This is a genomic window from Deltaproteobacteria bacterium, from assembly GCA_009692615.1.
Classification (GTDB): Bacteria; Desulfobacterota; Binatia; order UBA9968; family UBA9968; genus DP-20.
The window spans coordinates 1-57,671 of record SHYW01000003.1 but is presented as its reverse complement, the minus strand read 5'-3'; the positions used below and the strand labels follow the sequence as shown (position 1 = coordinate 57,671).

Annotated in this window: 49 protein-coding genes (1 of these 49 running past the window's edge); 16 read left to right on the top strand and 33 right to left on the bottom strand. The window is 57.4% G+C overall.

Annotated features, from left to right (window positions below; translation table 11 throughout):
- The 6 genes from EXR70_01175 to EXR70_01150 form a co-directional block, all read right to left on the bottom strand.
- A protein-coding gene (locus tag EXR70_01175) for an ABC transporter substrate-binding protein (protein MSP37087.1) crosses the window boundary here: on the bottom strand, positions 1 to 155 show its 5' portion. 832 nt of this gene lie to the left of the window's left edge; 155 of the gene's 987 nt are visible here — the first part of the coding sequence; its start codon is at positions 153 to 155; its stop codon lies beyond the left edge, outside the window.
- 100 nt (positions 156 to 255) lie between these two features.
- Positions 256 to 1,341, bottom strand: a complete 1,086-nt coding sequence (locus EXR70_01170) for an ABC transporter substrate-binding protein (GenBank protein MSP37086.1) — start codon at positions 1,339 to 1,341, stop codon at positions 256 to 258.
- A complete protein-coding gene (locus tag EXR70_01165; protein ID MSP37085.1) occupies positions 1,341 to 2,543 on the bottom strand; it encodes an extracellular solute-binding protein in 1,203 nt (400 codons plus the stop codon). Before EXR70_01165 ends, EXR70_01170 begins: the two co-directional genes overlap by 1 nt.
- Positions 2,544 to 3,558: 1,015 nt before the next feature.
- Complete coding sequence (locus EXR70_01160) at positions 3,559 to 4,032, bottom strand: (2Fe-2S)-binding protein (protein ID MSP37084.1); 474 nt, start codon at positions 4,030 to 4,032, stop codon at positions 3,559 to 3,561.
- Between the two features lies 1 nt (position 4,033).
- Positions 4,034 to 6,352, bottom strand: coding sequence for a xanthine dehydrogenase family protein molybdopterin-binding subunit (locus EXR70_01155; GenBank protein MSP37083.1), 2,319 nt, complete (start codon positions 6,350 to 6,352; stop codon positions 4,034 to 4,036).
- A gap of 14 nt (positions 6,353 to 6,366) precedes the next feature.
- The gene (locus tag EXR70_01150) at positions 6,367 to 7,218 is read right to left on the bottom strand and encodes a xanthine dehydrogenase family protein subunit M (GenBank protein ID MSP37082.1); all 852 of its coding nucleotides are present in this window, start codon (positions 7,216 to 7,218) and stop codon (positions 6,367 to 6,369) included.
- 177 nt (positions 7,219 to 7,395) lie between these two features.
- On the opposite strand from EXR70_01150, the gene EXR70_01145 reads away from it, so the two are divergent.
- From EXR70_01145 to EXR70_01120, 6 genes are all read left to right on the top strand, one after another.
- Positions 7,396 to 8,424, top strand: a complete 1,029-nt coding sequence (locus EXR70_01145; protein ID MSP37081.1) for an amidohydrolase — start codon at positions 7,396 to 7,398, stop codon at positions 8,422 to 8,424.
- 31 nt (positions 8,425 to 8,455) lie between these two features.
- Positions 8,456 to 9,286, top strand: coding sequence for an NAD(P)-dependent oxidoreductase (locus tag EXR70_01140; protein MSP37080.1), 831 nt, complete (start codon positions 8,456 to 8,458; stop codon positions 9,284 to 9,286).
- A 205-nt stretch (positions 9,287 to 9,491) separates the two neighbouring features.
- The gene (locus EXR70_01135) at positions 9,492 to 10,220 is read left to right on the top strand and encodes an SDR family NAD(P)-dependent oxidoreductase (protein ID MSP37079.1); all 729 of its coding nucleotides are present in this window, start codon (positions 9,492 to 9,494) and stop codon (positions 10,218 to 10,220) included.
- Positions 10,221 to 10,278: 58 nt separating this feature from the next.
- Positions 10,279 to 10,791, top strand: a complete 513-nt coding sequence (locus EXR70_01130; protein ID MSP37078.1) for a hypothetical protein — start codon at positions 10,279 to 10,281, stop codon at positions 10,789 to 10,791.
- Between the two features lie 113 nt (positions 10,792 to 10,904).
- Entirely contained in the window at positions 10,905 to 12,062 is a 1,158-nt protein-coding gene (locus EXR70_01125) for an amidohydrolase (GenBank protein MSP37077.1), read from the top strand.
- A gap of 165 nt (positions 12,063 to 12,227) precedes the next feature.
- Entirely contained in the window at positions 12,228 to 12,644 is a 417-nt protein-coding gene (locus EXR70_01120; protein MSP37076.1) for a pyridoxamine 5'-phosphate oxidase family protein, read from the top strand.
- A 61-nt stretch (positions 12,645 to 12,705) separates the two neighbouring features.
- Here EXR70_01120 and EXR70_01115 read toward each other — a convergent pair whose 3' ends face one another.
- The 3 genes from EXR70_01115 to EXR70_01105 form a co-directional block, all read right to left on the bottom strand.
- On the bottom strand, positions 12,706 to 13,758 hold the full coding sequence (locus EXR70_01115) for a cupin domain-containing protein (protein MSP37075.1): 1,053 nt from the start codon (positions 13,756 to 13,758) through the stop codon (positions 12,706 to 12,708).
- Between the two features lie 105 nt (positions 13,759 to 13,863).
- On the bottom strand, positions 13,864 to 14,835 hold the full coding sequence (locus EXR70_01110) for an ABC transporter substrate-binding protein (GenBank protein MSP37074.1): 972 nt from the start codon (positions 14,833 to 14,835) through the stop codon (positions 13,864 to 13,866).
- Between the two features lie 133 nt (positions 14,836 to 14,968).
- Positions 14,969 to 16,069, bottom strand: coding sequence for a cupin domain-containing protein (locus EXR70_01105; GenBank protein ID MSP37073.1), 1,101 nt, complete (start codon positions 16,067 to 16,069; stop codon positions 14,969 to 14,971).
- 213 nt (positions 16,070 to 16,282) lie between these two features.
- Here EXR70_01105 and EXR70_01100 point away from each other — a divergent pair, with 213 nt between their 5' ends.
- Entirely contained in the window at positions 16,283 to 16,840 is a 558-nt protein-coding gene (locus EXR70_01100) for a hypothetical protein (GenBank protein MSP37072.1), read from the top strand.
- A gap of 69 nt (positions 16,841 to 16,909) precedes the next feature.
- Entirely contained in the window at positions 16,910 to 17,512 is a 603-nt protein-coding gene (locus tag EXR70_01095) for a hypothetical protein (GenBank protein ID MSP37071.1), read from the top strand.
- 60 nt (positions 17,513 to 17,572) lie between these two features.
- On the opposite strand, the gene EXR70_01090 is transcribed toward EXR70_01095, so the two are convergent.
- The 3 genes from EXR70_01090 to EXR70_01080 form a co-directional block, all read right to left on the bottom strand.
- On the bottom strand, positions 17,573 to 18,340 hold the full coding sequence (locus EXR70_01090; protein MSP37070.1) for an ABC transporter permease: 768 nt from the start codon (positions 18,338 to 18,340) through the stop codon (positions 17,573 to 17,575).
- A gap of 118 nt (positions 18,341 to 18,458) precedes the next feature.
- The gene (locus EXR70_01085; protein ID MSP37069.1) at positions 18,459 to 19,412 is read right to left on the bottom strand and encodes an ABC transporter permease; all 954 of its coding nucleotides are present in this window, start codon (positions 19,410 to 19,412) and stop codon (positions 18,459 to 18,461) included.
- Between the two features lie 65 nt (positions 19,413 to 19,477).
- Complete coding sequence (locus EXR70_01080; GenBank protein MSP37068.1) at positions 19,478 to 21,052, bottom strand: ABC transporter substrate-binding protein; 1,575 nt, start codon at positions 21,050 to 21,052, stop codon at positions 19,478 to 19,480.
- A 245-nt stretch (positions 21,053 to 21,297) separates the two neighbouring features.
- Here EXR70_01080 and EXR70_01075 point away from each other — a divergent pair, with 245 nt between their 5' ends.
- On the top strand, positions 21,298 to 22,263 hold the full coding sequence (locus EXR70_01075) for a metallophosphoesterase (GenBank protein ID MSP37067.1): 966 nt from the start codon (positions 21,298 to 21,300) through the stop codon (positions 22,261 to 22,263).
- 136 nt (positions 22,264 to 22,399) lie between these two features.
- On the opposite strand, the gene EXR70_01070 is transcribed toward EXR70_01075, so the two are convergent.
- The 11 genes from EXR70_01070 to EXR70_01020 all read right to left on the bottom strand — a co-directional run bounded on the left by EXR70_01070 (position 22,400) and on the right by EXR70_01020 (position 34,701).
- Positions 22,400 to 24,145, bottom strand: a complete 1,746-nt coding sequence (locus tag EXR70_01070) for an alpha/beta hydrolase (protein MSP37066.1) — start codon at positions 24,143 to 24,145, stop codon at positions 22,400 to 22,402.
- Positions 24,146 to 24,314: 169 nt separating this feature from the next.
- The gene (locus EXR70_01065) at positions 24,315 to 25,325 is read right to left on the bottom strand and encodes an ABC transporter substrate-binding protein (GenBank protein ID MSP37065.1); all 1,011 of its coding nucleotides are present in this window, start codon (positions 25,323 to 25,325) and stop codon (positions 24,315 to 24,317) included.
- Positions 25,326 to 25,383: 58 nt separating this feature from the next.
- On the bottom strand, positions 25,384 to 26,793 hold the full coding sequence (locus EXR70_01060; protein MSP37064.1) for an MFS transporter: 1,410 nt from the start codon (positions 26,791 to 26,793) through the stop codon (positions 25,384 to 25,386).
- A 234-nt stretch (positions 26,794 to 27,027) separates the two neighbouring features.
- Positions 27,028 to 27,984: an alpha/beta fold hydrolase gene (locus EXR70_01055; protein ID MSP37063.1), complete on the bottom strand. Its 957-nt coding sequence runs from the start codon at positions 27,982 to 27,984 to the stop codon at positions 27,028 to 27,030.
- Positions 27,985 to 28,078: 94 nt separating this feature from the next.
- Entirely contained in the window at positions 28,079 to 28,987 is a 909-nt protein-coding gene (gene truB / locus EXR70_01050; GenBank protein ID MSP37062.1) for a tRNA pseudouridine(55) synthase TruB, read from the bottom strand.
- Positions 28,988 to 29,122: 135 nt separating this feature from the next.
- Positions 29,123 to 29,464, bottom strand: a complete 342-nt coding sequence (gene rbfA / locus EXR70_01045) for a 30S ribosome-binding factor RbfA (GenBank protein ID MSP37061.1) — start codon at positions 29,462 to 29,464, stop codon at positions 29,123 to 29,125.
- 60 nt (positions 29,465 to 29,524) lie between these two features.
- On the bottom strand, positions 29,525 to 29,812 hold the full coding sequence (locus EXR70_01040; protein MSP37060.1) for a DUF503 domain-containing protein: 288 nt from the start codon (positions 29,810 to 29,812) through the stop codon (positions 29,525 to 29,527).
- A 35-nt stretch (positions 29,813 to 29,847) separates the two neighbouring features.
- Positions 29,848 to 32,598 carry a translation initiation factor IF-2 gene (locus EXR70_01035; protein ID MSP37059.1) on the bottom strand — a complete coding sequence of 917 codons (2,751 nt, stop codon included), beginning with the start codon at positions 32,596 to 32,598 and terminating at the stop codon, positions 29,848 to 29,850.
- A gap of 6 nt (positions 32,599 to 32,604) precedes the next feature.
- A complete protein-coding gene (locus EXR70_01030) occupies positions 32,605 to 32,874 on the bottom strand; it encodes a DUF448 domain-containing protein (GenBank protein ID MSP37058.1) in 270 nt (89 codons plus the stop codon).
- A gap of 17 nt (positions 32,875 to 32,891) precedes the next feature.
- Positions 32,892 to 34,232 carry a transcription termination/antitermination protein NusA gene (gene nusA / locus EXR70_01025; GenBank protein MSP37057.1) on the bottom strand — a complete coding sequence of 447 codons (1,341 nt, stop codon included), beginning with the start codon at positions 34,230 to 34,232 and terminating at the stop codon, positions 32,892 to 32,894.
- 1 nt (position 34,233) lies between these two features.
- Positions 34,234 to 34,701, bottom strand: coding sequence for a ribosome maturation factor RimP (locus EXR70_01020; GenBank protein ID MSP37056.1), 468 nt, complete (start codon positions 34,699 to 34,701; stop codon positions 34,234 to 34,236).
- 247 nt (positions 34,702 to 34,948) lie between these two features.
- On the opposite strand from EXR70_01020, the gene EXR70_01015 reads away from it, so the two are divergent.
- On the top strand, positions 34,949 to 36,001 hold the full coding sequence (locus tag EXR70_01015) for an extracellular solute-binding protein (GenBank protein MSP37055.1): 1,053 nt from the start codon (positions 34,949 to 34,951) through the stop codon (positions 35,999 to 36,001).
- A 200-nt stretch (positions 36,002 to 36,201) separates the two neighbouring features.
- On the opposite strand, the gene EXR70_01010 is transcribed toward EXR70_01015, so the two are convergent.
- Positions 36,202 to 39,456: a helicase SNF2 gene (locus tag EXR70_01010; GenBank protein ID MSP37054.1), complete on the bottom strand. Its 3,255-nt coding sequence runs from the start codon at positions 39,454 to 39,456 to the stop codon at positions 36,202 to 36,204.
- Positions 39,457 to 39,872: 416 nt separating this feature from the next.
- Here EXR70_01010 and EXR70_01005 point away from each other — a divergent pair, with 416 nt between their 5' ends.
- Positions 39,873 to 40,913: an amidohydrolase gene (locus tag EXR70_01005; protein MSP37053.1), complete on the top strand. Its 1,041-nt coding sequence runs from the start codon at positions 39,873 to 39,875 to the stop codon at positions 40,911 to 40,913.
- Positions 40,914 to 41,053: 140 nt separating this feature from the next.
- Here the strand turns inward: EXR70_01005 and EXR70_01000 are convergent, their stop codons facing one another.
- From EXR70_01000 to EXR70_00970, 7 genes are all read right to left on the bottom strand, one after another.
- Positions 41,054 to 41,899, bottom strand: a complete 846-nt coding sequence (locus EXR70_01000) for a hypothetical protein (GenBank protein ID MSP37052.1) — start codon at positions 41,897 to 41,899, stop codon at positions 41,054 to 41,056.
- A 484-nt stretch (positions 41,900 to 42,383) separates the two neighbouring features.
- Positions 42,384 to 42,863, bottom strand: a complete 480-nt coding sequence (locus tag EXR70_00995; protein ID MSP37051.1) for a hypothetical protein — start codon at positions 42,861 to 42,863, stop codon at positions 42,384 to 42,386.
- 136 nt (positions 42,864 to 42,999) lie between these two features.
- A complete protein-coding gene (locus EXR70_00990; protein MSP37050.1) occupies positions 43,000 to 43,989 on the bottom strand; it encodes an ABC transporter substrate-binding protein in 990 nt (329 codons plus the stop codon).
- Between the two features lie 25 nt (positions 43,990 to 44,014).
- Positions 44,015 to 44,821 carry an alpha/beta fold hydrolase gene (locus tag EXR70_00985; GenBank protein MSP37049.1) on the bottom strand — a complete coding sequence of 269 codons (807 nt, stop codon included), beginning with the start codon at positions 44,819 to 44,821 and terminating at the stop codon, positions 44,015 to 44,017.
- A gap of 1 nt (position 44,822) precedes the next feature.
- Positions 44,823 to 45,143 carry a cupin domain-containing protein gene (locus EXR70_00980; protein ID MSP37048.1) on the bottom strand — a complete coding sequence of 107 codons (321 nt, stop codon included), beginning with the start codon at positions 45,141 to 45,143 and terminating at the stop codon, positions 44,823 to 44,825.
- Between the two features lie 112 nt (positions 45,144 to 45,255).
- Entirely contained in the window at positions 45,256 to 46,479 is a 1,224-nt protein-coding gene (locus EXR70_00975) for a hypothetical protein (protein ID MSP37047.1), read from the bottom strand.
- A gap of 103 nt (positions 46,480 to 46,582) precedes the next feature.
- Complete coding sequence (locus tag EXR70_00970) at positions 46,583 to 47,551, bottom strand: ABC transporter substrate-binding protein (protein ID MSP37046.1); 969 nt, start codon at positions 47,549 to 47,551, stop codon at positions 46,583 to 46,585.
- A gap of 126 nt (positions 47,552 to 47,677) precedes the next feature.
- Here EXR70_00970 and EXR70_00965 point away from each other — a divergent pair, with 126 nt between their 5' ends.
- A complete protein-coding gene (locus tag EXR70_00965) occupies positions 47,678 to 48,748 on the top strand; it encodes a hypothetical protein (protein ID MSP37045.1) in 1,071 nt (356 codons plus the stop codon).
- A gap of 171 nt (positions 48,749 to 48,919) precedes the next feature.
- Here EXR70_00965 and EXR70_00960 read toward each other — a convergent pair whose 3' ends face one another.
- Both EXR70_00960 and EXR70_00955 read right to left on the bottom strand, forming a co-directional pair.
- The gene (locus tag EXR70_00960; protein ID MSP37044.1) at positions 48,920 to 49,711 is read right to left on the bottom strand and encodes a hypothetical protein; all 792 of its coding nucleotides are present in this window, start codon (positions 49,709 to 49,711) and stop codon (positions 48,920 to 48,922) included.
- Positions 49,608 to 50,150 carry a hypothetical protein gene (locus EXR70_00955; GenBank protein MSP37043.1) on the bottom strand — a complete coding sequence of 181 codons (543 nt, stop codon included), beginning with the start codon at positions 50,148 to 50,150 and terminating at the stop codon, positions 49,608 to 49,610. Before EXR70_00955 ends, EXR70_00960 begins: the two co-directional genes overlap by 104 nt.
- Positions 50,151 to 50,596: 446 nt before the next feature.
- Between EXR70_00955 and EXR70_00950 the strand changes: the two genes are divergently transcribed.
- From EXR70_00950 to EXR70_00935, 4 genes are all read left to right on the top strand, one after another.
- Positions 50,597 to 51,682 (top strand): glycosyl hydrolase, encoded by a 1,086-nt coding sequence (locus EXR70_00950; protein MSP37042.1) that lies wholly within the window; start codon positions 50,597 to 50,599, stop codon positions 51,680 to 51,682.
- A gap of 130 nt (positions 51,683 to 51,812) precedes the next feature.
- Positions 51,813 to 53,882 (top strand): hydantoinase/oxoprolinase family protein, encoded by a 2,070-nt coding sequence (locus EXR70_00945; protein ID MSP37041.1) that lies wholly within the window; start codon positions 51,813 to 51,815, stop codon positions 53,880 to 53,882.
- Between the two features lie 80 nt (positions 53,883 to 53,962).
- Positions 53,963 to 55,711 carry a hydantoinase B/oxoprolinase family protein gene (locus EXR70_00940; GenBank protein MSP37040.1) on the top strand — a complete coding sequence of 583 codons (1,749 nt, stop codon included), beginning with the start codon at positions 53,963 to 53,965 and terminating at the stop codon, positions 55,709 to 55,711.
- A gap of 58 nt (positions 55,712 to 55,769) precedes the next feature.
- Positions 55,770 to 57,518 carry a hydantoinase B/oxoprolinase family protein gene (locus EXR70_00935; protein ID MSP37039.1) on the top strand — a complete coding sequence of 583 codons (1,749 nt, stop codon included), beginning with the start codon at positions 55,770 to 55,772 and terminating at the stop codon, positions 57,516 to 57,518.
- Positions 57,519 to 57,671: the final 153 nt, after the last annotated feature.

Genomic DNA, 57,671 nt, shown 5'->3' with positions numbered 1-57,671 from the left:
TTAGCGAACAAGCCACGATCCTTGCCGATATGCACCAGCCCCGACTGCAAACTGATGGAGCCCAAGCCGACGCGGATTTTATCCTGGGAACGGGACTCGGTTACCCCGCCAAATAGAAACAACAATAGAAGGGAAAAGATTTTGTATCCAATCATGAATCCTCTTTTGCAACTTAACGGTGTACTACCGGTTTGAATCGATGGGATGGAAACAGATAAAACTGCCAATACAATTAGGCGTAATCTTATTGGCGCGCTAGCTCGAAAACTTCTTGAAAAAGCCGCGTTCCTCGAGTTTCTTCACCGGGCCGGTATCGATGAACGTTTCGGGTTTGGCGTTTGCGGCCTTGGGATTCACCGCAGCCAGGACTTCGAGAATGGTTTTTATGCCGGACTCCGTGGGCAACAACATCTGGTTGTGCACGTCTTTGTTGTCGACATAGGTTTTCTCCAAAATGTTACGGTCTTTGATTTTAGTGTAGTGCGCCATGACTTTGAGCGCCTTATCCCGATCGGTCTTGAAAACATGCACGCCGTCGGCGACGGCCTGCAGAAACTGCATAACCGAATCTTCAGACTTCTTGAGGAACGACTTACGCACGGCGATCGTCGTTGACGGATACTCGACGCCGGCGCCGCTCCAGATTTTCTTGAAGCCCAAAGCTTCCGCCCGGCAACTGATCGGCGGCGCCAAGAGCGCGCCCTGTACCCGGCCGGAGCTTAGGGCAGCCAGAGATTCTACATAACCCCCGGACTGGGTAACCTGAACATCCTTGCGTTGTTCTAAGCGCACCTCGCCGAGACAAACTTTAAGTAAATAGGCGCCGCTCGACGCAAAGCTTGTCAACGCCACAGTCTTGCCCCTTAGATCCTCAACTTTGGCGATGGTGGGTTCGACATACAGGCTGATCGGAGTGCGGTTGGCGACAAAAGCGACGATCGACAGATCCGCGCCAGCCAAAATTGCGCTAACCGCCGGCTCAGCGCCGGGCGCGGCGAAATCGATTTCCCCGGAAACCAGAGAACTGATTGTGACGGGTGAGCCGGAGATAAAAACCAAATCGAGGGCGAGATTATATTTCCGAAACGCGCCTTCTTCCGCGGCGATCCATAGGGGGGTGAGAATACCCGAGATGACTGTGTATGCCGCTCGAGATTTCGCCGGCGCCGGCGCAGCGTGGGAATCAGATGCAGCATAGAAATAGGCTGCCGCGAAAAGAACGATCGTAGCAGCGAAACAGCCGAGGGTCGTACACATCGAACGAGTGTATCTGCTCATGGGTATATCCTCCGTGGGAGACCGATTCGTTGCGAGCGCCCCAATTCTATGGGCCAGAGCCATTAGCGCTTGAAGATTTGCCGATACTCTTCCTTTTTTTTGCCGTACTCGTCGGCGCTCATCACATTCATCTGAAGGAATTTGCTGACGACCTGATCGGCGCCAGGGATCGGCGGGTAGATGCCTTGGCGGTTTACAAACTCGCCGGCGCTGGCCATTATCTCGGAGCTTTCCTGGCCAAGAAAATAATCGATAAAAAGTTTCGCGGCATTGGGATTGGGCGCCTTGCCGGTCATGGCGATGTAATTTCCGTCTCCCAGGTAGACCGGCAGTCCCTTGACGTAATCGAGAGGAGCGCCCTTTCTGCCCCATACTTGGACATACTTGGGATAGGCGATTCCCAGGGGAACTTCGCCTGAAGCGATGCGCTCGCCGACCGGAACCATGGAGTCGAGCATCAACGGCTCCAGTGCCGCCAGCCGCTTGATCCAGTCATTGGCTTTCTGCTGTGAGCCAAACACGAGAGCGAGACTCGATAGCCAATCGATCGTCGTGTCGTGCAGCGACGGGTTGCCCATGGCGATCTTACCTTTCCACTTCGGGTTGACGATATCTTCGTAGCTCCTGGGCGCATCCTCGGGTTTAATCATGCTCTTGTTGAAAACGAAGCCGATGATGACGCTGCGATAGTTGGGGCCGAAAAAATCATCGATGAGTTTTTTGTCGTAGTTCTTTGCCGACGGCGAAACGTGGCGTACGAGCAGTCCCTTTTCTTTGTTGATGAACTTCATCGGCTCAGACGTCGTGTAGACAATGTCCGAGCTGACCTTTCCGGTGCGATGTTCGGTGGTGATGCGATCGATGATAACGGTGGACGAGCCGCGAAAGTACTTTACTTTGACGCCATACTTGGCTTCGAAGCCATTATTGATCGCCGCGGCAACGTCGTTTTCTAGGGAGCCGAAAACGATCACTTCACCTTCCTTCTTGGCGGCCTGAATGAGTTCCGGGGATTGCGCGAAAACCGGAGTCCAAAAGCAGGCGACGGCGATCAACGAAGCGAGACGCGACAAATCGAAACCACAGTTCATAATACCTCCTGGCGACCTAAGAGTCCTCGGCAATCCAAAGCACGCGGTCAGCGGGCATTTCCAGCGGCAATCTTTCCCAGCTGTCGCCTTGATCTTCGCTGACAAGAATATCGCCTTCGCCTTTTTGGCTAGCATCCGCCGAGCGTCCGCGCGAGACCGCGCCGAGACCGGCATATACAATCGACGAGTCTTCAGGATGCTGAGCCAGTGCCCAGACCATCTGTTTCATGTCATTGGGCAGCCACTTGCCAACACCGACGCGCTCCCAGCTCTCGGCCAAATTACGACTGCGAAAAACCGCGCCCTGGGCGCGCTCCGGGCGCTCCCAATAGCCCGGAGATTTATCCGCTGTGGCCACCAGCATGGCGCCGGGCTTGCCCGGCAGAAAAACAAAATCGTGAAAGTAGTCGCGCGTCAGCCCTTGTTCGGCGCGCTGCCACCCTTTGCCAGGATCGTCGCTCTTAAAGAATCCACGGGCAGTGGCAACGAAAAATAAATCTTTGCTCCCTGGCGCGCTGCTCAAGTGATGAATGTCGAGATAGTCGATGCCGCCGCTTACATCCTGCCAGGTTGCGCCGCGGTCAAAGCTGCGGATGATGCCGCCATGTTCCAAACAAACATGCAGAATCCTGGGATCGTCGGGATGGACAAAAACATGGCGCACATGCTCGCGGTGCGGCGGGCGCGGGTAACTCCAGTGATTTTTTACCTCCGCGGGCAGAGCTTGCACGCCAACGAGCTCTTGCCAACTCTTGCCGCCATCTTCGCTGCGGTAAAGGTGGATCGGCTCAACACCGACGTAAATGACTTCTTCATCGGTTGGATCGACGGTTACGGCACGGACGTTGCCTTCGAAGACTCTTCGCCAATTTTTACCGGCATCCTCGGTTTTATAGAGTCCATCTTGGGTAACACCGAGGTAAACGATATTGGGTTTGCTGCGCGAACCGTCGATGGCGTCAATGGTGCCGGTCTTAAACGCGACGTTAACGGTTTCCCAGTCACGGTTTTTCGCGCGCCAAACGAACAATCCTTCTTGGGTGCCGGCGTATATGCGCACGGGAGTTGGCATGAGTGATTCCTCCTTTGTCTGAAACGTTATCGATATAAGATTGGAGTACTGGAGCGTTGGAGTAATGGGGAAGGTAGGAATCCGAATTACCCATCACTCCAACATTCCATTACTCCATTACTCCAATCTTTTCCCCTCGGCCAACTCCTTTACCGCCGCCAACACTTCAACATAGGTGCCGCAACGGCAGAGGTTGCCTGAGAGATAGTCTCGCGCCTGTTCTTCGGAGGGATGTGGATGGCTGGTTAACAAGCCTTTTACCGCCATGATCATCCCCGGCGTGCAGTAGCCGCATTGAAACGCCTGGTGTTTGAGAAACGCTTGCTGGACCGGATCGAGTTCGCCATTCTGCGCCAGCCCTTCGATGGTGGTGATTTGTTTCCCGGCGGCGTTGGTTGCCAACATGAGACAAGAGCTCACCGGCCGGCCATTGAGCAGCACGGTGCATGAACCGCAAACACCAACCCCGCAACCTTCTACGGTGCCTTTTAAAGATAAATCGTCGCGCAGGAACTCGAGCAAAGTCTGATTAGGGGAGACCGTGGCTTCGAGCGCTTGATTGTTAAGGGTTGTCGAGATGTCGATCTTCAAGTCAGCGTTGCTCCTTTGCCGCCTCAAGCGCGGCGATGATTTTGTCGGGTTTGATTGGCAAATCTCGTATGCGGGCGCCGCCGAGGGCGTTGGCAATGGCGTTGCCGATGGCCGGCGCCACCGGCGGCAACGCGGCTTCACCGACACCTTTGGCACCGAAGGGCCCGTCGGGATGCGGTGTCTCTACCAGGATCGATTGAAATCCCTGCGGGTGGTCTTCCAAGGACGGCAGCATGTATTCCAAAAAATTACTGTTGATCGGCTGGCCGTTGTCGTACACCATTTCTTCGAAGAGCGCTGACCCCATGCCCGACAGCATCGATCCTTCGTTCTGCAATCCACATTGCTTCGGATGAATCGCTTTGCCGGCGTCCACGGCGGTGACGGTGTTCAACACGCGCACCTTGCCGGTCTCGATATCGACCTCGACTTCGGCGCCGCAGGCCGAGAAAAACCAGAACGCCGCGGCTTTGCCTTTGCCGGTCTTGGGATCCAAGCCGCCATCGGATTTGAAACAATAGCCGCCGAACATGCTGCCAACCGTCGAGCCGTAGCGCGCTTTGAAGATCTCCGTGATCGACATTTTTTTATCTGGTACGCCGCGCACGGACACGGCGCCGTCGCGTAGTTCCAAGTCTTCGGCGCGTGCTTCGAGTTTTTTCGCCGCGACCTCGAGCAACTGATTCTTGATCTCTTGCGCTGCTTTCAATGCGGCCTGTCCCATGTGAAAGGTCGTGCGGCTCGAGCTCGATGATTTGTCGTACGGCGTGATGTCAGTGTCGGGCGAGCTCACGGTAACTCTGTCGAAGGGTAGCCCCAATTCGTCGCCGACGATTTGCGCCAGGATAGTGAGCAGACCCTGGCCCATCTCAACGCTGCTGGTCAAAAGGACCGCTGAACCGTCGGCATTGAGCCGGACGTTGGCCGACGATGTCGTCGGCGTGGTCGTGCTCTTGATCGTAACCGCGAGGCCCTTGCCGCGAACCAGGGTTTTACCGTCGGCGGGTTGAGCTTGCTCTTCTTTGCCTTTCCAGCCAATGGCTTCGGCCGTGCGGCGCAAGCATTCGGCGATGCCGACGGAAACCAGCTTTTCGCCGGTCACGAAAACATCGCCTTCTTGGACCAGATGCCTCTGGCGCAACTCCAATGGATCGATATGCAACCGCCGCGCGATATCGTCCATTTCCGATTCATAGGCCCAGCAGACATGGGAAACGCCGACACCGCGAAACGGACCGGTGGGCGGCAAATTGGTATAAACCGAATAGGTCGTCAGACTGCGATTGGGAATATTATACGGCCCGCTCGCCACGTAGCAGCCGGTTTTGGCGTTGACCGGGCCGTTGAGAGCATAGGCGCCGATCTCATAGAACGCTTCGACCTGGCGCGCGACGATGCGACCATCGCGTTTGAAGCCGGTTTTAATCTTGACTACCGCGCCGTAGCGCCTGCCGGTGAGAAATACTTCGTCGCGCGTCAGCACCCACTGCACGGGGCGGCGCGCTTTGCGCGCGAGCAGCGCCAGCGCAGGCTCCAAACGCGCATGGGTTTTACCGCCGTAGCCGCCGCCTACGAGTGGCACGATGACGCGCACTTGGTTTTCCGGCAACTTGAAAATCTGCGCCAGCTGCTCCTGTACGCCAGAAGGGTTTTGAGTCGCGGAATGGAGCACCAGCTTACCGCTCGGTTCCCAGTAGGCCGTCGCGGCGTGGGGCTCGATGTGGCCGTGCTGCACCGGCGGTAAAGTGTAAGTGTTTTCTAGAATCTCGTCGGCCTCGGCGAATCCCGTTTTGATATCGCCGTCTTCGACATGGTAGACGCTGCAAACATTGCCGCCGACCTGAAAGTTGAACTCCTCTCGATGCACCCCGGCGGTGGTTTCTTTGCGCTGCGCATGAAGCACCGGCGCACCGGGTTTGACCGCTTCCATGAGATCGAAGACTGCCGGCAATTCCTGGTACTCGACGTCGATTAAGTCTAGCGCTTCTTCAGCGATCTCACGCGACTCGGCAGCTACCAGAGCGACCACTTCACCAACATGGCGCACGCGCTCGGTCGCGACCACCGGCTGATCGTCGACGACCGGCCCAAAGTAGGGATTGAGTCCGCTCAGATCATCGCGGGTTACGACCGCGACGACACCGGGGAGTTTTTCGGCTTTGGTCGTGTCAATGCGAAGGATGTTGGCGTGGGGGAAGGGGCTGCGCAACGCTTTGGCGAACAGCATGCGCGCTAACAGGAGGTCAGGGGCGTAATTGACCGCCCCGGTTACTTTGGCGATTCCGCCCACCATTGCCACGTCGCTACCCACCAATGCCATGCTCCAGGCTCCTGTTATTTCTGCATCGCCGCCGCAACCGCGCGGCGCACGAGAACATCGACCAGTTGACGCTTGTATTTGGCCGGACCGCGCAAGTCGTCAATGGGATCCACCATCCGGCTCGCTTCGGCGCCGAGCTCTTGCAAAACCGACTGCGTGAGATCTTTACCACGCGCCAACTCTTCGGCCCCGTGCAGCCGAACCGGACGGGGCGAAACCGCACCCACGACCAAGCGAAGATCGCGACAGATACCGTGTTCCATGCGCGCCAGCGCGGCGACTCCGGCGCACGGCCGCTCCTCGGAAGAGCCAGTGGTAAATTTGATGTAAGTGCCGCGCCATTCGTCCGGCGGCGGGACCAGCACCGCCGATAGCAACTCTCCCGGCTCTAGCGCAGTCTCGTAGCTTCCCAGCAAAAACTCCGACAGCTTCATCTGGCGCGTGCCGTTGCGCTGCATCAATTCCACGCTGGCGTCCAGCGCCACCAGCGCCGTGGGCGGATCGGACTGATAGTCGCCATGGGCCAGATTGCCGCCGATGGTGGCCATGTTGCGAATCCGAATGTTGGCCACCAGGTGGCATGCCTGCGCCAGCACCGGATAGTATTGACGCACAACGGGAGAGGATTCGACATCAAAAATGCTCGTTAACGCGCCGATGCGGAGGCCCCGTTTCGCGTCGTAGTCGATGGCGCTCGCGGTCTGGATTTTGTTTAGATTGACGACAGTTTTAGGAATGAAAAGGCCATGTTTTATGAGCGTCAGCAGCGCGGTGCCGCCGGCCATCGCCTTGGCATCGGCGTCATCGCTCAGCAGCAAACACGCTTCTTCTAGCGTGCGCGGCTCGGTTAACTCGAATCGTCGCATATTATATCGTCCACCCAGCAGCCAATTAATTTGTGCTGACCGCAGATCGTTGCGGGAAAAGATGTTTGCTACCTATCACAGAGCCGGGCGCTGTCAAGGATCGATTCATTGACGCATCGCTTAGCCCGGTGTTATGACAGCTAAGTCAAGCCAAACATCCGCTGGAGATGAAGTCCCATGATCAAAATTGACGCCGATGCCCATGTGCTGGAAACCACGCAAACTTGGCAATACATGGAAGGTGGCGAGCGCAAATACCGGCCGCAGGTTGTCGGCTCTACCGACGGTTCGTCGAACGACGAATACTGGCTGGTGGACGGCACCCTGCGGCTTAAGTCGCGTAACGTCGGCAAGAATACGCCGATGGCCTCACGCGAATTAAGCGACCCCGCTGCGCGGCTCAAGCATATGGATGAGCTGGGCATCGACATCCAAGTGATTTTCCCGACCATATTTATTATTCCGCTGACACAGCGGCCGGAGATCGAACTGGCGCTTTGCCGCAGCTACAACCGCTGGATGGCAGATATCTGGAAGCAGGCGAAGGAGCGTTTGCGATGGGTGGCGGTGTTGCCGCTATTCAGCATGGATAAGGTTTTTGAGGAAGCGAAGTTCGCCAAGGAAAACGGCGCGGTGGGCATCTTTCTGCGCGGCTCGGAGTGCGAGAAGTTGTTGAGCGATAGTTATTTCTTCCCGCTCTACGACGCCGCGAGTCGTCTCGATCTGCCGATATGCATCCACTCGGCCACTGGCAGCACGGCGTTGTTCGACTACTACAAATACGAAACCATCGGCTTTGCCAAATTTAAGCTGGTGATCGTCGGCGCGTTTCACAATCTGATCGCCGACAAAATCCCCGAACGTTTTCCCAAGCTTAAAATTGCCTTCCTCGAAGTTAGCGCGCAATGGTTGCCCTATGTGCTAACCGATTTAGCCAAGCGGTACCATCTGCAGGGGCGCGAGTTGCACACGAAAAATTTACTGCGCGAAAGCCGGTTCTACGTCGGCTGCGAAACCAGAGACGATCTTCCTTACATCATTCAAGCCGCCGGCGACGATAACCTGGTGGTCGGCACCGACTATGGACACGCCGATAGCGCAACCGAGCTCGCCGCGCTCGACGGCATCTGCAACGATCCGCGGTTGAATCCAGCGATCGCCGCGAAAATCGTCAGCGCCAACTCCCGGGCGTTATATAGTTTGTGAGGTTCGTCGTCGAACCATTTAGAGCAAACTCATGAAAATCCTCGTTACCGGCGGACAAGGCAAAGTGGGTCGTTTCGTCGTCCAAGAGTTGGTCAACTCGGGGCATGACGTGACGGTGCTCGACCGAATCCCGGGCCCAGAACGCGACCCGGTGAAATATTTGATCGGCGACATTGAGGATCTTGGCCAAGTAATGGAAGCGATGGCCGGCAACCACGCGGTGATTCATCTGGCGGCGGTTCATAGTCCCAATATCGCGACAACCCCAGTGGTTTATCGGACCAACGTCATCGGGACTTTCAACGCCCATCACGCCGCCTTTCGCCTGGGCGTAAAGCGTGTCGTGTCGGCGAGCAGCAACGCGATTGTCGGCTGGAGCTATAGTGAAAAGTTCATGCCGGACTACTTGCCCATCGACGAAGCGCATCCGCTGCGGCCCGAAGACGCTTATGGTCTTTCAAAGGAAATCGGCGAGACCATCGCGCGGTCCTATGCGCGGAAGGGGCTCGAAACGGTCAGCCTGCGGCCGAGCGGAGTGGTAGCGCCCGAGGAACTCGAAGAAATGAAAAAAGCCGGTGGCCGAAAGCCGGCGGGCTTTCAAGCCTACAGTTACATCGACGCGCGCGATCTCGCCGTGGCGTTTCGCTTGGCGGTGGAGCGGCCAGTGCCGGGCGGCACCGTCATGTTTGTCGTCGCCGACGACAGCACGCTGGCCGAACCGTTATGCGATCTTTACCCGCGTGTCCGGCCGGCCATCGGCGACAGAGCCCGCGGTTTAACCGGCAGCAAGGGAGTTTACGCCAACGCGCGCGCGAAAGAGCTGCTCGGTTGGCAGCCGATTCACACCTGGCGCGATAAATAGAAAAACATTTAGCAACGTTTGCAATTACGACAAGGAGAACATCATTGCAGAGGTGAAAATAACCGCGTTTAAAAACGTCCCCTTCTGCCAGGGTTCCCATAAAGACATCGGGTTTAAAGCCGACTAGAAAGCGAAATAAGCGCGTGGCGCAAGATTCGAGTTTCGCTTCATAATTGGAAAATTAAAGTTTAGGAGGATCAATTTCATGCAAGGAAAAGTTGTTATCGTCACCGGCGCGGCCAAGGGCATCGGCCGCCATGCGTCGCATACGCTAGCCAAGGCCGGCGCGAAGATCGTGCTCGCCGACGCCGACGCCGAACGTCTGCATAAAACCTTGGGCGAAGTGCAGAAACTCGGCGCCGAGGCCATCGCTGTTCCCACCGACGTGCGCGACGAAAAAGACGTGCGTCAATTAGTTTACAAAGTCGCCGACCGCTTCGGCCAGATCGACGCACTGATCAACGACGCCGGCATCGTGCCGCATTTCAATTGGGGCATTCCCCGCTGGCCGCGGGTGCGCAATTTAAGTTACGACTTCTGGAACAGCGTAATTCAAACCAACCTCGGCGGCACGTTTCTTTGCTCGAAGTACGTCGTGCCATTCATGGAAGAACGCCGCTCGGGCAACATCGTCAATCTCTGGGGCGGCGGCCGGCCGGAAAATCACGGCGCATCGCCTTATGTCGTCAGCAAAGACGCCATTCGCACCTTCACCAAATTCATGGCCGAAGAAGAACGCGAGTGGAACATCTGCATCGTTGCCTTCAGCCCCAAGCAAGCGATCGCAACGGAAGACGCGCCCGAAGAAGCGCGCCAACGCTTGCCCGGCCCGGAAAGTTTAGGCAACGGCTTCGTCCTCGCCGCGCAAGCAGGCATGGAGATGACCGGAAAAACCGTCGAGCATCGCGACGGGTTGTTGGTGGCGGCGGATTAGTAAAACCGAACAGGAAGAAAATTCACCACTTCGTCGAAGGTAAATTGGAATAGAGCGCATGGAATCCATTGCCCCCACCATCACAACTGCCTTTGAGTCGCGTCATTACCCCGGTGACAACAACATTACGCGTTGTAAATACGACAAGCGAAACGGTGGCGCATACGATGAACCCTGTTGGGAATGCCAAGAGATGGCAGAGTTCTTCAAAGCCAAATCCTGGCGAGAACTGAAAGGACAAGAACTTCGAAGGTATGGCGACAACGACGGTTTATTTACAGTCGAAGCGTACTGTTTCTTTCTGCCAGGTTATCTAATCGCGGCAATCCACGAGCCGGAAGATTTAGACGTCTGTAGAGACCACCTTACGTATCGCTTCGGCCCAATGCCGGACGACCTACGGGGGCAGCATCGGCTCGGAGAGATTTGTACAGAATTGACCCGTCCCGAGATTGAGGCATTGCTATGTTACTTTCAATTCGCATTTCGAAAAGACCAGGACTTTGATAGTTATTGCGAGCGCTCAATCAAGAACCTCGAATATGCGTTGTCAGTGCGCTCTAACCCGTAGCTGCTATGCACGGGCGGCGTGCCTCTATTCAATATCGTGCGAGCCCGCCGCACAGCACAGCGTTAACATTGCATCATCTCAATCTATAACGGACTCACAAACCGGAGACCCATATGTGGAAAACTTTTAAAGTCATCGACGCCGACGGCCACATGCACGAACCGCAGTATCTTTGGGAGCGCTACGTCGAGCCCAAGTTCCGCGATCAGGTGCCGAAGGTTGCGTATATGGACGGCAACTTCATGGTTTACGAGCCCGATGGCAAGTTCATCACCAAGAGCGAATTCCAGTCGGCGCACGTCGAAAGTGCGCGGCGCGCCTTTGAAGAAAAGTATGGCGAGGCATATCGCCAATGGTGGTCGCCGCAGATTCGGCTCAGCGACATGGACAAGTACGGTTGGGACATTCAGGTGCTCCTGCCGAGCGGTAACAACGGCAACTTCGCCTACCGTATCGCGCTCAAAGATCTTCAACTCGGCGCCGCCATGTGTCGCGCGTATAACAACTGGTGCCACGACTATTGCAGCACCGATCCCAAACGGCTGAAGTTCGTCGCCGTGTTGCCGGGCTCGGATGTCGGCGAGATGGTCAAGGAAGCGCGCCGCGCCGTCGAGGAGTTAGGCGCGGTATCGGTGCGCAACCCTTATTTGCCGGAAGGCAAATGGCTGCACGAACCCGAGTACGACGCCATGTGGAACCTGGCCTCCGAGCTGGACTTCCCCATCGCCGTCCACGGCGAGAATCGCCAGCGCCGCTTTCAACCGTTCCGCGAACTCGAAGGCAATCGCAAAGACGACACCCAGCTGGCGCTCCGCGGTTTGAATCATGCGCTCGGTTTTCCCTGCGACAACATGACCACCCTCGGCCACTTTATTTTTGCCGGCGTGTTGGAACGCTTTCCCAAACTGCGGCTGGCCATTCTCGAATCGAACGCCGGCTGGCTGCCCTTCTGGCTCGGCCGCATGGACGACCACACCCATGGCCGCAACAGCGTCATGGGCAAGTCGGAAAATTTGACACTGCGGCCGACGGAATATTTCATGCGCCAGTGCATGGTTTCCTGCGACAGCGACGAACGCACGCTCAAGCACGTCGTCGAAGAAATGAACGGCGAGAACATCGTCTGGAACACCGACTACCCGCACCCCGACGCCATTGAGCCCGAACGCGCGCTGCCGGACTTCGACGCCCAGCCGATTTCCAGCGAAGCCAAACGAAAAATCCTCTGGGACAACTCGGTAAAACTCTACGGCCCGCGGCTTGTCGGTTAGAAAATTCGGAATAAAGAATTTAACCACGAAAGGCACGAAACACACGAAAATCGGAATTAGCTTGCCGACCCTTTCGTGTTTTTCGTGGTTAATATCCGAATTTCTTTTCGTGCAGTTTGACGATTGGCCAATTGTTTACTAGTAGTGCACTCTAGGAGGTGAACCATGATTGAAATTCTCGACCAGATGAAAGAAATGATCGAACCGGCCCTAGCCAACGGCTGTGCCTGCGTTCTCGCGACGGTGTCGGGCGACGGCGAACCGGACATCGGCTACAAAGGCAGCGTGATGGTCTACGACAAGCAGTCGCTGGCATATTTGGAGCGCACCAAGCGGGTGCATTTGAAGAACCTCAGAGAGAACAAGAAAGTCATCGTGCTGTTCCGCGACGCCAAAACCAAGGCGGCGTGGCGTTTTCATGGCACGGCCGAATTGCACGAATCGGGACCGGTGTGGGAGCAAGGCATGGCGCGCTGCGTCAAAGAAGAGCTGGACAAAGATCCCGAGCGCAAAGGCATCATCGTACAAATCCACGTCGATAAGATCACCAACATGGGTGGCCAGGTCCTGCAGAGCCGCTGACGATTTGAAATTTGGAATCTGTAACTTGGAATTGAGATCGCGCGCGACCACGCGCGCGATCTCAGGCCGCTTCTTCGCGCAAAAGTTTCAACGCCTCCATCACCGGTAGATCGCTCACAGAAAAGAGAATCGCCTCGTCACTCTTCGAACGATTCTCGTGACTATGCCAGCTCCACAGCGGCACGACGAAGCAGTCGCCCTCATCCCACTCAAACCGTTGCCCGTCGATCACCGTCACGCCGCTGCCGCGAAAGGCGTGATAGACGACGCTATAGTTGTGGCGATGCGTCCTGGTCGCTTCACCGGGCCGAAGCATCTGAATCGCGCAGGACATGGTCGGCATGGTGTGGCCGCCTTCGGGATTGACGTACTCCAGCGCAATACCATCGAACGGACTGCCGGTCCCGGCACTCAGACTGCGTAGCTTTTCGTAAGTATCCCGCCATTTGTAGTGCAAGTTGTAGCTCGGCCGTTGCGCGGATTTTTCCCAAAGCGGCCTGGTGGCGCCGATGCGCGGCGCGGTGTTTTCAAAACTCGCTTTCATCGGCTGCAAGCCGCCGGGATAAGCCTCCCAAGTGATCGACTGCAACAAGAACAGCAGCGGATTGTCGAGACCGTCGAGCCACACCACCGGTTCGCCGCCGTTACGATGGCCATGCCAAGTCATGGACGGAGTAAGAATCAGATCGCCGGCCGCCATCGGAATTTGCTCGCCTTCCACCACCGTGTAGGCGCCGGCGCCTTTGAGAATGAAACGAAAGGCGGCGAAATTATGGCGGTGATCGTGGGCGACTTCACCGGGCTTGAGCAATTGCAACGTCATCAGCATGGTATGCGTAGTCGTCCGTTGCCGGCGATTGTGCTGATCGAGATAGGCCGGATTGATCAGCCGCAGCACACGCCGTTCGGCCAAGCCGTCGAGGCCATGCATGCTGGCGACGGTTTGAATCGCCTCGTAAAGCGCCGGCCACTTCCAAACATGGGGCAACACCGTCGTGTGAGGATCTTTGCTGTAGGTCGCCATGTCGGCATCCGACGCCGGCGACCACAACCCTTCAACGCTCAACCCGCGCAGCTTCCGATCGAGATCGCGGAGAATTTCTGCTTCCGACATTTTCTGCTCCCTTACACGGCGCGAAAACAATTCCCAATTATATGTTTTGCGTACTTTGCGTTCTTTGCGGTAAAACTTCCGAGGCCGACGCTTCTGCTGAGATCTCTAGGGTCTTCTTATTCCCAGCTCGCGCTGCACGTCTTGCAACGGCGCGGGGTCGACGATCTCGCTGATAGGCACGTCGCGGGTCAGCTTCATTTCGCTCTTGGCTTGGTCGAGTAAGAGCTTCATGCCCTCGGCCGGTATGGTTCCGTCTGGGCTAAGTACTTTCCATGTCGAGTCCCAAGACGCGATTGCGTGATCACGTTCTAACCCGGCCCACTCGATCAGCACGCGCACGGCACTTTCCTTGTCGTCACGGATCAATCGGTTGGCGCGCACTAGCGCCTTGGTCATTTTTCTGACTTCCTGGGGCCGATCCTTCAGCAGTTTCGTCGTTGTCCCGACGCCGCTAAACGGAAAGGTGAAATTCTCATAAGCCCGGGTCAACACGTTGAAGCCCATTTGCCGGCCGATGGTGTCGCCGGGCGGTGAAATGATCGCCACGTCGATGATCCCTTCTTTCAACGCCGCCAAGCGCGCACGGTCCGGACCGAGGGCGAGAAATTTTATCTCCTTGTCGTCGAGACCTTGCTTGCGAAAGATCAAGCGCGACAAGACTTCATCGGTGCCGCCGAAGTTGGCGATGCCAATAGTCTTGGCTTTAAGTTCTTTGACCGACTTGTACTCCGGCCGAGATATCAGCGCATAAGTCGGACTATCGATCAGACTCGCCAGGGCACGAATCGGCATGCCGCGCAGTGCCGCACGCACAATGGAGCCGAATAAGAGCGTGTAACCGACTTCCCCGGTGGTCATTGCTGCCAATGTTGTCGGCGTGTTCATGCGGATGATCTCAACCTCGAGACCTTCATCTTTGAAAAAGCCTCGTTTGAGCGCCACGCCGGTGGGCAAAAAGGTCATGTTAAAGTTGGTCACCGCGATGCGCGTCTTGTCCGCGCCTTCGACCGACTGAGGAACAACACTCAACGTGAGAAAACAGAAAAATAGAATTAACGATTTCATGTAAACATCCATCCGCTAGTGCCAAGCGTGCAGAAGATTACTCACCACGAAGGACACGATGCTCCACGAAGGATTCGCAAATTTCAATCTCCGAGCTTCGTGCACTTCGTGTCCTTCGTGGTAAAACAGCCCGGTGATCCACAATTCAGCTCGCCGCCTTGTAAACCGGCCCCATCCGACTCGTGACGCCGCGCTTGGCGAGTTCTTCTTCGAAAGTCGCGCGAATCAGCGGCGCCTCGTCTTCATATTCGATTTGATCGCCGCCCAACTTGACGCTTTCCGAAGTGCCCCATTGTTTGCGCAGGCCGGGAAATTTGCGGCTGCTAAACGGTTTCAGCGCCAGGTAACGCGCCGGCTCGGCGCCGACGTTGAAGTGTTGATGAAAGCTACGTTCGGGCGGCACCATCAAACTGCCGGGGCTCCAGCTGTAGCGCTTGATGTCCTCGCCTTCTTTCCACACCATCGAGAACCCTTCGCCCTTGAGGATAATCACATGGGCGCCGGCGCCGTGGCGGTGGGCCTTCTTGTAGGTCGCCACGGGGAACTGCGAGATATGCGCCGACATGACGTTGTTCGACATCTCGATCATCAACATCTTGCCGCCAGCGCCGCGGTCGTTGCGGTCCGGCAATTCATAAGCGCGCACATCGCGGATGAAGTTGGTGTCGTGGAACCCAGCGCCGGGAATCTTCGCCACACCGTTAAAAAAATCCTCCTCGCCGGCATAGCGGTCGGTGAAGCGGTAATCGCAATTAAAGACGAAGTCGATGTTGTGGTAGAGATTGAGCACGGTCGGCGCGTTGGTCATCGCCAACAAGCGCACCGGTTTGTCGCCGGCGCCGTTGAAATGCTGATAGCTGGCATTGAGCGGCGGCGAAAACAATGCGCCTTGGCCCCATTCAAAAGTTTGTTTTTTACCGCCCTCCTGCCACACAGTCGTCGCGCCGTGGCCGCTGACGACGTAAACCAGCTCCTCGAACATATGACGCTGCGGCGCCAGCGATTTTCCTGGGGCGATCTCGACGATGTAGCAATCGTTGACACCCTCCGAACCGTCAAGATTGAGAAACACGCCGCGCCCGTCAAACCGGGCCCAGGAATGGAGTTCCACCGTATTGATATCGTCAATGTGAAAGCCGCGTAGCGCCGGAAGCGCTTCTTTTTCGAGAAACAACTGGTACGTCGTCTTGGCGCCGAGCTCATTACCCGCCTTGCTTAAGGTTTTCAAACTTCCTGCATCTGCCATGTTTGCCGTTACCTCTCTCTAAATATCAATTTTTTTGTTGACGTTTAGCTAGTTTTTAGTACGCTAGGCATCGGCGGGTCAAGAACTTAATACGGATCCAACAGGTGCGGGCCGATATTCTTCGCATGGACCCCGGATTCCTCGGCGCGCTGGAATTATTGATTGTGCCAAAATCCTCGTTGAATCATAATATCGAATAGAAGGAGCAAGTTGATGGAACAATTTCCCGGTTACTACGCGCGAGCGTTACGCGCCATCGGTCAAGATCTTTCCGATTTACTGCCCGAAAGCGTGACCATCGAGCCTGAAGGCGACGACTTTATCGCCCGCGGCATGTGCAATCGCACTCGGCTCGAAGCCCTAGAATCCAGCGGCTGGGCCGGGCTCAGAAGGTTGGGCGCCAAGCTTCTCAACCATCACACGCCTGAAGCCGATCTCGACCTAGTGCCGTTCTCGCGCAGTTACAACGCGGAGAGTATCGACGAGATCTACAAGCGCGGCAATCAGTGCCGAGTTGGCGACGGCGGCATGCCGGAAATTTATAGCCTCGGCGAACGGCTGCGCACCATCGGCAAGGTCATCGATAGCCATCTCGGCCGGCTCGTGAAAATCTATAAAGACCTCCATCACGTCGTCTTCGAGTACTGCGATACCGACATTACCCCGCACAAGGTCGAACTCGACAACACTGAGCTGTATCGCCTACAAAGCGGCTACACCACCGAACGTAGCGACATTGAAACCGCCGCCGCCAATCCTGACGGGGTGTGATTCCAACACCAACCAAAAAACAAGCTATTTGACTTAAGTCAGGGTCAAACACGCCGATCTTAAGTCAATATGAGACTCGCCCAATCGTTCAAAATATTAACCTCGACGACGCCAGGAACTTTTGCTCGGGCGCTACGCGTCATCGGCCAGGATCTCGCCGATTTATTTCCCGACACCGTTGAGATTAAATTTCACGGCGAGACGTTTGTCGTCAGCGGCCGATGCGCGAAGAGTCGACTGGACGCGCGCCAGCCCACGCCCCAGCGCAAAGGTCTAAAAGAATTTTGCGCCGATTTCCTCAGCCGCGACGTCACCGCGCTCGGCCAGAAAGGGCTAACGGCAAGCGTCGAATTCAACCAGCGATACGCAGCCGAAGATATAAACCGGATTGATGACATCGGCATCAGCCGGCGCTTTACCGCCGGCAAACTTCCCGACATTCACAGCTTAGCTGAAATGCTCCGCACCATCGGCCGGTTGGTTGACGGCCAGAAAGGCCAGCTGGTAAAGATTTCTAAAGACGCTCGCCGCGTCGTATTTGAATTCACCGCCAGCGATGGCAAAACCCACAACGAACTGATGACCATCCCCGATCTCTACAAACTGCAAAAGCGTTTCTACGAAGGCCGCAGCGCACCGGTGGGCTCAGATCCATGGCGAAACGGCAAATAGCGGCTCAGCTTCAAGTTAAGATCGTAACTCAACGATATCGTATCGCAGCACCGATTCTCGCTAAGGTAGGCGCAACTTGGGATCGAGGGCATCGCGCAGCGAATCGCCCAAAACATTGAAAGCGAACACCGCCAGACTGATCGCCAGTCCGGGAAATAGCGCCAGCCAAGGCGCGCGCTCGGCGAACTCCACCGCCGCGCCGCGCAACATCAAGCCCCACGCCGCCGTCGGCTCAGCGACGCCCAAACCGAGAAAAGAAAGCGACGCTTCCAAAAGAATCGCCTGACCGAGAAATGCCGTCAGCATGATCAGGTAGGGCGCCAATACATTGGGCAGCATATGGCGAAAAATAATCCGTCCATGGCTGGCGCCGAGGGTCAGCGCAGCTTCGACGAAGAGCATTTGGCGCAACGCCAAAGCGCTGCTGCGCACGACCAATGCGGCGCGCGGAATCATCGGCACCGAGATCGCGATGATCACGTTCGAGATCCCCGAACCCATGATCGACACCACCACCAAGGCTAAAACGATCAACGGAAACGAAAGTAAAATATCCATCAAGCGCTGCATCAAGAGATCGACCCGACCGCCGAAGTAGGCGCAGGTCGCGCCGATCACCGCGCCGGCGCTGGTGGCGAAAAACGACGAGCAAAAGCCCACCAACAACGCCGTGCGGGCGCCAAACAGAACCCGCGAGAGAAGATCGCGGCCGAAAGAGTCGGTGCCAAACCAATGCTTGGCGCCGGGCGCTTGGAGCATGGCGCCGTAGTCGGTATCGAGAGGATCGAAGGGCGCCAACAGATGCGCCAACATGGCCGCTAACAGCATCAGGACGATGATCAACGCGCCAGCGCCACCGAGGGGCCAGCGCGAGCCAAAGTAGCATGCGCCGGCGAGCCATTTTTGCGCAGCGAAACGCGTCACGATGTCGGACTCGGCAGCGATGTCATTGGTAACGGATACGCGGATCGAGCCAGGCGTACATCAGATCGATCAAAAAATTCATCAGGATAAAGGCAAACGAAACCAACAGCACCAGCGCCTGGGTCATCGTGTAATCGCGATGCGTGATCGATTCGACGAACAGCATACCGATGCCGTTCAAGTTGAACACCTGCTCGGTGACCACCAAACCGCCGATCAGAAAGGCGAACTCCAAACCGATCACGGTGACGATCGGCAACAGCGCGTTGCGCAGCGCATGTTTGACTACGACGGCATTTTCCCGTAGTCCCTTGGCGCGGGCGGTACGGACGAAATCTTCGCGCAGCACATCCAAAACCGCCGAGCGCGTCATGCGCGTCGCCATCGCCGAATAGCGGTAACCGACGGCAAGGGCCGGCCAAATCAGCTGTGTCAAATTGGCCCAGGGATCGACCCAGAAAGAAGTGAAAGTCAGCGGCGGCAGCCATTTGAAGACGATCAAGAAAAAAAGAATGATGACGATACCCAACCAAAATGACGGCACGGCTAATCCACCGATGGAAAAAATCCGCACCAAATAGTCGACCCAAGTATCCTGCTTGAGCGCCGCCAGCGTGCCGCAGGGCAGCGCGATCAAGACCGCGACCAAAGTCGCCATCAGCGCAAGTTCTAAACTTAACTCCAAACGAATCTTGATCTCGTCGGTGATCGGCCGGCCGGTCCACATCGAATCGCCGAAGTCGAAGCGCGTGATGCCGGCGATCCAAACCACGAACTGCTGCGCCAGTGGCTTATCCAAACCCAACTGCGCGCGCTCGCGATCGAGCGCTTCCTTGGGTGCGAAGGTGCCGCTGCCGGCGTATTTCAGCTCGACAATATCCCCCGGCGCCACTCGCAACAAAAAAAATACCACCACGGCAACGCCGAACAACGTCGGAATCATCAACAGCAAACGTTTAACAATATAATTGCCCATCCGACAAAACCCCAACCCACTGCGAACTTCTGACTACTGACTCCTGACAACTGACATCTAGTTCCTCACTGCCCTAGCCAAACATCGCGCAAATCCTGATTGACATAATGGCTCGGGCCAATCTTCCAACCCTTGAGCCGATTGCTGTGCGGAATGACCCGCTGCCACCAGAGAATCGGAAACTGATAAGCCTGCTCGGCAATCGCACGCTTTTCCATCTGCCTAATAATCGGCAAGCGGTCTTGCAGATCGAGCATGCGGCTCTGGCGCTCGTAGAGTTCGTCGAGCATCGGGTCTTTGTAGCGCGAGTAGTTGACCGGACTTTTGTCGCTGCTCAAATATTTAAGCAAGTAGAGATCCGGCTCGTCCATGAACTCGCAGTCAAAGTCGACACCGGCATCGAAATTGCCCTGGCGTAGATCGTTAAAGTACGGCCCGCCTTCGAGCGGTTGATGGGTCACGTTTAAACCGATCTTGCGCCACTGATCGACCAAATAAACGCCGGTGACTTCATAGGGCTCCTTGACGTTGCGGTTCTTCAATACGAAAGAAAAGCCTTCGGCCACGCCGGCTTCTTTGAGCAAACGCTTGGCTTCGGCGCGCGCCGCGTCGATGTTTTTGCCAAACCCGGACAGTTTGTTAAGCTCAGCTTGCGGCGTAGCAAATTGCGACCCCGGCCGAAACACGCCGCCGACATATTTCATCACCGAGATTTGCGCCAACGCTTTCGAAGCCTCGTTACGGTCGATGGCCAGGGTCAGAGCGCGCCGCACACGGACATCGCTGAAGGGCTTCTTCTCATTGTTGAAGGCGACCAAGATATTACACGCCCACGGGCTTTCTTGCACCACCGCTTTGTCGCCCAAGGATTTGACCACATCATCGCGCGCCGCTGGATTGAAGCCGCGAAACTCGACCAGCGCTTGGCCGCTGCGTATCGCGGCAATGCGCGGCGCAGTGTCGCGAATAAACACCGCCTTGAAGCCGTCGAGATAGGGCCGCCCCGGCATAAAGTAGTTGAGATTTTTCTTGCCGACCCAGTGCGAACCGGCGACGTGATCGACAAAAACAAACGGCCCGGAACCCATGACGTTTTTTTCATACCAGCGCGGATCTTGCTTGAGCTTGGCCGCGCTGTAGATAAAGTTCCACGGCGACGCGAGATTGGCCAGGAACGACGCGGCGATATGTTTGAGCTTGAACACCACGGTCAAATCGTCCGGCGCCTCGACCTTGTCGACCATCGCGTAGGACGCCTTGCGCGCGCTCGCCACTCCTTCGGCGGGAAAAATAATCTTATCGTAAGTCGCTTTGACGTCGTGGGCCGTCAGCGGCGTGCCGTCATGGAATTTAATGCCCTTGCGAATCTTGAAGGTCGCGGTCATGCCGTCGCGTGAGAACGACCAGCTCTCGGCGACATCGCCGACGATCTTGGGATAATTCTGCGGATCGAAACGCAGCAACGTGCTGTAGTGGGGCGCCACCGGATGGAGCATGCCGAAAGTCGTCTCGCGATGGCCGTCATAGGACGGCGGCGTTTCGCCGACGGCAAAAACCAATTCGCCACCGGAGCGCGGCGCTTCGGCGGCCAAAACGGAAATCGCCGCGAAGCCAAGAGCGACAAGCGTCAGCAGAGACATGACAATCCGTTGCCCTGAACTCGCAGCAATAATTCTTTCCTTCATGAGCTCCTCCAGAGTTTCTTTGAGCGAATATACGAACTTCTCAGGGCAATGTAATGGTTTCACGGCCAATTGCCAACTCGCCATTTGCCCCGATATCGGATCTAAGCTAACTCTCAGGTTCAGATCATGGGCATTTTTATTATCGGCAACATTACGCGATCCGCAAATTGCTGGTGAAATCCCCGGCCCGACGGTTTAGAATGGCCGCCATGAGCTTGCTCGCAGCCACCGACATCCAGGAAGAGTCCGCCGCTCCGCTGCGCACCCGCCGACTCGACCCGCCGCGCGTCATGACCGGCAATGAACGGCGCTTGATGAATCCCAATCGCGGCTTGATCAAGCTCTTCGACCGCTACGCCGATATTTTTATCTCGCGCTTCGGCTATCCCTTGCTCGATCCGCTGTGGAATCCCTACAGTTGGCAATTGCAACGGAACTTCGCCCTCGCCGAAGCGAAATTATCACCCACCGACTGGCCCCAGAGCCTGGCGCCGCTGCGCGTGCTCTTGATCACCGATATTCATGCCGGGATTTTTTTGAAACCGGAAACCTTGTGGCGCATCGTCCACGAACTGATGCAACTGCAACCCGACATGGTCATCGTCGGCGGCGATCTGGTCACCGGCCATGTCAGCGAAGTGGTAAAAATTCTCGACGCCTTGGTGCCGCTCACGCGCGCGCCGTTGGGCGCTTGGTTTTGTTTCGGCAACCACGATTACTTCGGCGGCAACCCGGAAGAACTGAGAAACAATCTCGCCGCCATCGGCATTCAAACTTTGAAAAACGACAGCACGATAGTTAATCATCGCGGCGGCAGTTTCGTCCTCGGCGGCATCGACGACCGGATCATGGGCAAACCCGACTGGGATCGAGTGCTCGCCAAACACGGCCCGCCGCACTTACTGATGGCCCATAACCCAGACCACTTTTACGAAGCCGAAGCGCGCGGCATACCGCTGACGCTATCCGGCCACACCCACGGCGGCCAAATTCGCTTACCGAGCGGCCCGGCGATCATTCGCCAAAGCCGCTTCTGCCTCGACGAAGGGTTGTTCAGCTTCGGCAAATCGCTGCTCGTAGTCTCGCGCGGCCTCGGCAGCATCCTGCTGCCGCTGCGCTGGGGCGCCGACCCTGAAGCGGTGTTGATCGAAATCACCCCGCCATAGCAAATTGAATTGAATCACCCGCTTTGAGAAAGGGGAGGAGATTTTCTTCTGCGCGCAAAGTTAAATCCCCCTCGATCCCCCTTTTTCAAAGGGGGGAGGCTGTCGGAAATAGCTTTCAGGACTGTAACTCTCGCCGCTACTTCTTTTCCATCGACCGGCGCGATTGATTCACCAACTCGAAAAGCTCTTGGCGCACCGATTCGGCGACGACGTTCGGTGACGCGCCGATTTTTTTCGCGACGTTGATTTGATCGAAGATAAAAGCGCGCCAAACTTCCGGCGGATAGGATTCTAGCGCCAACGCCTCGCCGCCGTAGGCCGTGCCGGTACCGGCGACGATGTGATGGCTGCGCACGTTGGTGCCGCGCAGGCCGTTGCAATAGACGCAGCCGTTGCGCACGGTAACGGTTTCATAGAGATCTTTGCGCAGATCCTTGAACCGCGCCAAAGGATCGTTGGCAACTAAGCGAAAACTATCTTCGGTCAGGCCGAACTGCGCCGCCTGCAGCCCAAATTCCTGGGGCGGCTCGTTGAGGAAGTGCAGGAACGCGCCCAAGGGCCGCGCCATCATCGGCGGCGGCACGGCGCTTTTCCAGGAATATTCGCGCAGCGCCCGATAAAACACGCCAAGCTTGAACATATTCTTCTCGTCGTCGAGGCCGACCACGATCACCGGCTTGTAGGCTTCGATCTGAGCGCGCAGCCAGAACTGTTTCTCGCCGCGAATGTTGGTCGTCACCAGATAATCGCCGCGGCCGATTTTCTCCGCCGGAATAGAATTGAGATAGTCGGACAAACCGATGGCGTGAAAGTTTTTCAGCGGCCATTCCTTGAGTTCATAACCGAGAGTGCTGTAAACCACGCCGACCCGATCGACGAAGCGCTGATCGACCGGATAAGCGCGAACTAGTTTTTCATGGCGCCAAAACGGCTGGGTCGAAAACGGCGGATCGCGCCAACGCCGCCTGGCGTCGACCAGGATTTTAAATTCCGGCACCAACGGCGCGGCTTTGACAAAATCCAGCAGCAGCATACGCGCCTCGTTGTCCGCTTCGTCCAAGCGCATCAGGGTGAAGTGATCGCGCTCCGGCGCCAACCAACGTTCGACGAACTTATGCCCGGCCCGGCGTAACGCTTCATGAAAATTTCTTGAATCGATGGCGAAACCGGGAAAATCATTCTGCGCGTTAAGCAACAACAATGGCGGCGCGTCGGCCCGCACATGAGTCACCGGCGAAGCGCGCTTGAGAGTATTGCCATCCGTGCCGAAAGTTTTCACCGTGGCGCTTATCTGATTGTCGGTCACCTTCCATTTCGGCGCCAGATCGTAAAGACCGCTGAAGGAGACCACACCGGCCAGGGACTTCGGATTGAGATTATGTTTGCCGAGATAACTCGCATCGAGGGCGACCAAGGTCGCGAGATGGCCGCCGGCGGAATGACCGGCGAGAAAAATCCGGCTCGAATCGTAACCGTAGCGCCCCGCCTCGCGCATCAACAGCGCCACCGCCGCCGCGACATCCTCGGTTTGCGCCGGATGAGCCGCGGCCGGCGCCAAGCGATAACGGATCAAAGCGACGGCGATCCCTTCGCGCGTCAAAGCTTCGGCGATGTACACGCCGATCCGATAGTCGTCATCGGTGAGCAACCAAAAACCGCCATGCACGAACGCCAACAGCGGCGGTTTCTTGGCGCTATCGGCCGGCAGATAAAGATCGAGACTGCGGCGACGGTCCCCCGCCACCGCGCCGGGATAGGAAATGTCTTTGATCATCCGTGGTCCGTTGATCGCCGCCGCTTGTAATAGCTTCGGCGCCACGCCAGCGCTCAGCCACAGGCAGATGAAATAAATAAAACTTGTTAAGCAACAACGTCGCAGCATGAAGACAGTTTTCGCTGGACTGCGGTAACGGACAAAGCATCGGAAGGGCAACCACGGGGGTTGCCCCTACGCCGGAATTTGTTTTGCGCCTTTTGCGTTCTTTGCGGCTAATTCATTCTTCAAACCGAGGGCGCGATGAATCGCGCCCCTACCTTTGTTCGTCTCGGCGTCACAAGCCCAACTCTTTCTGCACCTGTCTGAGATAGCTCAAGTCGATATATTTTTCCGGCGCCGGCACGGCGCCCTTGATGATGCCGTCTTGCACCTGCACTTCGATATTCACTTTTAGCCCAGCCAGCGTCACATCGCCGTTAATCAGATAGACTTTATTCTTGGTGTAATAATCGATGCCGCGCCGACCGTACTGCGGCGCCAGGCCGAATTCCTTGCTGAGAAAATCCACCGCTTCGGCCGGATGTTCGTGCAGCCAGCGCAGCGATTGAATATGCGCCTTGATAAATTTCACCACCGCCGGACGGTTTCTCTCAGCCCAGGCGGGATTGATGTTGATGTTGTTGAATTGGTATTCGGAGATGATCTCGGTGGTGTCGCCCAGCTTGGTGAATCCTTTGTCGACGGCAATATCGGAAAACGGCAGCACTAGCACGGCGCCCGCCACCGCGCCGCTCTCCAGCGCGCTCAAGCGCGCCGGCGTACCGCCGGCGATCACCGACATGGAAAAGTCGCGCGGGTGGATCAGTCCTTTGCTTTTTAAATACGTGAGCAAGATCGACGTCGCTCCGCCCGACAGACTGTTGACGCCCAGCCGCTGCCCTTTGAGATCTTCGATCCGTTTGATGTATTTCGCGCCGATCAGCAAATACGGCGCGGCGTTGCTCGAACCGGCGGCGACTTTGAGATTGCCGTTGGTGCGCTCGTTCCAAATGATTATATTGTCGGCATTGATATTGGCAAAGTGCAGCTCACCGGCGACCAACGCTTGGAGCTGAATATCGCTGCGCCCGATGCTCACCAAATCGACGGTGATGCCCTCTTTAGCATGGAAACCTTTTTTCTGGGCGATGAAGAACGGCAGATAGTTGAGGTCTTTGGAAATGTAGCCGGCCTTGAGGGTTTGCGCACTTCCGCCGGTTGGCGCAGCCAGCAACCAAGTTAGAATCAGCAGTCGCAGCAATTTGGTAGTCAACGACTTTACTCCTTTGCTAAACTCAACGTCCATCGCTTGTACCAAGAGCGAGAATCAAGGTCAAAGAAATTCGCCCCGCGCCGGTAGCACATCAACGATCGCCGCGCGCCGCCGAAGTAAACAGCGCGATCAAGGTCAAGCCGATGGCGGCGAGAAAAGTCGTGTTGAGCGCGCTGACAAAACCGGCGGGATTGTCCGTCGTTAGCGTCGCCCCCGGCACGCCGGTGAAATGTTCTAATGCCAGCGACATCGACAAACCGCCCAGGGCGATGCCGAAAACGCTGCCGAAGCCGAAAGTCACGTGGTTCATCGCCGAGGCGAAGCCGCGGTGCTCTTTCGGCATCATGGCGATCATTGCGGTTGAATTAGCGGGATTAAAAATACCGTTGGTGGCGGCGCCGACGATAACCAGCAGCGCGGCCATGGACCAATGCGAATCGACGCGCAACAAATTACCCATCGCCAGGGACACCACCATGAACGCAACTCCGACGGTGGCTGGAATGCGCGGCCCGAGACGATCGGACAAGTAACCGCTCAAGGGCGCCAAGGCGACGGTCAATATCGATGGCGCCATGAATAGAATACCGATCTTGGTGGGCGACAAATGCAACACATCTTGCAAGTAAAAGGGCAGGAGAAATCCGGTGAGCGAATAACAGATGGCGACGATCAGCAAGCTTAACACGCTGAAACTGAAGCGGCGGATTTTGAATAGCTGCAAATTGACGAAGGGACTCGCCGTGCGCGACTCGTGATACAAGAACGCCGCCAGACTGGCGCAGAACACTAAGGCAAGAAATATTTTCAGAGCTCCGCCCAGCGCCTGCCCCGTGCGCCGGTCGAAGAGAAATACCAACGTGCTGGTGATGGCGAACAACAAAGCCGCGCCGAGATAATCGGTCGACTCGACATGCCGCGCCGTCCCGGTGCGGCGCCGTCTCATGTTCACCAGCGCCAGCGCCGTGCCGGCCAATCCCACCGGCACCAGCAAATAAAAACTCCAGCGCCAACTGAAATAATCGATCATCACGCCGCCGATGCCGGGACCGAGAATGAAACCGACATGATGGGCCGTGGTCATAAATCCCTGGGCGCGGCCTGCCAGATCTTCGCTCACCGACTCCGCCGCCAGCGCCCGGCTCGACGACTGCAACATGGCGCCGCCGACGCCTTGAACGAAGCGCGCGAGAATTAGCTGCAAGACAGTCTGAGAAATACCGCACAGTAGCGAGCTAATCGCGAAGACAAAAAAACCGAGGGCGAACATTTTCTCTCGTCCCCAGATGTCCGAGATGCGGCCGAAGACCACCGACAGGCCGATATTCGAAAGCTGATAGGAAAGCAGCGCCCAAGAGATGCCGAGCAGATCGGTGCCCAAACTCGCCGCCACGGTGGGCATGGAGATGCTGACGATGCGCGTCGCCGTGCCGGAAAAAATGTTCCCAGAAGTGCGGTAGAGAGAAGCAGATAGTTGATGCGCGATTCCACGGTGAGGCAATTCTAAACCGGCAGTTTTTGACTAATAGCGCCGATTGGCTGGCGGATCAAACTGAAGTTTGTGCCGCTTCCAGTCCGGTGCTCCTAAGTGTTCACGTTCCATGAGAAAGTCTGATCTCACCACGAAGATCACGAAGGACACGAAGGGTTCGTGTAATGGCGCAGCATGCGGCGCCCCTACTTCGTGCACTTCCTGTCCTTGGTGGTGAGAATATATTTGACAGCACGCCATCGATCAGCGAAGCGATGCGAGAAATTGCCGCACCGCCGCGCGCCATTGCTCGGGCCGGGCTTCGACGATCGGCATATGGCGCACGCCGGCAAAGGAAATGAAGTGGCCGTGCGCTCCCATCGCCGTCGCCACCGCCCGGCCTTGCGCCAAAGTGGCGCGCTGATCCTCTTCGCCGTGCAAAATCAGCGCCGGCGATTTGACCGCGCGCGCGTACTGCGCCGGATTATGCGCGAAAAAGTTAATTCCTTGCTGCACGCTGCCCCAAAACAGCAAAAGGTCCGCCAACGGCGCCAGCGGCACGCCCATGACGCGAAAACGGTTCTGGCTGGTGTGGCGCAAGCGATCGAAGGTCGCTTCGACGATGATTGCCTCGGGGCGCGCGCCGTTGACGGCGATGGCGCGCAGCAGCGCCGCGCCGCCCATGGAGATGCCGTAGAGCACGATCTTGCGCTCCGGCCAAGTACGCCGGGCGTACGCGAGCGTCGCGACGACATCGTCCGCTTCTTTCACGCCGATTGTCGTGCCGCTGCCAGTAGAACCGCCGGAGCCGTAAAAATCCACCAGTAGTACGCCATAACCGAGTTCGTGAAATACTTGCGCTGCGGGCAGCAATGCGGCCTTACTCACCGCGAAACCGTGGAACAAGGTGACGATCGGTCGATCCTTACCACCTGCCACGTACCAAGCTTCCAGCGTCGCACCGTCAGGATTTTGAATACGATAAGTTTCAAAATCAGACGCCCAGGAAGACGGCGTTCGATTATTTTTCGGCCGGGGAATATTCACGCCGGTCAGCAGAACGGAAAATTTCTCCAACGCCGATAACTGCTCCGGCGCCGCGGTGCGCGAACCGCCATCGGCAAAATGCGTCATCGCCCGCGCCTGCATGAAGGCGACGACGTTCACGCTAACGATCGCGCTCATCAGCGCGGTCAACAAAATTTTGCCGGCTCGTCGCATGGTCGTTTAGAGATATTCGCCCGCGACATCGCTCGCGGTATTTTTTTCGTGGCAATGTCGAAAAATAAACCTGAGCACCGATAGGAGCGCCCGGCTACTCTTTGAACAGCCGCTCGAGCCGCCAGCGGCCCGCCGCGACATCTTCCGTACTCCATTCGACTAGCGCCGCCAAGGCGTTGCGCGGATCGAGAATCGCCAACAGCTTTTCGCCGGCCCGCGGCTGGCCGAGCTCGGCCAGTACGTCTTGCTGTCCCATGCGTAAGCGCGACAACAACCGGCTTTGCCAAACTATCGCCGGCAGGTGGCTCAATGCCGAACGCAGACTCACCAAGGGGGCCGGGCCGACGGCGCACGCTTCAGCCAAATGATCCGGCGTCAGCGCGCGCTCCAGTTGAAGATGATCGCAGGCCATGCGCCGGAGCGTTTTCAAATGCCCGCCGCAGCCCAGTTCATGGCCCATGTCGGCGGCCAAGGTGCGCACGTAGGTGCCGCGCGAACAGGTGACGTCGAGCTCGATCTCGCTGTCGCTCAGCTGGCGCAGCGTCAAGGCATCGATGCGAATATCGCGCGCCTCGCGCGCGATCTCCTTGCCCTGGCGCGCCAACTCATACAAACGCACGCCGTCTTTCTTGAGCGCGGAAAACATCGGCGGGATCTGTTTGAGCGCGCCGGTAAATTTGCTTTCCAAGCGCGCCAACTGCGCCGCGCTCACCGGCGCCACGTCGCGCGTCTGAATAACCTTGCCGGTGCCGTCCTGGGTATCGGTTTCGATGCCCAACACCATTACGCCGACGTAGCGCTTTGCGCCGCTCAAAAAAATATCGGCGATCTTGGTGCCTTCGTTGACGCCCAGCAGAAGCAAACCGGAAGCGAACGGATCGAGGGTGCCGAGATGGCCGACTTTCTTCGCGCCGATAATAGTTTTGACCCGATGGACGACCTGAGCCGAAGACGGCCCGATGGGTTTGTCGATGAGCAGCACACCGCTTTGCGTGGTTAACATAGAAGAAAGTTGTTTGGAGACAATTAGAAAATTCTAGCAAGGCCAAATATCTATTCACCACGAAGGACACGAAGGTTTCGGAACTTTCAACTCCGAACTTCGTGCTCTTCGTGCCTTCGTGGTGAAATCAGTTTCCTAGTTTTTCACCTGTTTCAATAATTCATCGATGCGCTGGGCCGAGTCTTCGCTTTCGTCGTAGGTAAATTCGAACTCCGGCACGTAGCGCAGCTTGAGCTGCTTGCTGACTTTGGCGCGAATGAAACCGGTCGCACTCTTCAGTCCCGCCAACACCGCGGTGCGATCTTCCTGGCCGCCGAGCAAATTGAAATAGACCCGCGCGTGGCGCAAGTCTTTGCTGACTTTCACCCCGGTCAAGGTCACGCCGCGCACGCGCGGATCGTTGATTTCTTTGCGCAGCAATTCGGCGATCACTTCGAGGATCAAATCGCCGACCCGTTCCGAACGTTGATATTCCATGAATTGTACCAAGAATGTCTGAGGGCGCGATCAATCGCGCCCATACCATTTATCTGTCACTCAGCAGTAAAAAAACTCCACACCGGAATCGCCCACTTCGGCTAAACCCAAACCGTCGACGAAGTCGACGATTTTATTGAGCGTCGCTTCGATCACCGGCCGGCTGGTTCCGGAGACGGCGAAGCCGAGCACCGTGCTCTGCCACAGATCTTGGTCGCCGCATTCGGTCACCGAAACGTTGAAACGCTCGGCCGCCCGCGCCTGGATGCGTTTGATGACGCCGCGCTTGCCCTTGAGCGAATGATTTTCGGGAATCGCCAGGTTGAGCTTGAGGACACCGACGACCATGGAGAAAATTGAAACTGACCGGCGCGGCGCCCGAATTACGCGCGCGCTTCCGGGCGGGTCGGATTCGGATTCGGGTTGATTCGACGAATGACGGGAATCTTTTCGTAGCTCTCGAGAACGTCGCCCTGCTTGAGATCTTGGTAACCTTCCAACGACAGACCGCATTCATAACCCGCGCCCACTTCACGGGCGTCGTCTTTGAAGCGCTTGAGACTGGCGAGCTTGCCTTCGTGCACCACCACGTGGTCGCGCAGCAAGCGCACCAGATTGCCGCGCGCGATCTTGCCTTCGCTGACATAGCCGCCGGCGATGGTGCCGACGCCGGCGATGTTGAAGATCTGGCGGATTTCCACCCGGCCGAAAACCTGCTCGCGGAAGGTCGGTTCCAACAAACCTTCCATGGCGGCGCGCACATCGGCGACCACTTCGTAAATGATCGTGTAGAGCCGCACGTCGACGCCTTCTTTGGCCGCCAACGCGGCGCCCTTGGATTCGGGCCGCACGTTGAAACCGATGACGATGGCGTTGGAAGCCGCAGCGAGTAAAATATCACTTTCGGTAATACCGCCCACCGAGCCGTGCAGCACTTTGAGTTTGACGTCGCCGGTCGACATGCGCGTGAGCGCGTCGGACACCGCCTCGACCGAACCTTGCACGTCGGCCTTGAGCACGACTCGGAGTTCCTTGACGTCGCCGGCTTTGATCTGGCTGTAGAGTTCGTCAAGGGAAACTTTGCTCGACTTGACCAATTCGGTTTCGCGCTGTTTGCTGTGGCGGAACTCGGCGACTTGGCGCGCCTTGGCTTCATCGGCCACGGCAACAAAGGAATCGCCCGCCAGCGGCACACCCTGCAAACCGAGAATTTCCACCGGGAACGACGGCGGCGCGGTCTCGACCTTATGGCCTTGATCGTCGATCATGGCGCGCACCTTGCCGTAAAACACGCCGCAGACAAAGGCGTCGCCGACATGCAGCGTGCCTTCCTGGACCAGCACAGTCGCCACCGGGCCGCGGCCGCGGTCGAGCTTGGCTTCGACGATGGTGCCGCGCGCGAGTTTTTCAGGATTGGCTTTGAGCTCTAAAATATCGGCTTGCAGTTGGAGCATTTCTAGTAAATGCGGAATCCCCTCATGGGTCTTGGCCGACACCGGCGCGAACACCGTGTCGCCACCCCAATCTTCCGCCGCTAAGCCGTATTCGGACATTCCCTTTTTGACTTTTTCCAAATTGGCATCGGGCCGGTCGATCTTGTTGACCGCGACGATGATCGGAACTTCGGCGGCGCGCGCGTGATTGATCGCCTCGATCGTCTGCGGCATGACGCCGTCATCGGCGGCAACCACCAAGACGACGATATCGGTCACCTTGGCGCCGCGGGCGCGCATGGCGGTGAACGCTTCGTGACCGGGAGTATCGAGAAAGGTGACGCTGCGGCCGTCGACTTGGACGTGATAGGCGCCGATATGTTGGGTGATGCCGCCATGCTCATGAGCAGTCACGTTGGTGCTGCGAATGGCATCGAGCAAAGAAGTCTTGCCGTGATCGACGTGGCCCATGATCGTCACCACCGGAGGGCGCGATACCAGCGCGACTTCCTGTTCGTCGGCCTGGTGTTCGACTTCCAACATGCTGTCGGCGTCGAAGGCGACGTTTTCCACTTGGTGATCGAATTCAGAAGCGATCAAAGTCGCGGTATCGGCATCAAGCACTTGGTTGATGGTCGCCATCATGCCCATGCCCATGAGCTTTTTAATCACGTCGCCGGCTTTGACGCCCATCTCGCGCGACAAATCGCCCACGGTGATCACTTCGGAAATCTTGACGACCCGCTTGCTCGCTTTGGGAACCGTGATCTCTGTTCGTCTGGCATCTTTGCCAGGAAGCGCCCGACGCTTTTTCTGAAACCGGCCGCCCCGCACTTCGCTTTCACGGGTTTCCAAGACATCGTGTTTTTTAACCACGCGCTTTTTATGGCGCCCGGTTTTCGGCTTGTCGCCGGCTCCCGCAGGCGGCGGCAAACCATCGGTCGGCCGCGGCGCTTCGCTTGGACGAGCGGCTTGCGGCGGCCGGCGTAGCACCGGCGTCGGCGCCGGTTCGATACGCTGGGTTTGCTTAAGGTCGATACGGCCAAGAATGCGCGAAACTTTCGGCACGGCTTGCTGCATCGTCGGCGCCGGTTCCGCGACTACCCGAGGCGGCGGTGCGGGCGCGACGGCCGGAATAATTTCGACGGGCGCCGCTGGTGCGATTTCAACGACGGGCGCGTGAATAGACGGGGCGCGAGTCTCGGCTTCGACGGGCGCAAGCGGCGCGGTGACTTCAATCACCGGCGCGCTTTGCTGGGCCGTGATCTCGGCCATCGCTGGCACCGGCGCCGGCGGAATTTCCGCCGCCACTTCAACCGGCGATGCTTCGATTACCGGCTCTGGCGCCGCTTCCGCGGCAACCGCCGGCGGTTCGCTCGGGGCCACTTCCACTCGACTGGTGCGACGGCGAATGACGTTGGCACGCACGCGCCGTTCGACAACGGTCTCATGGGATTCGATGCTGGGCTGCCCCTCTTCTTCGGCCACGACCATGCGATCGGCGACAATCTTTTCCTCGCCGACGTGAACTTGCGGCTTTTCCAACGCGGTGTAGGCGGCGCGAATGCGCACGACTTCGTCGTCTTCCAGAGCGCTCTGAGACTTGCGCCCACGCATCCCCATCTTCTCAAGCTGGGCGATCAGATCTTTGGTCGCGATCCCCAAGTCTTTTGCTAGTAGATGGACTCTCGTCTTTCCCATCTCGTCTTACTCCCCGTCGCGACCCGTTAATTCTTCGATCAATTTTGTTTTCGCCGCGCGGTTCACTTCAACGTGAAACGCCCGGTACATTCCCTTGCGCCCGACAAATGCTCTTTGACAGCGCTCATCGCGGTGTAGATAGCCGCCCCGCCCTTGATGGCGTTCGACTCGTAATTGATCCGGTCCCGCCGCGGCGAGCCGTATCATCTGCGCTTGATCCGCCCGGGCACCGCAACCCAAACAAGTGCGTTGCGGCCGATACCCACGCTTCGCCATCGCACCGGTGGTCTCGATTACGATTCGCTCTCCACCGCGGCCGCTGCTTCCGCTGCAGCCGCCGCCTCTAGAGCGGCCACTTCGGCGGCGCGCGCCGCCAGCTCCGCTTCTTGAGCGCGCTTCTCGACGACATACTGTTTGGCCGACTGATGCAGCGCTTCGGCTTTCTCTTTGCTGATGCCTTCGACGTCCATAATTTCTTCCAGGGCGCTGTCGGCAACATCTTCCGCCGATTTGAAACCCTCTTGATAAAGCAGCTCACCGGCGATATCGCCAATGCCGGGAATCGAATTGATCGATTGCCGCGCCTGACGCGTCTCTTCTTCGGCCTCCGCTTCGCTGCAAACGTCGATACGCCAGCCGGTCAGACGCGAGGCGAGGCGGACGTTTTGGCCTTTTTTGCCAATCGCGAGGGACTGTTGATCGTCCGGCACGACCACTTGCATGGTATGGTCTTCGTCATCGATGATGATTTTGGAAACCTTGGCCGGCGCCAAAGCGCGGCAAACATATTCCGCCTGATCGGCGATCCAGTGCACAATGTCGATTTTTTCGCCGCGCAGTTCCTGCACCACGGACTGCACCCGGGTGCCCTTCATGCCGACGCACGCGCCCACCGGATCGACATCGCTGTCATGGGAGACCACGGCGATCTTGGCCCGGCCACCCGGTTCCCGCGCCGCGCCTTTGACTTCGACGATGCCTTCGTAGATCTCCGGCACTTCCTGGGCGAATAATTGAATCAACATGCCCGGATGGGTGCGCGACAAAACGATCTGCGGACCGCGGCTGGTGATCTCGACGCTGACGATGTAAGCGCGAATCCGATCGCCCTGGCGATAACGTTCCCGCGGCACCTGCTCTTTTTCCGGCAGAATCGCATCGGTGCGGCCGAGGTTGACGATCAGGTTACGCTTTTCGAAGCGCTGCACGATACCGTTGACCAATTGGCCTTCCCGGCCTTTGAACTCGTTGTAAATGATTTCCCGCTCGGCGTCGCGCACCTTTTGTACGATGTTCTGCTTGGCCGCTTGCGCCGCGATACGGCCGAACAGACTCGAGTCCAATTTGGACAAGAGCTCGTCGCCGACTTCGGCATCGGGATCGAGATTCTCACGCGCTTCGTCGCGGGTGATTTCGGTGGCGGCATCCTGCACGGTCTCAACGACGGTCTTGGCTTCGAAAAGCTCGACTTCGCCGATCTCGGCATTGTACTGGGCTTCGATCTTGCGCTGATGGCCGAAGGTTTTCTTGGCCGCCGAAATCATCGCGTTTTCCAAAGCGCTGATGAGAATCGCTTTGTCGATGCCCTTCTCTTTACTTACCTGTTCGATGACGCGATTTAAGTCCTGCTGCATATTAGGCGCCCCAGTCGTGCTCATAATTGGATTTTTCTATCTGCGTAAATGGAATATCCCAACGCACACCGTCTTGGTCCACGGCGATCCTTTCCGCCGAGACTTCCAGCAACTCGCCGAGAAACGCTCTCCGGCCGTTGATCATATCGCGCGTGCGTACACGGATCTTTTTACCGACAAAGCGTTCGAAGTGTTCCGGCCGGCGCAGCGGGCGGTTGATCCCCGGTGAAGAGACTTCCAAAGTGTAATTGCCGTCGACGACATCGCGCTCGTCCAACAGATCGCTTAGCCCCCGGCTGACCCGGCCCAATTCGTCGATGTTCGGGCCGCCCTCTTTGTCGAGATACAAACGCAATACCCGGCCACCGCGGCCGCCTTCGGATTTCAGTTCGATGTCGACGACTTCCAATCCTTCGCTCAGCGCCAGTGGCGCGGCCATTTGCCAAACCTTTTCGATCGCCGTGTCCATGATCGCGGATCGCTACCGACCCCAGAAACAAAAAAAGCGGGCAAAGCCCACTTTGAGTAGGAACTCCTAAAGTGTAGATAAATTTCTAACATAGTAAATATCGCCAATGCAAGGCCCAGGGCGCGAACGCCGGCGCCTCCGGAAGATTCATGGCAATGCGAAATTTAATTGTCGGCGCATTGCCGCGGCGAATATTTTGCACTAATCTCGGGGCGAGAATCGCGCTTAGCAAAAACCCGAGGTGTCGATGAACCCGATCGCCCTAACTCTATTTGTTTGCTCCATTTTTGCCGCCCCCGCTTGGAGCCAAACCGCTAAACCGATGACATCGAGCGAGCTGGCTACCTACAGCGGCGCGGACCGCGAGCGCCTCCTGTTCGACGGCGCCAAGCGCGAGGGCAAACTGGTCTGGTACACCACGCTGGCCACCGATCAGAACAAACAGATCACCGCCGCCTTCGAGAAGAAATATCAGGGTGTGACCGTAGATACCTACCGGACCGGGTCGAGCGCGTTAGCGCAACGGCTGCTGACCGAAGCCAAAGCGCGCCGCCATATCGCCGACGCCATCGAGACCACCCCCGGCGGCATGATGACTTTTCGCGAGAGCCAGTTGTTGCTGCCTTATACCTCGCCGCACCTGGCGGTGTTTCCCGAGGATGCCAAAGAACGGGCAGCCAAAAACACCGTAATGTGGACCATCGTGCGCGAATCCTACGTCGGTTTCGGCTACAACAAGCGTTATTTGAATGCCGCCGACGTGCCGAAAGATTTCGAAGGGCTGTTGAAACCCGCGCTGCGTGACAACCTGGGGATCGCCGGCGAAGACACCGGCGCGCGCATTATCGGGGCAATGGTCAAAACCAAAGGCTTAGCCTGGGTCAGAAGGCTGAAGGAACAAAATATCCGTATGCACATGATGGCCGGCAGCGCCCTAACCCAACTCGTCGCGGCCGGCGAAATCTACGGCTCGCCGAGTCAGTTCTTCAGCGCCACCAACGTCGCCGCCCGACGCGGCGCGCCGGTGGCCTGGGTGCCGCTGGACCTGGTGGTGGCGAGCGCCGGCGGCGCAGCGGTTTATGTGAACGCGCCGCGACCCCACGCCGCGCTGCTGTTCGTCGATTTTTTAATGAGCCCCGAAGGCCAAAAAATTTATGAGGATTTATTTTTCGGCGTTACCCACAAAGATTACGGCTTCAAACGCTGGTATCCCGAAAAAGGCGGCACCGTGGCGCAATACGAAGAATCCCTCGACGGCTGGCACCGGTTATTAAAGGAGATCGCCCGCAAGGGAACGTAACGGAATCGTGATCGTGGTCGTGGTCGTGCGCGGACCGAGTCCGAGCTTTGCGTAGTTTGCGTTCCCGGTCGCCCTGAGCGTGACGAAGGGTGCGGTTAAATTTCCGACTCCGACCGGGCCGGTCGCGACCGGCCCCTACTCTGTGATCGTCGCCTGTGGTGAGCGGAGTCGAACCATGTCCTCTGTGGTGAAAATCCGAATCACGATAGCAGCAATTCCAAATCGTCGCGGGTCAGGTTGCGCATCACGCTGTTATCCTCAGTGATGATCGCGTCGGCCAAGTCGCGCTTCGATTTTTGTAATTCTAAAACTTTTTCTTCGACCGTGTCGCGGGCGATCAGGCGGTAGGCGAACACCTGGCGGGTTTGGCCGATGCGGTGGGCGCGGTCGATTGCCTGCGCTTCCACCGCCGGGTTCCACCAGGGATCGAGCAGATAAACATATTCGGCGGCGTGCAAGTTCAAGCCCAAGCCGCCGGCCTTCAAGCTAATTAGAAACAGTCTGGTGTTGGGATCGTTTTGAAACTGTTCGACCTTGGCTTGGCGGTCGCGGGTGCGGCCGTCGAGATAGGCGTAAGGGATCTTCGCGCTGTCGAGCCGATCGCGCAAGATCGCCAGCAAGCTGGTGAACTGCGAGAACACCAGCGCTTTGTGATCCTCTTCGAGAACCTGCTCCAGTTGCGCCATCAAGGCGTCGAGTTTAGCGCTGCCGAGATGAACGCTTCCCTTGTCGATCAAACCTGGATGACAGGCCGCTTGACGCAAACGCAGTAACGCTTCGAGGACTTGAAATTTCGACTTCTTAAGTCCATCGCTAGCGACGTTCTTGAGCAGCTTGTCGCGGTAATAATCGCGCAGCTCGTTGTAATGTTTGCGCTCCTCGCCTTCGAGATCGCAATACAATGTCTGTTCGGTCTTGAGCGGCAACTCCTTAGCCACCTGCCCCTTGGTGCGGCGCAAGATAAACGGCCGCAGCGCCCGCGCCAACAGTGCGCGCGTCGCCACATCCGGATTGCGCCCGGCGCCGCCGAAGGCCGAAGCGTGGCCGAGCATGCCGGGATTGAGAAATTCAAACAGGCTCCAAAGTTCGCCCAAATGATTTTCCACCGGCGTACCGCTCAAGGCCAGGCGATGATCGGCTTGCAGCAAACGCACCGCTTTGGCCGATAAGGTGCTGGCATTTTTCACCGCTTGGGCTTCGTCGAGAATGGCGTACTCGAAGTGAATCTTTTTTAAATGCAGAGCATCGCGAGTGAGCGTGCCGTAAGTCGTGATGACCAAATCGTAGTCGTTAAAATGGCGGTCCGGCACGCGCCGGGCACTGCCGAAATGTTCGAGGATCTTTATTTCCGGCGCGAAGCGCGCCGCTTCCTCGCGCCAGTGAAACATCAACGACCTGGGCACCACCACCAACGACGGCGGATGCGCGGCGGCGCCATTCTTAGAACGCAAGGCGCGGCGCGATTCGAGCATCGCCAAGACTTGTATGGTTTTGCCCAGACCCATGTCATCGGCGAGGCAGCCGCCGAAACCGAAGCGTTGGAGAAACTCCAACCAGCCCAATCCTTCGCGCTGATAGCCGCGCAGTTCGCCGCATAGACCGGCGGGCGCGTCCACCGCGATGACGCCGGCAAACTCGCTCAACTCGCGGCGCACGCGGGAAAACAATTCGTCGACGTTGACATCCGGCTCATTGGCGAGCAGAGCGTCGAGCAAGCCCGCTTGGGGCCGGGTAAAACGCAGATGGCTGCCGCTGACGCTGCCAAGATTGGCGAGCAAACGATACTTGGACAACCACTCTTCCGGAATGATCCCCATGGAGCCGTCGTCCAAGCGCACGCTCTGTTCGCCCTGCTTGATGGCGCGCAGCAGTTTCGGCAACGATACCCGGCTATCGCCAAACTCGGCGCCGCCGTCGAGATCGAACCAGTCGACGCCGGAGCTGATCTGCATGCTGACCTTGCCGGCGTTGCGATAGAGCTTACCCTCGGCCTCGACGCGCCAACCTTCCTGGGTGAGCGCACGCACGGCGCGCGCCATGCGCTCGGCGGGCAGCTCGAACTGGCCATCGCGGAGCAAATAGCCGTCGCGAAAGCCGAGCTGCGAGAGCCGCGCCTTGGCGCTCGCTTCGCCGGCCAAATCCCGTTCGATCACCCGGCGCCGGTTCTTCTGATAAATATTTTGCCGGGTCAGCGAAGCGTCAATCAGATTGCCATCGTAATCGAAAGCCAAATTGGCGCTGACGTAATCGCGGCCCCAGGGATCGCTGCGCCCCGGCTTGATCGTTAGATTCGGCTTAGGACGCGCCGAGACGATCTCGAAGCGCAGCTCTTCGGTCAATTCGAGGCGCGGCTGGCGCGGCAGATGCAATAATTCGTCGATGAACTCATCGGCTTCACCCTTGGCGAAGCGCAGGGTTTCCCGACTGCGCAGCAGATCGATCCAGACAAACACGCCGGCGTCGTTGAGCGGCGCCGCGATGTTGTCGTAAATCACCAAGCCGCCGGCGACCATGAGATTGGGATAGGACAGCGCCATTTCCGCGTCGCCGCGGCGCAAGACGCCGCTGACGCTATATTGTTTACGACCCTCCACCGGCCCGACGCGCAGGGCGAAATCCCAAGGCGCGTCGCCGTCCCATTGGAGCGCGGTTAAATCATCGTCGACCACCGACTCGCGCAGAATGCAGCGTCCCGTCGAGCACATCAGGGGCAGCGCAATATCCCACATCGTCGGCGCCAGAGAGAACTGACTCGAGTGTGCGCCCAAACCATAGCCATAACCGAAATCGTCGCTGGCGCCGAGCAACATGGTGAGCACGCGGCGATCGATGGCGTCGCTCAACTGGGCGACGTCCAAGACGGTAAATTTTTTGTGCTTGAGCTTGCCCCAGTTGCCGTCGGCTTTGCGCTCGCGTTGGGCGAGCTGCAAGCGCAGCTGGCCGGCCCGCAGGGAATCGTCGGCCGAGATGAAATACATCAATTCACGTTCGCCTGCCGGTTTGCCGTCGTCTCGCACCGCCGCGGCTTCGAGCTGACCGCGGAGGTTTTGCAGCTGTTGTTTCCAAGTCGGCGGCGCCACTCGCGTCTGCGGCCGCGCCTTCGTGCCCGCGCTGGTCACCAACGGTTGCGCCGGCACACCGCGTAAATGCGGCGCCGCCAAAGAGTTGAGTCCCGACAACAAGCCGCCCCGTTCGGCCGCCAACAAAGCTGCCCAAACATGCTTGCACGGTTCTTCCTCGCGCTCGAAAAAAGGGCAGGTACAGGAAGCGTTGACGTGATGATTTTCGGTGCTGACCTGAACGTCGTAGAGCCGCGTCCCCTGCACCGAGGCGTGCATGGTCCATGCTGTGCCTTCGATGAAAGTTACCGCGCCGTGCAAAAAATAACCCCGGCCGCGCTCCTGTGAAGTCCGGTCGACCTGGTTAAAAAGCCGCGCTGTCAGAGAATCGGCCATCTGACGAGTGTAACGTAGGCGGATGAAAAATTCTAATCAGCGGTAAAGAAATAGTCGGCGGACGGTTTTTCGGTGGCAATTATTGACGGCGGTTTTTTCCCCGGCGAGTTTGTCGCGGCGCGCAATCGGCAAAATCCCTCTAAATCTCCCTTTACAAAGGGAGACTTTAAACTTCCCCCCTTTGAAGAACTGATCATGCGCGACATTTCGTTCGCTGGACCCGTGAACGTGCAGGTAGCTGTCTAGCATCCATATCCCCCTTTAGAAAAGGGGGATCAAGGGGGATTTTCCCCCACGCGCAGCTAGAACATTTTTAGCAACGCTCGAACTAACACTGACGCAACCAGGCTGTTCTCGTTGACAGAAGTTCGCTGCCCGTGCGAAACCATCAGCTAATAGAAAGCGAGAGTCCGACAATGAAAAAACTCCCTGGGCAACCGCGCATCATCGACGCCGACGGCCATGTGCGTGAGACCGATGAAGAAATTATCGAATACATGTCGGCCGGCTACCGCAACCGGCGCGACGCCATGCTTTATTTTCCGTTGACGCCGCACCACGGCTGGCATCGCTCGATCCCCGCCAACGACTTTCGCCCGTCCGATTTCCGCGTCCCCGACTGGCGCGAGTGGGTCGAGAAACTCGATGAAGGAAACTTCGAGCTAACGGTGCTCTACCCGACTCGCTTCATGCATGTCGGCCAGATCGGCAATCCGACCTACGCCGTCGAACTATGCCGCGCCTACAACGACTATTTGCATGATCGCTTTTTAGTTCATGACCGGCGCTTTCGCGGTATGGCGCTGTTGCCCATGCAGGACCCGAAAGCCGCGGTGAAGGAATTGCGCCGCGTGGTCAAGCGCTACGGCATGGTCGGCGGTATCCTGCCGGCGGACGGCTTACAACTGCCGCTGGGCCACAAACAATATTGGCCGGTGTTTCAAGAAGCCGACCGCTTGGGCTGCGTGCTGTCGGTGCACTCGTGCAATTCCCTGCGCGATAACGACCGCTATCTAGTGCCCAACGAAGCGGCGACGCTGACCCACGTCATCCCGCAAATGCGCCAGTTCACCAACATCATGTTCTCCGGCGTGATGAATAAACTGAAAAAGCTCCGCCTGGGATTTTTGGAAGCCGGCAGCGGCTGGACGCCCTATCTGATCGACAAGATCGAGGACCGCCTCCAGCGCGTGCCGCCGACCGAACGGCCGGTACTGCCGAGCGAACTGTTGGCGCGCAAGCAAATTTATTTTCAATGCGGCGAAGAGATCACCACCAAACGCGATGTGGAACTGCTCGGCGACGATTGTTTGCTATGGGCCTCCGACTTCCCCCACGAAGCGACGCGCACCGACATGAAAAAATTAGTCAAAGAGCACTTCGCCAGAAAAGATTTGAGCCCAGCGGCGAAAAAGAAAACCATCTACAACAACGCCAAACGGTTCTACGCGCTGTAGGTACGTAACGACGTGCGAGTGTTGAGCCACATGAAAACGGCTTCCGTTACTGCCGTTCGATGGCACAAGGCTAAGCCAACGCGAAGGCTGAGCGGAGGAAATTGACGAGCGCAATCTAGCGATCCGACGCAAGCCAATTGTTAGACTAACGATACGCGAGTCGTTTCATATCTTTTCAAGTTCTCGTCCACCCGCGTTATAACTCGCAACGTCTCAGGTGATGGTTTCGTGTCTGGCAGAGCTTTCAGCTCAAACTTGCCAAGTCCAATACTATCAAAAATACGGTCAAGTAGGACGCGAAACGCTCCCTCCGCTAACTCGCTATAACGCGCCAAAGTTTTCAACTGGTCATTTGTAAAGACTGCGAGTGTAGGATGCGCCACGTCGATTGAATTACGCAATGCAACGGCAGGTATGTACAAAGCCTCAATCTCAACTTCCGTGAAATCCAGCCCCGTCAACGCCTGCCGAGTCGTGTCGATGCTTTGCTGAGGTGCAGCAGGAAATAAGACTTCCAAAACTTTTGCGAAATTCAGAATACTTTCAGAAAGGAACTCCCCGCGTCGTCCTTGAGCACCCAACAATCGACACGCGATTTGAAAGTAATGTGTTGCGGCCAGTAACCGGCGATTCGCGAGACCAAGTCGCTTATCAACGATACCTAAACGAGAGAATGCTCGCCGTACACGTTCTTCTTGACGTTCCTTTGTAGTTACATCGATTGACTCGATACCAGTTTCGACGAGCCCCCAGCAAAATGACACACCGCCTAAACGACCGCGAACTTCTGCCACAATTGGCGAGTCCAGCATTTCAAGTCCAAGCAACGGTGGCAACGCGTAATAATATGTTTCTAAGACAATCTCCAGTTCTTCGCGCGAGTGGACGTCGGTGGCAACTCTGACCGTGGCTCCATCTAAGGTGATTTGTTGATCTGTTCCGTGCATTGTAAAGTTCAACCATGGCAAGCGAGCGTCCGTCTGCACAGAAGTCTCACCGCGACAGGCGTCCCACCCAAAGCGAGCATTTGCTCCGACGGGTACAGTGCGAATCGGGGGGACATCTTCGCCAAAAGGCCCACCGGGCTCTAATTTAAACTCGAGCTGGACCGTACCAGGAAATTCTAGCACCGTAAGTTCGGGCTCGCAGTACAACCCGCGTGGTCGAACAATATAGGTCAACATACACGCTCTCTAATTAAGTGGTCTAACTATCGAGAGAAGTGTCGTTTGGGCGCGCACAGATTTGCCACTAGCTTGGAGACCCGTAATGAATTTGGAGTTAGGCTTCTATTCTACAGTATTGTTGCAAAAAAAGTAGCCTGTCCCGACTTTCTTCTCAAATGACTATGATTCGACATCAACACCAAGCCAGGACCTCAATGCCAAATCGGCCCATATCCTACGAGACAAAAATCGAGGTAGACTTTTCGATGCTTGTCGGTCTAAAAACCAGGATGTGCCTAGTTATTTAGTTACTGTTTTCAAGTTCAGCAACAGACTTCTTCAGCTCAGCAATTAATTTCGCTCGTTTCGTCTTAAATTCATCCTCCGTCCCAGTTACAAACAACCGGCTTATATATGTGAAGAGCGCTCCGATAAGCAACATGCACAAGAACAAGAGAATTCGAATCGCTGATTCAGTTGCACCCGCCGGAACCCACTCCGAAATCTTTGCTGCCACTATGTCGATTTTTCCCAGACCGAAACCCGAGATGAGGGTTAAAAGAGCTTTGCTAAATTCGGAAAGTTGCTGCTTCTCTCCTTCACTTGTGGGTGTGAGGTACAAACCGACGCACCAGCCTACAGTGCCACCAAGAAGACAGATTAGCACTTGAAGTTTGGGGTTTAAGCCCTCAGTCACTGCCGTGTACAAACAAAACAGGATAGCGGCGCCACCTATAAGGTAACTGGATAAGATCTTGAATTTATCCGCAGTGGTTCGAAACATTCGTTAGCCTCGGTACCCCTTTAAGGCCCAACCATTAAGTGAACTGATCTCTATTAAATATCCAACGATCGTCGATTCGAAACTACTCCAGCAATCAATAAGGTGTCAATTGTCGCCGTCGCTCCCACGCCATCTACTACTGTAGAGATTTGATAAACCCGCTCTGCTCCAACTCACGCACGATACGCCCGTCGACATGATCTTCCGGCTTCGAGCCCTTGGCCTTCGGACTAGAAGGCTCCAACCCTTTTAACAAGCTCGCCACGCCGGCGACGGAAGGATGCGGCGGCACGACGAAGCTCGGTTTGATGATCAGATCGTAGCTTTCATCGAGCAGTTCGCGGTCGTCGCTGCGAAAAATTTTTCCCATGGCGCGCACGGCGAAAGCTTTGTCGCGCTGACCGCGCACCGCCGCTTCGGTGTAGGCGCGCATGAAACGGCGCACCGTGTCTTCATTGGTCTTCAAATATTTCCGCGTCGTCACCACGCCGTTGATGTGATACTCGGCGTCAAGCTTGGACATGTCGAGCAGTTCTCTGAGTTTGGCTTTCTTCGCCTGCAAGGTTGCCGGCGGACTCAACGCCGCGGCATGAATCTTACCGCTGGCGATGGCCGCCACGGTTTCCGCCGGCCCGGCGGTCTGCACCATCGTGATATCGCGCTCGGGATCGATGCCGGCGGCGCGCAGCGCGAAACGCGACGCCAGATCGGACAGCGAACCGAAGCGCGTTGTGCCGAACACTTTGCCCTTCAGATCTTCCATCCGATTGATATTCGCCTGACCGTAAATCCAGAAAAGAAATTTCTTGACGATGGTGGCGATGATGATCGTATCGGCGCCGGCGAGATTGGCCTGGATCGACGCCGCGCCGCCGAGCTGAATGATCGGCAGCTCGCCCGAGAGCATCGCCTGCAGCGCCAACGAACTACCGGGAATGCTGATCGCTTCGACGCCGAGGCCATGCTTCTCATAAAGATTGGCCTCTTTGGCCAACCACATCGCCATCTGGGTCGCCGAAGTGGAGCCGCCGCCGATGCGGATGCGCTCGAGCTTACGCTCTTGCGCCGGCGCTGTAACGGCTGAGAGCGCAATCAAGATTAGAATCGATGTAAGGACTTGCTTCATCCTCGCTCCTTGCGGCGCTACGCCGTTAACTGGCTTTGAGAAAATCGCTCACCAGCCGGTTGAACCGTTCGGCTTGATCCCATTGCACCCAATGGGCGCACTGGTCGAACAGATGGAACTCGGCATTGGCAATCAATTGAAACAGCAGCAGGCCGCGTTCGACCGAAACGCCGCGGTCTTGGTTGCCCCATAACAGCAGCGTTTTGGTCTTGAGCTTGGGCAATTCGTCGATCAACGAGCGCGGCGGCTTGGCGCTTTTTCTTTTGAGCGCCGCTTCTTGATTCTTGCCGAGGCTCATCTCGTAGCGCGCCCGCACCAACTCTTCAGTAACCAACTCTTTGCGATGCAGCGTACCGAGCGTCAGCGCGCGCATGTTTTCTAGGCTCGGAACGTACTCGCGCAGCTCTTCGGAATGTTTTTGCCCCAAAGCCTGCGACTCCGCCGAGCCTTTGGGCGCGAGCGTGCCGCTAGTGGTCGTGACAAATTTGCCGACGCGTGGATCTTCGAGCGCGAGGCGCGCCGCGATATAGCCGCCGACGGAATTGCCGATGACATGATAGCGATCTAGCTTCAAAGCGTCGATGAAAGCTTTCGCGTGAGTGACGCGATATTCGATGGAAAGATCGGCGGGGTTATCGCTACGGCCATAGCCGGCTTGGTCGTAGGCGTAAACTGTGAAGCCAGCAGCGGCCAGCGGTTCGATATTCAACTGCCAATTGACCTGCGCCGAAGCGCCCGGCGCCGCGCCGTGGAACATGACCACGGGAAAGCCGTTGCCGGCCTTGACGTAAAAAGTCTTGATGCCGTCGGCATCGATATATTTTTCTTCCATGCTATTTGCCGATTCCGGCCTCGGCGTAGCGCAACACCTTGCCGCCCTTGGGCGCGCGGGTCGGACCGTAGGGCGTGTTTTTCTCGATGTAGATGCACGAGCCGGCGGTGTACGTCTTGCCGTCGATCTCGACTTCGCCTTCAAGGACGTAAAACATTTCGTGATAAGGATGGCTGTGCACCGGGATATCGGTATCCGGCCCCCAGTTACGGATCATCATCTCCGGCCCCGCCCCGCCCGGCGAAACATGCAGCCACTTAGTAAAACCGCGGCCGCTCTTTACTTTCTCAACATCATTTTCATTAACGACGTGTATCGCCATAGTTCCTCCGAGAGGGCGGGTTTAAAACCCGCCCCTACAAATCCGAATTTTTCTTGCGCCCTTTGCGTTCCCGATCGCCCTGAGCTTTGTCGACGGGTGCGGCCAATCTCTCTTATCCCGCCGCCACGGTTTTACCGAGATTGCGTTCGCTCTCCGGCACCCAGGTTTCGTAGGCGGGAATTAGAATCATCTGATTCTTCGCCGGATCGCGCACCACGCAGCGCGGATCTTCGCCGCGTTTCACTTTGTCGATCTCGCGCAAATACATCTGGCGTAATTTAATAATGCCGTCGTCGATCGCCGGGCCGAGATTTTCATTCTCGCGGTCGGCGATGGACGGCATGCTATCGACCACCATGCCGTCCTCGATGAAATGGAGCGGCGGGATTGGATAGCCCAATTCGGGATTGTCGGAGTCCAGGTATTCTTTGTAGGGCGCGATGAACACCTGCGGCGGCTTCCAACGTTTGCTGAATGGATCGCCTTCATACTTGCCGGGATTATCCGACGGCTTGAAGCGCACGCGCATGAGCAACGTGTGGGTGTCGTCGATGGGCACGCTCCAACGCGCCGCCGACACCGGCGTGTTGGCGTTCTGACCCGACAAGTAGCGTCCGCCGCTGCCGCCGCAGCTCACGCCGGGCATCAGCAAGTGGTGCTCACGGTAGTTGAGAATGCCGGGATCTTTGGTGTTGCGATAGGCTTTATAGACCATGCCCCATTCGGTTTCATGGAAACCCAGTTCTGGCTCGGTGCTCATGATATCGGGCCAAGCGCCGCCGTGGGTGAAACTCGGATGCACCGGGTCCATGCCGTTCTCGACGCATTGGAGCCAGTTGCAGTTCTGAATGCCTTGAACGGTAATATAAACTTCGCCGTCTCCGACGAGAAAATTGTAACGCGGCACCAGCGGCACCGGCTGCGGGCCAAAGTAGGCGAAGATGAGTCCGCCAAGCTCTTCGACAGGATACGCCGGTAGGCGGATCGATTCTTTTTTCAATTCGCTGGTGGCCGGCTCGCCGGGAATCTGCCGGCACTGACCGTCGCGATCGTACAACCAACCATGATAACGGCAGCGCACGCCGTCCTTCTCGACATCGCCAAGACATAAATTCGCCCGCCGATGCGCGCAGTAGGCGCCGATCACGCCGGCTTTGCCCGTGCCGTCGCGAAACAGGACTAAATCCTCGCCGAATACGCGAATGAACGTCGGCTTGATTTTCAAATGCGCCGAAATCCCAACCGGCCACCAATAGCGCCGTAGAAACTCGCCCATCGGCGTTCCCTTGCCGGTGCGCGTGAGAATCTCATTTTCTTCTTTGGTGGTTTTGTACATTCAAGCAACCTCCCAAAACTCAATCGCGATGAACCCAAAGAAATTGCCTTTAACGCCAGATCGGATCTTCTAATTTATCTACTAACTTCTGCTTATTGGCGGACTATTCTTTGAATTCCAGCCGTGGATCCCAAGTGTGCAGCAAACCCAACTCGTCGAGCGCTTCCTTCAAATATTTAAAATTGTAGTAGTCGCTCACCGGCTTCTTCGGCAGGTTCCACTCGCTGGTGTAGAAATCGACCTTGCGTTGATAGGCTTCCAAGTCGAGCACCGGGCCCCATTCTTTGTGCACTTCGTCGTAAGCCAACGTTGCCAACTCGCGGTTGATAAAATGATTATGGCGCAAGATTGAGTCGAGGGTCTCTTGTTTGCTATGGCGCGCCACCATCACGCCGCGGAGCAGCGCGCGAATCATTCCCTTCACCACGAAGGGTTTCTCGGCGATCACCGCCGGCGAAGTGGAAAAGCCCGCCTCGGGGATTTTAAAAAGATCGCGGCACGACGCCAGCGCATGGCCGCCCATCTGCACGGCGATATTCCAGTGCGGCGGATCGCAGCACACTGCGTCGACTTCGCCGCGCTCGAACAGCCCTAAGCGAAAACGTTCCGTGTTGGGCGGCTTGCCGCGGCTGTCGATCCAGGTGACATCCTTATCCGGATCGACGCCGAAGTGGCGCATGACCATCTTGGCGTCCATGCTCGACCCGCCTTTCAAATCGCCGGCGATTTTCTTGCCCTTCAAGTCGGCAACGTCTTTAATATAGGGTTTGGCGACAAACACATGGGCCGTGCGGTTGGCGATGGAAACCACGTTGACTTCGCCGTCGATGTGATCGCGCTTCTCCAACACCGAGCGAAACGGCGGCGAGCCGCCGGGAGATTGGAAAACGATCGCGCCCTCTTTGCGCCATTGATGGCGCGGATGCTCGCTATCGGGAATGCCCTGCACCGGCCGTAGATCGACGTCCAAACCTTCCTCTTTGAAAAACCCCTTGTCGTAGGCGACCCACATGGGCGCGATGTTGAGCGGTAATGCTGGCCCAAACACGACGATTTTTTCATTGGAACTCATTCACATACTCCTTGCCCCGATGGCTAGCATCGGCAACCACTGACAATCGTTTACAGCCCGACGCGGGCAAGGTCAAGCAACGCAAGTTGACTCCAGATAATCGCCGTGTAAGGTCGTTGCTGTTAGATGTTCACGAGGTATGGGGAATTGAAAATGCATTTGCTCGCCGCACTGCTCACGCTCGCTTTATTTTGTCAAAGCGCAACCGTTCACGGCGCCGAACTGAGGTCGAAAGAGCCGCTCAAACTGCGCGTCGGTCTGGCTTCCTCGCCGGTGCCGCCGTTGCCCAATTCGGTCAATTGGTTGGCCAAAGATTTGGGCTTCTATCAACGCGAAGGGCTGGAAGTCGAATTGATCGAACTCCAGGGCACGCCGCTGGCGGTGGCCGCCATGATCTCCGGCGACATCAACGTCGGTAACATCGCGACTTCCGAAGCGATACGATTGACCGCGGCGAAAGTGCAAACCTTGCGCGCCATTCACTCCCCCGATGCCCGACTGTATTTTCTCGTCGCCGCCCGCGACGAGGTCAAATCGGCGCAAGACCTACACGGCAGATCTTTCGCCGTGGCGCGTCTCGGCAGCGTCGATCATACTTTGTCAATGATCGCCCTCAAAGGACTCGGAGTGAACACCGCGAACCTGACGGTTCTCGCCATGGGCGTGCCGTCGACCCGCGCCCAAGCGCTAGTGGCCGGCCGGGTCGATGCGACGACCATGTCGGTGGGCACCTGGGCGACGATTCAACGCGAACCCGGCGTCAAAGTGTTGATCGATCAAAACGCATTCTTCGAAAACGCCACGGTGGTGGAAAAGGTCAACGCCGTAACGGCGAAAGTGATTGAAGAGAAATCCGAACAGCTGCGCCGCTTCACCTCGGCGATCATCAAAACCAGCCGCTACTTCGCCGACAACCAAGAAGCCTGGGTCAACGCCATCACCAAGCGACGGCCCAAACTCGATCGCAAAGACGCGGCGAATCTATGGCTTGGATTCAAATCCGCTTGGGCGGTAAATGGTTTAATGAATCTCGATCAGTACAAAAAAACCGCCGAGTTCAATTACCAAACCGCTTCGTTTGAAAAAGTTCCCAAGATCGAAGTCAGCGAATGGACCGACACCCGCTTCGTCGACAGTGTACTAAAAGAGATCGGCGTGAATCAGCAATTCGACCCGGTTGGCAGAACGTTGCGTTGATCGGAAGGGCGACCGCCGGTCGCCCCTACGTCAGAATTTTTTTTGCGCTCTTTGCGCCCCGATTGCCCTGAGCAACGTCGAAGGGTGCGGTTAATTTTTCCGAACCAGGACCGGGCCGGTCGCGACCGGCCCCTACTCTGTGTCCTCTGTGTCCTCCGTGGTGAATTCTTCCTACCCCACCGCCGGCACGGTCACCGACTCGCGCGCGCCTTCGACCCAATCGATGTCGTCCGGCACGATCACCGAGCTACCGCGCACGCGATAGACGCTCGGATCGTTGGCGCCGATGGGCGTTGAGCCATGTTCGCGCAACGCCTGAGCCGCTTCGAGCAACATGAGCCGCGCCTTGATCACCGTCAGATCGCCGGCGCAAAGATTTTCCTTGGTGCGATCGAGAATCGGCAGCGGTCCTTCGTTCTCGGTGACCGCAACGTCTTGCAGATTCACCCCGGCGATGCCGAAGCGGCGCGCCTTGTGTAATTCCCAGTCGATCAAGTAATCATTCGACTTCTTCGCCTGGGTGCGAATGTGGCCGTAGGGCAGCGCGTTGGTCGGCGCATCGTAGGCCTCTTCGGCAAACGGTGGGCGCAAACTTTCTTTTGACGCCGCCTTGATCGCTTTACTGGGATACCATTTGATCTGCCATTTGATGCAGTTCTCATCGTCCACCGGAATATAAGCCCGCGCCTGCTTCTGATCGCCGCCCGGCGGCATGGTGTAAAAAGGCATGATGAACTGATTGACGCGCCACAAACTCTTGCCCTCGCCCGCCGGCCGTTTGGCGCCGTAAGTAAATCCCCCGGCGGTGTCAGCGATGGTGACATCGAGGGGCGTGCGCGCGCCCGAGCGCTGGGCGGCTTTATGCTGCTCTGGCTGGTTGGCGGCGGTCAACACTTCGTCCGCCAGATCGTAGGGCGAGTGCAGCCACATGACGTGGGTCGGATCGATGCCGCCTTCGAGCACTTGAAGATAATTGCACTCCTGAAAAAATTAATCGGTACTGCCGGTCGTCGTCGTCGACCCGAAGAAATTCCAAATCCGGCAACGCCGGCAACTCTTGCGCCCGTCCCATGTAAGTCCAAATAATGCCGCCGCGTTCGACGCAAGGATAACCGGGATGGTGAATCCGATCGGTGAAGCCGAGCTCGGCGGGAACATTCGGCATCTCCAAACATTTTCCGCCGGGGGCAAATTTCCAGCCATGGTAAATGCAGCGCAGGCCGTCGTCTTCAACCCGGCCATAAAACAGCGGCGCCAAACGATGCGGGCAAATAGCGCCGATCAAACCCAATTGGCCATTTTTAGCGCGAAACAACACCAGTTCCTCGCCGAGCAGTTTGACCCGCAATGGCTTGCCGCCCGGCTCTGCACATCCACCGCCGGCGTCACTGGTATCCAGTATTGGCGAAACAAGTTGCCCATCACAGTCGCCGGCCCGACTTTGGTCAGCGCGTCGTTTTCATCTTTGGTGAAGTTGCGCACTGCGTCCTGGCCGGCTTGGTACATGCTTTCGGCATTCATGGCGTTTCTCCTCTTCACCTGAACCTTCCAACAAAGCCGACGGGCTGTCAAATCCGCTGCGGTAATCCACGGTAGTGGTTCAGCATAGCGAGATCCCTCACGAAGTTTATCCTGAGCGTAGCCGAAGGGTTCGGGATGACAACCGTTGGAAATATGTCATTTCGAGCGCAGCGAGAAATCTTACTCACACCATGTACCGACACGGCAATCTAACCGAGCCACGACCTAATCCACGGTTCGCTTGACAGAAAAATGGTGAAGTGAAATGCTACCGCCGAGTCCGCACCTATTATTTACATTTTACATTTTTATTTGGAGGGCAGGCATATGACGATCGCTTTATCCCACGGCGGCACGACCATTTACTCGGCCAACACGCCGTCGAACCAAATCCTGATCGGCAGCCGCGAGGGCGCCATCTCGGTCGAACGCGACTCGGCAAAGTCCGATTGGCGTATCGCTCATCGTGCCGTCACCGACAAACATGTGAGCGCCATCGTCGAAGAACCGGAAAGCGGCTTGATCTTCGCCGGCGCGTTTCAGGGCGGCGTCTTGGTCAGCGCCGACGGCGGCAAGAGCTGGGAAGCGCGCAACAACGGCATGACCCAAAACAACGTCTACTCGCTGGCGGCGAAAAAAATCAACGGCCGCGTGCGCGTCTTCGCCGGAACCGAACCGGCCCATCTATTCGTCAGTGACGATCTCGGCATGAACTGGACTGAGTTGCCCAACCTGCGCTCGGTGCCGAGCGTCGCCAAGTGGAGTTTTCCCGCGCCGCCCCATATCGGTCATGTCAAGCATATCAATTTTGATCCGGACAACCCGACCACCATGTACGCCGCCATCGAAGTCGGCGCTTTGCTGCAGAGCACCGACGGCGGCGAGCATTGGCAAGAGCTTGGCGCCACCGATCTCTATGAAGACGTGCATCGTTTGATGATCCATCCGAGCAACGGCAAATTTTTATACGCCGTCACCGGCCGCGGCCTCTACGCCAGCCCTCAAGCCGGCGCCAGCTGGGAACAGTGGACCCGGCGTGAAGATGAAATCGGCGGTTATCCCGACGGCTTCGTGTTTCGTCCCAGCGATCCCAAGTTGATGTTCATGACCGCGGCCCACGACGCGCCGGGCACTTGGCGCAATACACACTTCGCCGGCGCGCGCATCTCGCGCAGCAAAGACGGCGGCAAGAGTTGGGAGATTTTGAAAAACGGTTTACCCGACCGGCTGCAAGCGAGCATCGAAGCTTTCTGCTTAGAAGAAGCCGGCGCTTCGACGGCGATCTATGCCGCCACCACCGCCGGCGAAATTTTCTCAAGCAACGATCTCGGCGACAGCTGGCAAGTGATCGTCAAAGGTTTGCCGCCGATCTCCAAGGCCGGCCATTACCGCGCGCTGGTGCAAGCGGCGTAGCTCAGCGTAAATTTTACCCGCAGAAAAATGCCGCGCAGCCGTCCGCCTGCGCGGCATTTTTGTTCCGCTCTCACGGCGCGCACGCACTAAGATTGAAGCAGTGAAAATTCCATGGTAGACGAAACGGACTATGTCCAAGTACCGAGTTACCGTTGACACCGGCGGCACCTTTTCCGATTTCGTTTTCTTCAACGAAGACAACGGCGAGATCGCCATCACCAAAGTGCCGTCGACACCGAAGGAACCGTTTCAAGCCGTACTGAACGGCGTCAAAGAACTGATCGATCAAGGCGTCACCGCCGGCGACGTGTCGTTTTTCTGCCACGGCACCACGGTCGGCACCAACACGCTGCTCGAAGAAAAAGGCGCCAAGACCGGCCTGCTGGTCACCCAGGGCTTTCGCGGCATTTACGAAGTGATGGAGCAGACCCGTGGCTACGGCCCGGCGACCTACGATCTGTTTTTCGAAAAGCCAAGATTGCTCGCGCCGCCTTATCTCACCGAAGAAATTCCCGAGCGCGTCGACTTCAAAGGCAACGCGCTGAAGGCGATCGACGTCGAAGCGTCGCGCCAAGCTGTGCGCAGCCTCAAGAAAAAAGGCGTGCAATCGGTCGCCGTCTGTTTTCTCTTTTCGTTTTTGAATCCCGACCATGAACTGAAAATCAAAGAGCTGTTCGCCGAGGAATTTCCCGAAGCACGCCTATCGCTGTCCTACGAAGTCCTGCCGCAGATCCGCGAGTTCTATCGGTTGAGCACCACGGTGATCAACGCCTACATCGCGCCGGTGATGGCGAACTACTTGGGCCGCCTTGAAAGCCGAATGAGAGAGCTGGGCGTCACCACGCCGAAACTCTACATCATGCAGTCCAACGGCGGCGTGTCGACCTTTAAAGGCTCGGCGGAAAAACCGGTGGCGACGGTGCTCTCCGGCCCCGCCGGCGGCGTCATCGCGTCGATGGGAACTTGCGAGCGGGTCGGCATCAACAACATCATCACCTTCGACATGGGCGGCACGAGCTGCGATGTCGCGCTGATCCATCAAGGCAATCCGGTGATCACGACGCAGGGAAAAATAAATTTGCGACCGATTGCGCTGCCGATGTTGGACATTCATACGGTCAGCGCCGGCGGCGGGACGATTGCGCGCATCGACGCCGTGGGCGGCTTGCAAGTCGGTCCCGATAGCGCCGGCGCCGATCCTGGCCCAGTGTGCTACGACCGCGGCGGCGAGAACATCACCGTCACGGACGCGAATATGGTCTGCGGCGTCCTCGATCCCAATCACTTTCTCGGCGGCCGCATGAAGCTCGACAAAGCCAAAGCCGAGCGCGTCTTGCAGGAAAAACTCGCCAAGCCGTTGAAGCTCGATTTGCTCGAAGCCGCCGACGGCGTCTTGAAAATCATCGACGCCAAGATGGAAGAAGCGATCAAAGCGGTTTCATCCGCGCGCGGTTATGACATCCGCGACTTCACGCTGGTCGCCTTCGGCGGCGGTGGGCCGATGCACGCCGGCAGAATGGCGCTCGATCTCGGCATTCCATCGGTGCTCGTGCCTCTGACACCGGGTGTGCACTCGGCTCTGGGTCTGTTGATGTCCGATGTTAAGCACGACTACGTGCGCTCGAAACTCGTCGGCCTCGACGATTTAGATTTAGCCGAGATCAACCATATGTTTCATCAGTTGATCGAGCGCGCCAAAGCTGATCTGCACAGCGAAGGTTTCAGCGACGAAGAAATCAAAATCGAACCTTATCTCGATCTGCGCTACGCCGGCCAAGGCTACGAACTCACCGTGCCCGCGTCCATGCCGCCGTTCACCAGGCATGATCTGACTCTCATGCGCGGCCGCTTCGACACCATGCACGAGCAGAACTCCGGCCACAAAGCCGAGAGCGAACCGGTGGAGCTGGTCAGTCTGCGATTGATTTCCCTCGGCCTGGTGCCCCAGGCGAAACTGTCGCCGGGAAAAGTCACCGGACGAAAAGTTGAAGCAGCGAAAACCGGCGAGCGCAAAGTCTTCTTCGGTAAAGAACACGGCGTGCTCATGACCCAAGTTTATAACCGCGACCTGTTCGAGCCGGGACATCGAATCACCGGCCCGGCCATCGTCGAACAACTCGACACCACGACCGTAATTCAGCCGGAACAGGAAGCGGCCGTGGATGAGTATCGAAATATCATCATAAAGGAGAAGGCATGAGGCAACAGGCAATAGGCAACAGTAGGATGTTCGGAATTCTTACTATTGCCTGGTGCCTATTGCCTGTTGCCTAACCATTCATGACCGTCGATCCCGTCACCCTGCAAGTTATCCAAGCGCGCCTGGCCGGCATCGTCCAGGAGATGCAAAACTCTTTGTTCCGCACCGGCTACTCGACGATCATTCGAGAATCGCAAGACGCCAGCTGCGCGATCTTGAATCGCGCCGGCGAAGTCGTCGCGCAGCATGTCGTATTGCCGCTGCACATGGGCGCCTTTCCCGCCTGCGCCGCGGGAATTTTAAAAAATTACACTGCCGACGAAGTCCATGAAGGCGATGCCTTCATTACTAACCATCCTTATCTTGGCGGCAGTCCTCACGCGCCCGACATGGCGGTGCTCTCGCCGATTTTTTTTAAGGGCGAATGGGTCGGCTTCGCCGCCAACCTGGCGCACAAGAGCGACATCGGCGGGCCAGTGCCGGGCAGCTGTTGGAGTCAGGCGCGGGAAATTTATCAAGAAGGCCTGCACGTCCCGCCGATTAAATTCGTGCACAAGTTGCAGATCAGCAAAGACATCGAAGCGATGATCGCCGCCAACAGCCGCACGCCGGAATTGGTCATCGGCGATTTGCGCGGCCAAGTCGGCGCGGCGCGTCTGGGCGAACGGCGCTTTCAAGAAATGATGGAGCGCTACGGCAAAGAGACGATTCTAACCGCCTTCGATGAATTGTTCGACCTCACCGAAGCCAAAGTACGCAAGGAAATCGCTTCCTGGCCCGACGGCGAGGGCACCGGCGAACGCTTCGTCGACAGCGACGGCGTTGAACTCGACAAACCCGTGCGTCTGCATGTGCGCATGGAGAAAAAAGGCGACCGTGTGCTCTTCGATCTCACCGGCAGCGCCGATCAGACCAAGGGGCCGGCGAATATTCGCCCGACCATCGTGCGCGCCGCCTGCGCCTATCTGATGACTTGCCTGGTCGATCCGGCGTTATCGATCAATTATGGTTTGGCGCGCTGCATCGAAATCAAAGTGCGCGACGGCAGCGTGGTCAACCCGATCTTTCCCGCGCCGGTGAATACTTACAATCCGACCGTCCACGCCCTGGTGGAGGCGCTGCTCGAAGCCTCGAGCCAAATCACGCCGCACAAAAAGGTCGGCGACGGCTGCAGCAGCCGGTCGATCATCATCGGCGGCCGCAGCAACAAAACCGGCAAGGGTTATGTGCAGTATGAAATCTTTGGCGGCGGCTCCGGCGGCCGCAGCGGCAAGGACGGCGTGTCGGGAACCAATGTCAATCAATCGAATGCCAAAATCGCGCCGATTGAAATCATCGAATCGGAATTCGCCACCAGGGTCAATCGCTTCGAACTGATCGCCGACTCCGGCGGCCCTGGAGCATTTCGAGGCGGCTTGGGTTTCGTCCGCGAATACGAGATGCTCGACAACGACGCGCGTTTCTCGCTGCGCTCGACCAAACACAGCGTCGCGCCCAAGGGCATCGACGGCGGCAGCGATGGCAGGACCGGCCACTGCGTGCTCAATCCCGGCAAAGCCGGCGAGCGCGTGATCCCATCGCGCTTCTCCGACCATGTCATGCATCCCGGCGAAGTCTTCAGTCTAGAAACCCCCGGCGGCGGCGGCCTAGGCGATCCACTGACCCGCGACCCAGCGCGCGTCTTAAACGACGTGCGCAACGGCTACGTGACCCAAGCGCGCGCGCGGGAAGTTTATCGCGTGGCGATCGATAGCGCGGATGCGGATTACGTGATCAATCAGCAGCAAACTAGCGCACTGCGCGCGCAGGCAACAGGCAACAGGCAATAGGCAACAGAAAGATGCCAGTCATTCGTTGTCCGGTTTTCCTACTATTGCCTGTTGCCTAATGCCTATTGCCTACCCCATGGTCGATCCCATCACCCTGCAAGTCATCCAAGCGCGCCTGGCCGGCATCGTCCAGGAGATGCAGAACAGTTTATTTCGCACCGGCTACTCGACGATTATTCGTGAATCCCAAGACGCCAGCTGCGCGATCTTGAATACCCAGGGCGAAGTGATCGCCCAGCACGTCGTTCTGCCGCTCCACATGGGCGCCTTTCCCGCCTGCGCCGCGGCGATCTTGAAAACTTTTTCTCAAGAGGAAATTCATCCCGGCGACGCCTTCATCACCAACCATCCTTATCTCGGCGGCAGCCCTCATGCGCCCGACATGGGCGTGTTCACACCGATCTATTTTGACAATGAATTGGTCGGCTTCGCCGCCAACATGGCGCACAAGAGCGACATCGGCGGCACCGTGCCCGGCAGCGGCAGCGGCAACGCGCGGGAAATTTATCAAGAAGGTTTGCACCTGCCGCCGGTGAAGTTCATGGCCGAACTCAAACCGGTGAAAGAAATAGAAGCGATGATCGCCGCCAACAGCCGCACCGCGGCGCTGGTGATCGGCGACCTGCGCGGCCAGGTCGGCGCGGCGCGCTTGGGCGAACGACGGGTCTGCGAACTCATGGAGCGCTACGGCAAAGCGACGATCGTCGAGTCCACCGAACAACTTTCAGCTTATACCGAACGGCGCGTGCGCCAGACCATCGCCGGTTGGCCGGACGGCGAGTCCGAAGGCGAAAGCTTCGTCGATCACGACGGCATCGATCTCACCAAGCCGATCCGCATTCATGTCAAAGTAAACAAGACCGGCGACAGATTACATTTCGACTTCAGCGGCTGCAGCGATCAGACTCAAGGGCCGGCGAACATTCGCCCGCCACTGGTGCGCGCCGCTTGCGCCTACTGTTTAGTTGCGCTGGTGGATCGTTTCCTGCCGATCAACCAAGGCCTCGCCCGCTGCATCGATGCGACCTTCCGCGACGGCAGCGTGGTCAATCCGCGCTTTCCGGCGGCGGTGAATACTTACATGCCGACAGCGCTCACCGCGGCCGAAGCGATCCTGAATGCCCTGGCGGCCTTCGTGCCGGACAAGCGCATCGCCGGCGGCTCCGGCAGCGGCGCCTTGGTGCTCGGCGGCCGCGACGCGCAGTCCAATCGCGCGTATGTCCATTACGAAATCTTCAGCGGCGGCACCGGCGCGCGCTCGGGCAAAGACGGCGTGTCGGCGACGGCTTTCCATCTGAGCAACTGCAAAACCGCGCCCATCGAGATCATCGAGTCGGAGTTCCCCACCCGAGTGGAACGCTTTGAAATGCTCGCCGACTCCGGCGGCGCCGGCGAATGGCGTGGCGGCCTGGGCTTCGCTCGCGACTACCGGATTCTCGCCGACGAAGTGCGCTTCTCCATGCGCACCGACAAACATGCCATCGAACCATTCGGCAGCGAGGAGGGTCTGCCAGGCGGCAAAGGTGCCTGCGTGGTCAATCTACAATCAAACGCTGCCAAGCATCTACCATCGCGCTTCGGCGACCATCGCTTGCGGCAAGGCGACACCATCCGCGTCGAACGGCCCGGCGGCGGCGGCCTCGGCAATCCCTTCAAACGCAACCCGAAAAAAGTTCTCGAAGACGTGCGCCAAGGCTACGTGTCCATCGGCTGCGCCCGTTCGCAATACGGCGTCGCGCTGCGTGAAGCTGGCGGCGACTTCGAATTGCACGAGGAAGAAACCGCGATTCTTAGAGGAAAATACTAAAAAAATCGTGTCGTGGCAACGTCAATATGTCATGTTAACAGCAACGCGATTATGTCAGGGTAGTGCGTTGGGTTGAGGTCGTAAGTTAGAAACCTGGCCATAGCGGAACCCCACCTTGTTGGAGTTGGTTCGATATAGGCCAAGTGTGTGCGT

What these genes read in the sequence shown, in the direction of transcription:
- EXR70_01170 (MSP37086.1), bottom strand. Translation starts at nt 1,341, where the DNA reads ATGGCTCTGGCCCATAGAATTGGGGCGCTCGCAACGAATCGGTCTCCC.
- EXR70_01165 (MSP37085.1), bottom strand. Translation starts at nt 2,543, where the DNA reads ATGCCGGTCTCGGCGCGGTCTCGCGCGGACGCTCGGCGGATGCTAGCC.
- EXR70_01155 (MSP37083.1), bottom strand. Translation starts at nt 6,352, where the DNA reads ATGGCATTGGTGGGTAGCGACGTGGCAATGGTGGGCGGAATCGCCAAA.
- EXR70_01150 (MSP37082.1), bottom strand. Translation starts at nt 7,218, where the DNA reads ATGCGACGATTCGAGTTAACCGAGCCGCGCACGCTAGAAGAAGCGTGT.
- EXR70_01145 (MSP37081.1), top strand. Translation starts at nt 7,396, where the DNA reads ATGATCAAAATTGACGCCGATGCCCATGTGCTGGAAACCACGCAAACT.
- EXR70_01140 (MSP37080.1), top strand. Translation starts at nt 8,456, where the DNA reads ATGAAAATCCTCGTTACCGGCGGACAAGGCAAAGTGGGTCGTTTCGTC.
- EXR70_01135 (MSP37079.1), top strand. Translation starts at nt 9,492, where the DNA reads ATGCAAGGAAAAGTTGTTATCGTCACCGGCGCGGCCAAGGGCATCGGC.
- EXR70_01130 (MSP37078.1), top strand. Translation starts at nt 10,279, where the DNA reads ATGGAATCCATTGCCCCCACCATCACAACTGCCTTTGAGTCGCGTCAT.
- EXR70_01125 (MSP37077.1), top strand. Translation starts at nt 10,905, where the DNA reads ATGTGGAAAACTTTTAAAGTCATCGACGCCGACGGCCACATGCACGAA.
- EXR70_01120 (MSP37076.1), top strand. Translation starts at nt 12,228, where the DNA reads ATGATTGAAATTCTCGACCAGATGAAAGAAATGATCGAACCGGCCCTA.
- EXR70_01115 (MSP37075.1), bottom strand. Translation starts at nt 13,758, where the DNA reads ATGTCGGAAGCAGAAATTCTCCGCGATCTCGATCGGAAGCTGCGCGGG.
- EXR70_01110 (MSP37074.1), bottom strand. Translation starts at nt 14,835, where the DNA reads ATGGATGTTTACATGAAATCGTTAATTCTATTTTTCTGTTTTCTCACG.
- EXR70_01105 (MSP37073.1), bottom strand. Translation starts at nt 16,069, where the DNA reads ATGGCAGATGCAGGAAGTTTGAAAACCTTAAGCAAGGCGGGTAATGAG.
- EXR70_01100 (MSP37072.1), top strand. Translation starts at nt 16,283, where the DNA reads ATGGAACAATTTCCCGGTTACTACGCGCGAGCGTTACGCGCCATCGGT.
- EXR70_01095 (MSP37071.1), top strand. Translation starts at nt 16,910, where the DNA reads ATGAGACTCGCCCAATCGTTCAAAATATTAACCTCGACGACGCCAGGA.
- EXR70_01090 (MSP37070.1), bottom strand. Translation starts at nt 18,340, where the DNA reads ATGCTGTTAGCGGCCATGTTGGCGCATCTGTTGGCGCCCTTCGATCCT.
- EXR70_01085 (MSP37069.1), bottom strand. Translation starts at nt 19,412, where the DNA reads ATGGGCAATTATATTGTTAAACGTTTGCTGTTGATGATTCCGACGTTG.
- EXR70_01080 (MSP37068.1), bottom strand. Translation starts at nt 21,052, where the DNA reads ATGTCTCTGCTGACGCTTGTCGCTCTTGGCTTCGCGGCGATTTCCGTT.
- EXR70_01075 (MSP37067.1), top strand. Translation starts at nt 21,298, where the DNA reads ATGGCCGCCATGAGCTTGCTCGCAGCCACCGACATCCAGGAAGAGTCC.
- EXR70_01070 (MSP37066.1), bottom strand. Translation starts at nt 24,145, where the DNA reads ATGCTGCGACGTTGTTGCTTAACAAGTTTTATTTATTTCATCTGCCTG.
- EXR70_01065 (MSP37065.1), bottom strand. Translation starts at nt 25,325, where the DNA reads ATGGACGTTGAGTTTAGCAAAGGAGTAAAGTCGTTGACTACCAAATTG.
- EXR70_01055 (MSP37063.1), bottom strand. Translation starts at nt 27,984, where the DNA reads ATGCGACGAGCCGGCAAAATTTTGTTGACCGCGCTGATGAGCGCGATC.
- truB (MSP37062.1), bottom strand. Translation starts at nt 28,987, where the DNA reads ATGTTAACCACGCAAAGCGGTGTGCTGCTCATCGACAAACCCATCGGG.
- rbfA (MSP37061.1), bottom strand. Translation starts at nt 29,464, where the DNA reads ATGGAATATCAACGTTCGGAACGGGTCGGCGATTTGATCCTCGAAGTG.
- EXR70_01040 (MSP37060.1), bottom strand. Translation starts at nt 29,812, where the DNA reads ATGGTCGTCGGTGTCCTCAAGCTCAACCTGGCGATTCCCGAAAATCAT.
- EXR70_01035 (MSP37059.1), bottom strand. Translation starts at nt 32,598, where the DNA reads ATGGGAAAGACGAGAGTCCATCTACTAGCAAAAGACTTGGGGATCGCG.
- EXR70_01030 (MSP37058.1), bottom strand. Translation starts at nt 32,874, where the DNA reads ATGGCGAAGCGTGGGTATCGGCCGCAACGCACTTGTTTGGGTTGCGGT.
- nusA (MSP37057.1), bottom strand. Translation starts at nt 34,232, where the DNA reads ATGCAGCAGGACTTAAATCGCGTCATCGAACAGGTAAGTAAAGAGAAG.
- EXR70_01020 (MSP37056.1), bottom strand. Translation starts at nt 34,701, where the DNA reads ATGGACACGGCGATCGAAAAGGTTTGGCAAATGGCCGCGCCACTGGCG.
- EXR70_01015 (MSP37055.1), top strand. Translation starts at nt 34,949, where the DNA reads ATGAACCCGATCGCCCTAACTCTATTTGTTTGCTCCATTTTTGCCGCC.
- EXR70_01010 (MSP37054.1), bottom strand. Translation starts at nt 39,456, where the DNA reads ATGGCCGATTCTCTGACAGCGCGGCTTTTTAACCAGGTCGACCGGACT.
- EXR70_01005 (MSP37053.1), top strand. Translation starts at nt 39,873, where the DNA reads ATGAAAAAACTCCCTGGGCAACCGCGCATCATCGACGCCGACGGCCAT.
- EXR70_00995 (MSP37051.1), bottom strand. Translation starts at nt 42,863, where the DNA reads ATGTTTCGAACCACTGCGGATAAATTCAAGATCTTATCCAGTTACCTT.
- EXR70_00990 (MSP37050.1), bottom strand. Translation starts at nt 43,989, where the DNA reads ATGAAGCAAGTCCTTACATCGATTCTAATCTTGATTGCGCTCTCAGCC.
- EXR70_00985 (MSP37049.1), bottom strand. Translation starts at nt 44,821, where the DNA reads ATGGAAGAAAAATATATCGATGCCGACGGCATCAAGACTTTTTACGTC.
- EXR70_00980 (MSP37048.1), bottom strand. Translation starts at nt 45,143, where the DNA reads ATGGCGATACACGTCGTTAATGAAAATGATGTTGAGAAAGTAAAGAGC.
- EXR70_00975 (MSP37047.1), bottom strand. Translation starts at nt 46,479, where the DNA reads ATGTACAAAACCACCAAAGAAGAAAATGAGATTCTCACGCGCACCGGC.
- EXR70_00970 (MSP37046.1), bottom strand. Translation starts at nt 47,551, where the DNA reads ATGAGTTCCAATGAAAAAATCGTCGTGTTTGGGCCAGCATTACCGCTC.
- EXR70_00965 (MSP37045.1), top strand. Translation starts at nt 47,678, where the DNA reads ATGTTCACGAGGTATGGGGAATTGAAAATGCATTTGCTCGCCGCACTG.
- EXR70_00950 (MSP37042.1), top strand. Translation starts at nt 50,597, where the DNA reads ATGACGATCGCTTTATCCCACGGCGGCACGACCATTTACTCGGCCAAC.
- EXR70_00945 (MSP37041.1), top strand. Translation starts at nt 51,813, where the DNA reads ATGTCCAAGTACCGAGTTACCGTTGACACCGGCGGCACCTTTTCCGAT.
- EXR70_00940 (MSP37040.1), top strand. Translation starts at nt 53,963, where the DNA reads ATGACCGTCGATCCCGTCACCCTGCAAGTTATCCAAGCGCGCCTGGCC.
- EXR70_00935 (MSP37039.1), top strand. Translation starts at nt 55,770, where the DNA reads ATGCCTATTGCCTACCCCATGGTCGATCCCATCACCCTGCAAGTCATC.